This window comes from Lachnoclostridium sp., from assembly GCF_031997925.1.
Classification (GTDB): domain Bacteria; phylum Bacillota; class Clostridia; order Lachnospirales; family Lachnospiraceae; genus Lachnoclostridium.
Window position 1 is genome coordinate 1 of record NZ_DAMADT010000034.1, and the last position, 41,209, is coordinate 41,209.

The following is a 41,209-nucleotide window of genomic DNA, read 5'->3' on the forward strand; positions in this document are numbered from 1 at the left end:
AGAGCAGCTGACTTGTAATCAGCAGGTTATCGGTTCGAGTCCGATCGTCGGCTTAGGAACATGGATGGGTTCCCGAGTGGCCAAAGGGGGCAGACTGTAAATCTGTTAGCGACGCTTTCGAAGGTTCGAATCCTTCTCCATCCATTGATTGTTATCAACTGTGAAAGCAATTTATAACAATTATCAAAAAAAAATAATATCGCGGGGTGGAGCAGTCTGGTAGCTCGTCGGGCTCATAACCCGAAGGTCATAGGTTCAAATCCTATCCCCGCAACTCCAATCCAAAAGGATTGAAATTAAATAGGTATCATTTCAATGCCCAGATAGCTCAGTTGGTAGAGCAGAGGACTGAAAATCCTCGTGTCACTGGTTCGATTCCGGTTCTGGGCACTTGTTTTATGCTTTATTGGAACATAATGTCAAATGTATAAAACTATGGGATATTAGCTCAGTCGGTAGAGCACTTGACTTTTAATCAAGGTGTCCCGGGTTCGAATCCCGGATGTCTCAGTAATATGAGAAAGCTGTAAAATAATTGGACAATCCATTATTTTGCAGCTTTTTTTGTTTTTAAATTTTTTCTTTACCAAATAACTTACAGTTTATTCATATTTGAGTAGAACAAGTTTAAATATGAGTAGAATTCACTGATATGAAACAGTAGAATAAGAGAAAAGTCGGTATCCGTTATTAGTGAAAGAAAGGAGGTATTAAGGAGGTATTGAGACATCTCTTCGGAAAAAGTACAACTGTTTGATTAAATATAACATTTTATAAATTAAAAATAGAAGAATAATACATACTAAGTAGTAGACATTATATTAACTCTTTCTCACAAAGAAAAACAATCTTTAGAGTGGCAAAGTTATAGAATTCATCTAAATACACATTATATGTGCTATAATAAAGCTATGAAAGTATTGGAGATGATTTTATGACAAAAGAAACAGAACAACTTGTAAAGATTGTGAAGGAAAGTAACAATATTGTATTTTTTGGTGGAGCAGGTGTATCAACAGAATCAGGAATACCAGATTTTCGTTCAGAAAATGGCTTATATACGACAGGGCAAGGTAAAAAATATTCCCCAGAACAATTATTATCCCATAGTTTTTTTATGAGGCATACGCATCAATTTTTTTCGTATTATAAAAGCCATATGATTTATAAGGAAGCAAAACCCAATCCTGCACATTTTGCATTAGCTAAGCTAGAGGAACTAGGTAAGCTATCGGCAGTTATTACACAAAACATAGATAGTTTACATCAGATGGCAGGTAGTCAAATGGTGTATGAGCTCCATGGTTCTTCTAATAGAAACTATTGTATGAAATGTAGAAAAAGTTATAGTCTTGATCAAATAATGAATATGGATACTGTTCCAATTTGCACGGATTGCGGTGGTGTTATAAAACCTGATGTTGTTTTATATGAAGAGGAATTAAACCAGGCTATAATACAAAAAGCAATCGATGCGATTTTGAAGGCGGATACCATGATAGTTGGCGGTACCTCTCTTGTTGTATGGCCAGCTGCGAGTTTAATAGAGTATTTTCATGGAAAAAATCTAGTTCTAATTAATAAAAGTAATACAACTTATGATACAATAGCATCCTTAGTGATTCATGATTCTATTGGTGAGGTTTTAGATTCTGTTATTCAAAATATATAAATCTGAGTGGATAAACTATTCATTTATGATATCGTGTTTTTGGTAACATAGATAATAAGTAATGCAATTTTAAGTAGAAAGAACTCCACTACTTAAAGATTTTGCTATTTGTTATTAATAAATCCTTAAATTTCATAGAAATTAAGCAGATTTGTCATTGAGATATTTTCTATTACATGATAATATGAGTAAGGAATAATTAGGAATAACATAGTGTTGTAAGTTGAATAATGATTTATAATTCAGGAGGTATAAAAAATGAAATTTTTTATAGACACAGCGAATGTTGAAGAAATCAAAAAGGCAAATGACATGGGTGTTATTTGTGGTGTTACAACAAATCCATCATTAATTGCAAAAGAAGGTAGAGATTTTAAGGAAGTAATTACTGAGATTACTAATATTGTAGATGGTCCTATTAGTGGTGAAGTAAAAGCTACTACAGAGGATGCGGAATCTATGATTAAAGAAGGACGCGAGATTGCTAAAATTCATCCTAATATGGTAGTTAAAATTCCTATGACAGTTGAAGGGTTAAAGGCAACAAAAGTATTATCCTCAGAAGGAATTAAAACAAATGTTACTTTAGTATTTTCTGCAAATCAGGCATTATTAGCTGCTAGAGCAGGAGCAACATATGTTTCTCCTTTCTTAGGAAGACTCGATGATATTTCAACTCCAGGAATTGATTTAATTCGTACAATCTCAGAAATTTTCGAGATATATAATTTACCAACTGAGATTATTGCTGCAAGTGTAAGAAATCCAGTTCATATTACAGATTGTGCATTGGCGGGTGCGCACATTGCTACTGTTCCATATAACGTTATTGTTCAATGTACTAAACATCCATTAACGGATGCTGGTATTGAGAAGTTTAAAGCAGACTATAAAGCTGTATTAGGCGAATAATAATAAAATGAACAAAGCATAGTATTATCAAGGCGAAACGCCCATGCAAGATACGGAATGAGAATCATGTTCTTGTATTTAATGAAGGAGCAAAAGGACACCCTTTATCGGTGGTTAAGTCAGACTTCCGATAAGATATATTAATAGGAATGTATTTAGGAGGATATCACATGAATAACATTGACACAATGTCCATTAATGCGATCCGTGTATTAGCTGCGGATGCCGTACAGAAAGCAAAATCAGGTCATCCGGGATTACCACTTGGATGTGCAGCAATTGCTTATGATATTTGGGCAAATGAAATGAAGCATAATCCAGCAAACCCTGATTGGGCGAATCGAGATCGTTTCATATTATCTGGTGGACATGGATCTACGTTATTGTATTCCTTGTTACATTTATTTGGATATGGTTTAACCAAAGAAGATATGATGCAATTTCGTCAGTTAGATTCCCTTACACCTGGACATCCAGAGTATCGTCATACAAAGGGTGTTGAAGCTACAACAGGACCACTTGGTGCAGGTATGGCAATGGCTGTTGGTATGGCTATGGCTGAGGAACATTTAGCTGCAAAATTTAATAAAGAGAATTATCCAGTAATGGACCATTATACTTATGTACTCGGTGGAGACGGTTGTATGATGGAAGGTATCTCTTATGAAGCATTTTCTTTAGCTGGTACTTTAGGACTTTCCAAGTTAATTGTTTTCTATGATTCGAATAAGATTTCCATCGAAGGTGATACGGATATAGCATTTACCGAAGATGTTTTAAAACGTTTTGAAGCATTCCACTTCCAAACGATTGTTGTGGAAGATGGTAATAGCATAGAAGAAATCTCAAATGCGGTTAAAGCTGCTAAGGCTGATACAACTAGACCAAGTTTAATTTTATGTAAAACTCAGATTGGTTTTGGTTGTCCTGCAAAACAGGGTAAAGCAAGTGCACATGGAGAACCTCTTGGAGATGATAATGTAGTAGCATTAAAAGAAAATATTGGATGGACATCCACAGAACCTTTCTTTGTTCCAGAAGAAGTGTATGCTCACTACAACGAAATCGCATCGAAGAAGGCAGAAGATGAGGCTGCATGGAATAAGATGTTTGCAGAATACATTGCTGCTTATCCAGAAATGAAGGAAGCATGGGAGAAACAATTCGACCTTGATGTTGCAAAAGAATTACTAGATAATGAGGAATTCTGGTCATTTGACGATAAACCAGAAGCGACTAGAAACTTATCTGGTGTTATATTAAATAAATTAAAGAACCATGTACCAAGTTTAATTGGAGGTGCAGCAGACTTAGCTCCTTCGACAAAGACTTATTTAAAAGATGAAGGTGATTTCTCCAAAGACAATAGACTAGGAAGAAACCTCCACTTTGGTGTAAGAGAGCTTGCTATGGCAGCAATCGGTAATGGTATGGTGTTACATGGCTTACGCGCTTATGTATCTACCTTCTTTGTATTTAGTGACTATATGAAACCAATGGCAAGATTATCATCACTTATGAGAATACCGACAACTTTTGTTTGGACACATGATAGTATCGGTGTTGGTGAAGATGGCCCAACTCATGAGCCAATCGAACAGCTTGCAATGTATCGTGCAATGCCAAACTTCCATGTATTCCGTCCGGCAGATGCTACGGAAACAACTGCTGCTTGGTATAGCGCAGTAACTTCTAAGGAAACACCAACAGCTCTTGTATTAACAAGACAGAACCTACCACAGTTAGCGGGTTCATCAAAAGAAGCATTAAAGGGAGCTTATGTATTAGAAGATTCTAATAAGGAAACTCCAGATGCAATTATTATTGCAACTGGTTCTGAAGTTGAACTTGCTGTTGCAGCAAAGGCTGAGTTATTAAAAGAAGGCGTTGATGTACGTGTGGTTAGTATGCCATGTATGGACATCTTCGAAGAGCAGAGCAAAGAGTATAAAGAAAGCGTTCTACCAAGTGCAGTTCGTAAGAGAGTAGCAGTTGAAGCACTCATCGGATATGGCTGGGAGAAATATGTTGGTTTAGATGGTACAATCGTATCTATGAACGGATTTGGTGCATCTGCTCCAGCTACAACTTTATTCAAGAAGTTCGGATTTACTACTGAGAATGTAGTAACAGCGGTTAAATCTATTTTATAAAATAACTAATAACCTTTCAGGTGTATCTTGATTAAGTTAGTATGGTTATTGAAATCTTAGAAAATATATTCGTTTCTTATAAAAATTCAATACGGCTAATATAATTAAGGAAAAAAGAACTTGCAGTTATGATATGCAAGTTCTTTTTTAATTTTAGTATATTCTAATCCAAATCTAATTAACTTATCTATTGAAATAACCTTGTAGAATAGCTAAAATTAGGTTAGATTAAAGATAGTGTAGTTGTTATTTGGTTATTCAGTTTTTATTGAAATAGAGGAGGAGAAAAGTATGGCAAAGATATTAATTGTAGAGGATGAAGTTAAGATCGCTAGATTTGTAGAACTTGAACTTAAGTATGAGGGTTATACGGTTGATATAGCAAATGATGGTAGATCTGGCCTTGAAAAGGCATTAAAGCCAGATGTTGATCTAGTATTGTTAGACATTATGCTTCCAGGGTTAAGCGGCATCGAAGTATGTAGAAGAATACGTATGGATTCTCAGGTGCCAATTATTATGTTAACAGCGAAGGATGATGTAACTGATAAAGTAGCTGGACTTGATATGGGAGCTGATGATTATATGACGAAACCTTTTGCTATTGAGGAGCTTTTAGCTAGAATTCGTGTGGCGCTCAGCAGACATAGTAAGGGTACTGCAGAAGTAAAACAGGATGTTCTAACTCATGGTGAACTTAGATTAAATCTAACAAGTCATAGCGCTAATTATGGGGAGGACGATCTAATTCTTACAAAAAAAGAATATGAATTGCTAGAGTATTTAATGAGGAATAAAAATATAGCGCTAACAAGGGAACAATTATTAAATAATGTATGGGATTACGAATATTTTGGAGATACCAATGTAGTAGATGTATATATTCGTTACCTTAGACAAAAAATTGATGATAAATATGGCGTACATTTAATAAGTACAGTCCGAGGGGTGGGATATATAATTCGAGATGAAAAATAGAGCTGTTGAAAAGATACGTAGTGTATTAAAGAAAATTATACTACCATATCGGGAAAAAAAAGAAGCCATTTTTGGAGGAATACGACTCTCTATTACCAACCGAATTGCCATGAATTATTTGAAGCTATTAATTATTAATGGGTTTCTCTTCTTCTTTGTTTTTTCTATTCTTTATTTGAATATAGAAAAAGGAAGATATGAGGACATGGCAGAAGAAATTGTTGTAAATTTGGAGAATGATGGGGAATCTTTTGGTGCTGTGGTAAATCCTTATTCAAAACTAGGAGTTAATATGGTTTTGTATGAAGTGGACACGGGGCGAGAGGTATACAATGATGTTACCTACGATGTAAAAAATTTCGGACGAATCTTTCGATCAATTCATTATACAAAATCTAGCGATACTCATCGACTTATACTTGATGATGACATGGAATTTGTCCAAGGAGGAATACTATACCGAGCACAGTTTTATTATAATATGACGAAAGACTATAATCGTTTGTGGTCCTTGCTATGGAATATGTCAATCTTATATGTTTTAATCGTATTCTTTATTATTCTAGAAGGTAAGAAGGACAATGTTAAGCTTCTTCAGCCTATTCAATCCATGTCTGCAACAGTAAATCGCTTGACCGTGGGTAACCTTCACAGTGAGCGATTAAATGTGGAAGGAACGAAGAATGAACTAAAGGACTTAGCTATTGTTTTTAATAATATGCTAGACCGATTAGAGACATCATATGAAAGGCAGAAGCAATTTGTATCGGATGCTTCTCATGAACTTCGGACACCAATTGCGGTTATTCAAGGTTATATTAATATGTTAAGCAGATGGGGTTCCAAGGATCAAGAAATACTAGAGGAATCGATTGAAGCGATAAAAAATGAAGCGAAAGCGATGCAAGATTTAGTGGAAAAATTATTATTCCTATCAAGGCATGATAAGAAGACGCTAAAGCTAGAGAAGAAGATATTCAATATGAGACCAATCGTTGAGGAAATGGTAAAGGAAACTAAACTTGTGACTGCGAATCGATTAATCGAAGCACCTTTCCTTGAGGATGTTAATGTATATGGTGATAAGCAGGCTCTAAAACAGGCAATCAGGGTATTTATTGATAATGCAGTAAAATATACTCAGGATGGAGATACCATCCGAATCTATTGCCGTAACATTCGTGGTGACTGTATGATTGGCGTAGAGGATACCGGTATTGGTATGACAAGAAAAGATATGGATAATATTTTTAACCGATTTTATCGTTCTGATCATGTCCGTGATCGAAAGATTGAAGGTCATGGATTGGGATTATCCATTGCAAAGCTTATTATTATGAATCATACGGGTAGGATAAAGGTTCGTTCTCAGTATACTAAGGGAACAAGTTTTATCGTAACGATTCCAAGAATACGATACGATAGTTAATGAGTAGGACAGTAAAGTAACTAGATATTCACTTACTGTCCTTTTTTTGTTAATAAAAGTCTCTAAAAATGATTGAAGTGTGGATAAGTATATTATATTTCTCCTATATGATAGTAACAAAATAAAAATATAAAAGGGTATATACTAAGATAAGAGATATTAAAACAAGGGCGTAAAAACAAAAAAGTACTAATGCAAACACTAGCTCAATTTAAAGCTAGTATTTTGTATTAGCACCTTTTTTTATAACGATTGCTCAAATTTTTCTCATAGTTTGATTCTGCTATGGAAGTTAGGAAGTCAAATCATCCTATCAATAAAGTTTCAGATATTTTGACCTCCTTATGAAATCTATGCTATATTTTTAAACTGAGCCATATATAAGTTGTAGTAAGCTCCTTTCTTTTCAAGAAGCTCTGCGGCAGAACCAGATTCAATAATGCCACCATTATCAATAACAAAGATACGATCTGCTTTCTGTATGGTAGAAAGACGATGAGCTATAACAAAGGAGGTACGTCCTTTTAGCAATGCCTCGATTCCTTTTTGAACAAGAAGTTCTGTATGTGTATCAATACTAGAAGTTGCTTCATCTAATATTAAGATCTTAGGTTTTGATACCATGGTACGGGCAAAGGCTAATAGCTGTTTTTGACCAATAGATAAACCAGCACCACGCTCTTTTAGTTCCGTATCGTAACCTTTCTCCAATTTCATAATGAATTCGTGTGCATTTACCGCTTTCGCTGCAGCAATAATTTCTTCATCCGTAGCGTCAAGTTTACCATAACTTATATTTTCCTTGATTGTTCCAGTGAATAAGAAATTATCTTGAGTCATGACACCCATCTGTTCACGTAAGCTTTCAATGGATACCTTGGTTAGGTCATGGCCATCAATCTTTATAGTACCTTTTTGAATGTCATAAAATCTACTAATTAGGTTAATAATTGTTGTTTTACCAGCGCCGGTTGGGCCAACCAAAGCAATCGTTTCTCCAGGCTTAACATGGAAGCTGACGTCACGAAGGACATTGGTATCCTCATCATAAGAAAAGGAGACGTGCTTAAAGTCGATCTCACCCCGAACATTAGGCAGGGTATGGACATCTTTAGCATCACTAACATCTGGCTTTGTATCAAGAATTTCAAAGATACGTTCAGCTCCGGTAATATTTGTTATTAACTGATTATAAAAATTACTTAAGTTAAGAAGCGGATGCCAAAACATGGATATATAAGAACCAAACGCTACAATGGTACCAATATCAACACTTGGATCCTTTCCAATTAGATTTACACCTACAAGGAATAAAAATAGAGTAGCAAGTGCCCAGCATATATCAACGATTGGTCCGAAGGCATCTGCAAATCGTACTGCTGACATAAAAGAGTCACGATGCTCTTTTAATAACACGTCGAATTCCTCTTCTGTTTCATCTTCTGCTCCAAAACTTTGTATAATGCGCATTCCGGATATATCTTCATGAATGAAGGCATTGACGTTGGAACTTTTTTTCTTAAAAATCTGCCAACGTTTGTGAGCTCTTGTCTGAACTAACCATACACCAAATGCCATCAGTGGAAAACTACAAAGGGAAGCAAGAGCTAATTTATAGTTTTTCACAAACATAATAATGACAACAGAGCATATGGTTATGAAATCAGGTATTAAAGTAGTTACACTATTACTTAATACATCTTTCAGTGAGTTAACATCACCCATAATACGAGCAAGGATTTTACCGGTTGGTCTTGAGTCAAAGAATTTAAAACTTAAGGTTTGTATATGAGTGTAAAGTTCCTGACGTATTGTTACAAGTACGCTATTGGATAATTTGGACATAATGTACATTCGAAGCTTTACTAATATTACTAAAGTTATATTTAGTACAAGTGCAAAGATTCCAAGTTTAAATAATCCATCTATATTACCACGCTTGATATATTTATCAATTGCTGCTTCTATGATTAGGGGGTTGATCAAAGAAATGCTAATTGTACCACACATAATAAGTAATACAACAGCGATAGATTTCTTATAAACAAGCAGATAGCGATATAGTCTTAGCAGGGTATTTTTTTTCGAGGCTACGTGAAGACTTTCATCTTCCTTTATAGCATTCACAGCCATAGTTTCACGTCCTTTCGCTATGATAATTTATATTCATGACAAGGAAAAGTTCGCGAAGCTCACTTTTTCTTGTTTAAGCAGTATCACATCTGCTTGCAGATGTGATATGCAATGGGAGTTAGAATTAATAGTTACATGCAATTACCTCATTGGAGGATTCTAAATAGTCGCCATACTGCGCCATATAGGTATCATAATAGAGTCCTTTTTTTTGTAAAAGGTCGTTATGAGTTCCTCGTTCTGCGATGGTTCCATTTTCTAAGAAAATGATCTCATCTGCATTACGAACAGCACTGATTCTATGAGCGATGATGATCTTTGTGGTTCCATTTAAGGAATTTAAAGTTTCTTGTATCTGATGCTCTGTTTCCATATCAAGAGCAGAAGTAGAATCGTCAAGGACTAAGATAGGAGCCTTTTTGGCTATAGCTCTACCAATACTGATACGCTGCTTTTGACCACCCGACAGGCCGACGCCACGTTCCCCAATGATGGTTTCGTATTGTTCTTCCATCAGTTCAATAAAATCCGAAGCCTGTGCATGTTTCAGTGCATGCATGACTTCCTCCTCTTCCATTGACGTCTTCTTTCCAAGCTTAACGTTTTCATTTATGGAATCTGAGAATAGGAACACGTCTTGCATTACTAAAGAAACGCTTTTTCTTAGTTGGGTAAGACTTAAATCTTTGATATTTACGCCATCTATAAGTACTTCTCCTTGTTTTACATCATAAAACCTTTGAAGCACATTAATAATCGATGTCTTACCAGCGCCAGTTGCGCCCATAATACCAATTGTTTTTCCGGTAGACAAATGAAAATTGATATTATGAAGAATTTCTTTCCCATCTATTTCAAAATCTACATTACGAAATTCGATATCACCGGTGATATCATCAAGAGTGACAGGATTTTCAGGATTTTTAATACTAGGTTTTTCTGCAAAAATCTTCTTAATCTTCTTATTCGAAGCTACAGCAGAGGCAGCAGCGTTTGTCAGCCAGCCTATCATCTCCATTGGCCAGGTAATATTATTGCTATACTCAACAAAAGCGGCAAGTACACCAAGAGTAATTTCGCCCTGAATGGCTAAGTATCCACCATAGATAACAATGATCAATGGAAGAGCTCTGGTTATCAACTGAAATAATGGCTGATAACGAGTGAGTACTTTTGATTGGCTCATATTCAAATCATAATAACGTTTGTTATGTGATAAGAACTTCTGAATTTCAAATTTTTCACGAGCAAATGCTTTTACTGTTCGAACACCTGCAAGATTTTCTTGTGCGATGGTATTGAGGGTTGCATTTTGTTCACTGATTTCTTCATAAATTCCACCAAGTTTTCTCTCCAATAGAAATGCTAAGATTGCAACTATTGGCATTGCTATTACTGGAATTAGAAACAATTTTTTATTTAGGTGGAACATGCAATATAAGATAATACTGGTATGAACGATTACCTCTATTAATAACATACTTACGTAGTTAAAGGCATCCCAGATACGATCAACATCGTCTTTTACACGGGACATAAGTTCACCAGTGTTATTTTTATCAAAAAAATCTACTGACAGTGTTTGTATATGACGAAATAGTTTGCTTCTTAAATCAGCAGATATTTTGGAGCTGACAGAATCAAAGTTGTATTCTTTTAAATATCCAAAGATACAACGACCTACACCAATAAGAAAAACAACAATAAGTAGCGGTGCAAGTTGGTCTCGTTCCCCTTTTCCAATAACATCATCAATAATTCGCATAGTTATCTGTGGATTTAGCATATCTAAGCCTACGGTTAAGAAAATGCAAAAGATTGCAAAGGCATAACGATACCAGTATTTTTTTAAATAGTGTGAGATTTTCATAAGGTGTCTCTCCTCCTTACACACCTATATTAGGTTTTTAATTACAAATTGGGTAAAGAAAGGACTGTTCCATTTCTGTCAAGGGTGCTGATCCAGACAGAAAAGTGACTTGCGCACGACAAAGGATATGGTTTTTCACAGGTGAAACCATTTTAAAGACAAAAAAAGCCGTGGCAAGATACCACGGCATTCATTCTAAGATATAATAATACTATAGACGTATACCGGAGGTAGTCCCGCATGATTTAATTGTGTTATTAAACATTCCAAAGTTATTAATTTTATTACTCATGAATTCTTACCTCACTTTCTTTATTATTTCCATAGATTGAGTAATTCTATGGATGTAATTATGGTTACTTTAGAAGTATATTCCAGTATTAGGAGAATGTCAACCCTAAAATTTATATTTTTTTAATTTTTATGTAAAAATTTTTCGACTCAATCATTTTCTTTAGGTATATAACTTCTTTATTTTACTGGCTTTTCACGTGGTATATCTACTATATTGATACATATGTAATAATTATGAAAAAGATACTTATGTCATTATGACTAAGATTAACAAAATATTAAAGATACATTAAGTCTTAAAAACTTCAAAAATTGTTCATAATTTCATGTTATAATAAAGTTATTGAAATGGATAAAAGACAATTAATTTTTAAATTAATCATACAAATATGAAAAAATGCCAGATGGATACATAGTGTAATATTATTGAAACAAAAAGCACGTTTCAATAATCAAAGGTATTATTGAAACAGAAAGCACGTTTCAATAATCAATGGTATTATCGAAACAGAAAGCACGTTTCAATAATCAATGGTATTATCGAAACAGAAACATGTTTCAATAATCAAGTGAAAAACCACACCTTTTATGTGAAATAGCTGTGCAGTTTCTCATAAGTTATTGAAACAGGAAACATGTTTTAATAATCAGAAGGTATTATGTAAAGGAATAGGTGACAAATATGGAATTGCCAATGTTTTATGGTCAAGGCGAGGAATGGAATCGAGCTCTTTTGTTATATGATGCGGCTCTTAAGGAAGTAAATACAAAACTAGAAATATTAAACAATGAATTTAAATTGGCACATCAGTATAATCCAATTGAACATATTACTTCAAGAATTAAATCTCCACAAAGTATTGCGAAAAAAATTCGTCATAATAATATGGAGCTTACCGGTGAAAATATAGTAAAATACATTAATGATGTAGCCGGTATACGTATTATATGTTCTTTTACATCGGATATCTATCGAATTGCGGATTTGATTCGTAAACAAAGTGATGTAAAAGTACTAAAAATTAAGGATTATATTACAAATCCAAAGCCTAACGGTTATATGAGCTATCATATGATTGTAACAGTACCAATATTTTTATCACAGGAAGTAGTTGAAACAAAAGTTGAGATTCAGATTCGAACAATAGCGATGGATTTCTGGGCAAGCCTAGAACATAAGATGTATTACAAATTTGAAGGAAATGCACCTTCCCACATAACAAGAGAGTTAAAAGAATGTGCTGACATTGTTTCGTTTTTAGATCAGAAAATGCTAGCAATTAATGAGGAAATAAAAACATATAGTGATGATACGATGGATCATTATCGTGATATTGTTTCTGGTATGTTCCATAGTAAAATCAAGGACTCTTATGGAAGCATTGTGGAAGATAATATCGCTGAGGAAAAAGTAGCAGAAAAGAATGCGCCAAAAGAGGTAAAGGCGATTGAACAAAAAGAAGTTATTATTGATAATGACATAAATGCATATAGTGAGATGGTAAGTGCATTGCAAGAAAAAGCGTTAAAGTCTAAAACGAGTGACAAGGTACCATTCTCCTTATTTGGAAGTAATAAGCGTAAAAAACAAGAGATGAAAGCGAATGCTCAATAAGATAACAAAGATTAGGTAAGATTAAATCAAAGGATTCTTTTTAAATAAAACTTTTAGTCTTAGACTATAAATTATACACTAAAAAAAGATGGGTACAAACGAAGTAGTTCCGTGGAAAGCATGATAGCTTCCTCTAGGGGTATTTTCGTTTGTACCCATTTTCATTGGGTTAAGATTTACTAGCGTTCTACTATATTTTGATATATAGAATAATAGTGCATCTTATGTTAACTAAAACTTAAAGTTTTTTAATAAGTCTCCTAATCCAGTAGTCGCTTGTTCTCCTGTACTATACTCCGCTGGTGCATCGGCTGCATCATCAAGAACCTCTTCTACATCAGAGACTGCTTTTATACTTAGGCTGATTTTACCGTCTTTAACATCTAAAACCTTAACGTTCACTTCTTGGCCTTCTTTTAACACCTCTGCAGGTGATTTAATCCGCTTACCACAAATTTGAGAAATATGAACAAGTCCAGAAAGACCTTCTCCAATTGTAACAAATGCACCAAATGGCATAAGCTTATCAACAATACCAGTTGTTACAATGCCTTTTTGCACTTGGGATATTTTATGGGATTTTTCTTTTGCTTCTTCTTCTCTTAATACTTCTTTTGCGGATAAAACAAGTTTATTCGCTTCTTTATCAGCAGTTACTACGATTACTTTTAATTCTTTTCCCACAAAGGTAGATACATCTTCAACATATGAGAGGCTTAACATTGAGGCAGGAATAAATGCACGAATACCTTCTAAATAAGTTACAACACCGCTATTTACCGCATTTGATACCTTCACAGTGGAAACAGTGCGTTCTGTCATCATAGTTTTTAACTTTTCCCAAGATAAGATATCATCTGCCTTTTTCTTTGATAGAAGTAGATTACCTTCCTTATCCTCTGATAGTATCATTGCAGTAATTTCCTCTCCGATGGTAACATCCGCTTTGATTGAAAAACGAGGATCGTTACTCAATTCTTCTAGCTTAATGATACCCTCTGAAGAATAAGATAAGTCTACAGTAACTTCAGTGTCAGAGATACCGATTATGGTACCTTTCACAAGGTCACCCTCTGTAAGACGCTTTAAGGAATGTTCCAGTTCCGTTTTAAAATCATCCATGGTTAAATTAGTTTCGTCCATTTTTTTCACCTCATTTATTTTGTGTAGTTTGGCCGTATTTTGCTTCTATTATACTGCAAAAGTATGACAAACCCGATATTTTTAGTATAGCATGGTTGTTCCAAAGAAACAATGGCTTACTTAATTATTGCTATTTGGTGTATAATAGGATGGAAGCTGAGTTTTAAATTAAGCGCTGTGCTACAAAACGTATTATACCCAAAATCAGAGCAGAAATGAGGGAAATTATGAGTGCATTTATAAGTGATATTAACAACTTTTTAGGAAATGGAAAATGTAATGAGGAAGGAAAATCCTTAGAAAAATTTTTGATGGAGTATGATCCTAATAAATATCAAAATCCGTCTGTGACAGCAGATATTTTGGTTTTTCAAAAGCCGGAAAATATTTATGACCTTCATAAAGATTTAAAGCTTTTATTGATTCAAAGAAAAAATCATCCTTGCATAGGATGGTGGGCCCTACCAGGAGGATTTGTTGAAATCCATGAGGATATAGATAAGGCAGCAGCGAGAGAACTTCTGGAGGAGACAGGGCTTAGCGATATCCCTATGGAACAAATCTATACCTTTGGAAAGCAGGATAGAGATCCAAGAACTAGAATAGTAACAGTAGCATATCTAGCACTCTTAGAATTAAATCAAAAAGTAGAGGCTGGAGATGATGCAGCAGAAGCAGAATGGTTTTCGGTAAGCATTAAGAAGGAATTCGAAGAATTATTAGAGGAAGATAATATTATAGCAAAGCATAAGAGAAAAAGAGAACGCTACCATATCGAGGTTATCTGTGAGAAAAATCACGACATAAAGGCAGAAGCTAGCGTGGATTATTTTTGTAATGTTGATACTCTATTGTTACAAGAGGATTACGAGGTTATTCGTAGTAATGGAATTGCATTTGACCACCCTGTATTTATCTTAAGAGCATGCCAGTTATTGTGGAAGAGGATGTAAAGGGAAGGGTACTAAAGAAAAAGAAAGTACTTGTAAAGGGAATAGCTTAAGACATCTTTATATAACAGAGATAAATGTTAATTGATAAAACATATAATAAAGTTAATTGATAAAAAAATATGATAAAGTTAATTGATAAAAAAATATTGACATCATCTGATTAGAGGACTATGATAACAAGGTTTTTAGTTTTATTATAATTCAAATGACAAAGATAGGAGGAACATATGCAATTATTAGTATTAATTCTAAAAAAGTATGAATTTATGGACGAATTATTAAAACATTTGGCTAAGTCTGGTATAAAGGGAGCTACGATTCTAGATGGAACCGGTATGGCAGAGGCCCTTGTAAATATGGAAGATTTGCCAATGTTCGGAGTTCTAAGGCGTATGCTTTCGGAAGAAGAGAAAGAAGTAAGTAAGGTCATGTTAATTGTCTTAAAGGACGAACAGGTTATTATGACAAGATCGATAATCAAAGATGTAATTGGAGATTTAAGAGAGCCTAATACAGGTATAATGTTCTCGATACCGATCACTTACGTGGAAGGGCTTGGTGATTAATTGTGTATCAAACTTACTTATACCTAGCATTTTCATTATTCTTAGCCCTGATTGCAGGGAAAATCGTAAAACAAATCAAGATGCCAAATGTAACAGGCTATCTAATCATGGGTCTTATCGCTGGTCCTTATTGTCTTAATTTAATTCCGTTAGATATGATTGAGACATTTTCTTTTATTCCTGAGGTTGCTTTAGGGTTTATAGCATTCTCCATTGGTTCCGAATTCAAATTATCCTATTTAAAAAAGGTTGGAAAATCGCCGATAATCATTGCTTTTCTAGAAGCATTTATGGCAGTCCTATTTGTTGATGTAATTTTAATTGCAACCGGTCATGATATACCGTTTAGTTTAGTACTAGGTGCAATTGCTGCAGCCACTGCTCCTGCTGCGACCTTAATGGTTGTTAAGCAGTATAAAGCGAAGGGGCCAGTTACTGATACCTTATTACCTGTTGTTGCTATTGATGATGCAGCGGCTTTAATGTGCTATGGATTATCGGTTGCCGTAGCAAAAGCAATTAGTTCGAATGGACAAAGTTCTATTATAACCACGATCACAAAACCAGTGATTGAGATTCTTGGAGCTTTGGCCATCGGTGCGGTTCTTGGATTAACTTTTTCATTTTTGGCTAAGTGGTATACAGGTCGTGGCAATCGTTTAGCGATTACATTTGCCATGATTTTTATTTGCATCGGTGTTTGCGATTGGCTTGGGTGGTCTGCATTACTTGCGTGTATGGCAATGAGTGCAGTTTTAGTAAATACAAGTAGCGCAAGTGAAGTTATATTTAATCAAACGGATCGTATCACACCTCCGATTTTTATGTTATTTTTCTTCCTATCCGGAGCAGAACTTGATATGAGAGTTATACCAACGGTTGGCGTCATCGGTATTTTATATATTGTCTTCCGTGTACTTGGGAAAGTCGTAGGCGCGTCTCTTGGTGCTAAATTAACACATGCAGTACCGAACGTTCAGAAGTATTTGGGATTCACGTTGATACCTCAGGCAGGTGTTGCAATTGGTTTGGCAACAACTTCAATGACAATAGTTCCAGAGTATGGAGCTAAGATACGAACTGTTATTCTTTGTGGTACTGTAATTTATGAGTTAACAGGCCCTATCATTACAAAGATAGCCCTTAAAAAAGCAGGGGAAATTCAGTAGATTACTTCATATAGAAAGGCATTGCCTTGCTTTCCTACGCGGTCAATGGTATTCATATGATATAAAATATTAAGAGCTGTGGAGGCAATTCCTTGAGAAACCCCTGCAGCTTTTTTATAATCTTTTGTAGTAAATTGTTTTGGCAGGTTAGCAGGTAATAGTTTATGATAATCATCCTTATTTGCGATAACCATTTCATCAAAAAGCGCAACAGGAATACCATCATTTCGAGTGGAACCTTTTTTCTTATCCTTACTCCAACCATTTAGTAATCGATACTCCTCCACATCCATGGAGATAATATTAAGACGAAGATTCGGATTTTTCAGGTAATCCTTAATCTGATAAAGTTCAGGAAAAATCTGATATGCAACTCCTGTTTTTGGAGATTTTCTTGGCTTTGATACTTCACCGGTTTCTTCATTTACCCAACTTAACCATTTGGTATGAGCAATCGGATAAACGATAGTTACCTCATATTCAGGAAGATAAGCTTCTAGTTTTCTACGCAATGTATAAAAGTGTCTGGTTTGAATTTCTATGATATGATCCTCTATTAAAATATCAGCCACAAAGTTTTTCACCTTCTGCTCATGACAGGATGCATCTGGTGAATAATAATGCTTTAGGACAGCATGAATTGTCTTTTCACTTAAAGTACCAATTCCATTACCTTGCAGGGCTTGGTCAATGACGAGGGAGCAGGAGGTTTGAAATAATTCTTGTTTCATGGTAGAATATCCTCTCAATATAATAAGAATAGAATACCTTAGTTTGCTTTTGGATGCAATAAGAATGGTTGAGTTCAAATGGAATTATTTAGTGAGTGTTTAAATAAGAGATGAGATTTCTATCATCGAATCAATGCGATTTCCTCTATACAGGTATAAAAATGTAGGGTATAGTATTAGATAGGAAAATTAACCTTTGAGTAAATTAAAAAACGCATCACGCTATGTTTCATTACACTTATTAATTTGTGTGCTTAGGTATTAAAATAGACTCTTATTGTAGTTTATAATGATAAAATAACGAAAAATTAAGAGATATCGATGTATCTGAAGAAGGAAATATTATAATAAATATAAATAACAGGAGGATCATAATGAGAGAAAAAGAGATTGCAGGAGAATTACTTTCCTATATAAAAAAAGCAGCATCACCTTATCATGCGGTATTAGAAGGTATTACTATGCTTGAGGAGGCAGGCTTTATAGAGCTTGACTTTCGTAAGACTTTTTGTTTAAAGCCAGGAGGGAAATATTATACAAAGCCTTTTGGAACTACCTTATTTGCATTTACCATTGGTAATCAGGTTACAAATACACAACAGTTTCGTCTAGCTTCTGCACATACGGATCATCCTTGCCTTCATGTAAAACCTACAGCAGAGTTAACAAGTAAAGGATATTTACGAGTTAATACAGAGATTTACGGTGGTCCAATTCTAAATACTTGGCTTGATCGCCCACTTTCTATTGCTGGTAGAGTTGCACTTAAGAGTGAGAATCCATTTGCTCCAGCAACCAAAGTAATTCGTGTAGATAAGCCGTTCTTAACAATTCCTAACCTTGCAATTCATATGAACAAAGAGGTAAATAAGGGTGTAGAATTAATGAGGCAGACGGATATGCTTCCATTGATGGGTGTTTTAAATGATACATTAAATGAAAAATCTTATTTTATAGAATTTCTAGCAAAAGAGCTTCAAGTTGAGGCTAGCGATATTTTAGATTTTGACCTTTATGTATATTGTGCTGAGGACGGATTGCTACTTGGTATGAACGAAGAGTTTATTCAGAGTCCAAGATTAGATAATCTTACTTCCTGCCATGCACTACTTCGTGGTATGATTGATGGAAATCGTGAGGATGGTATCAATATTATCGGTTTATTTGATAATGAGGAAATTGGAAGTGAAACAAAGCAGGGAGCAGATTCTGCATTGTTTTCCATGTTCCTTGAGAAGATTTATCAGGCATTAGGTTATGATAGAGCTGCATTAAATGATTCTATTTTAAGCAGTTTTCTCATCTCTATGGATGTGGCTCATGCTCTTCATCCAAGTAAGACAGATAAATATGATCCAGTGAATTATGCGCTAATGAATGATGGCGTAGTATTTAAGATTAGCGGAAATCAGCGTTACACCTTTGATACAGAAGCGATTGCATCCATGGTTATGCTATGCGACAAATACAATATTCCTTATAAGAAATTTGTGAATCATTCGGATGTGATCGGTGGTGGAACAATGGGACCGATTATCTCTTCTTGGCTACCAATGAAAACTGTAGATATTGGTATTCCAATGCTTGCGATGCACTCTGCTAGAGAACTTATGGGTATCAAAGATCAGAAGGCATTAGTTGACCTTGCTACCGCATTCTTTACGGAATAGATAACAGGAACTTACTTTAGTTTTCCTTATAATAATCTCTAAATCCCATGATATGTGAAAAGTCACAAAAGAGTGGTTTGATTAAAAGACTTTCTTGACATATTTCACAAAGTTTGCTATAATTCATTTGGTCGGTATCGAGAAGGTATTGTCCGGAGGATGAAGCATTGGGGAATGTTTAGAGGGCGAAGCTATTAAAAAAATGAGATTGATGAATCGGTGTATTACAGTACAGCACTTATATTCTTGTATGGGGACAAGAACAGCTGTAAGGAGGAATACAAGTTTCATCAATCTTATTTTGTAATACCCTTGACAAATTTAAAGTAGAAATGTATACTTGAGGCAAATTCATATAAAAAATGCTGAGAAAAGAAGAGTATATATGGAATACTGAACAGAGAACCTTGCCGGAAGAAATTCTAGTGTGCTGAGAGCAGGGAACAGTGGAACATATAGAAGATGGTCTTGGAGCTGCGTAGCTGAGGTTTTAAGCTTAGGTTACGACGTATTCACACGTTATAGTGGGAGACTGTGTTAGCAGTCGGTAAGATACTAGCTGAAAAGTTAGTATGAATTAAAGTGGCACCACGGGAGATACTCTCGTCTTTAAATAGACGGGGGCTTTTTTTATTTATAGGAAATTACTCTGCAATTACCTATAATAAAAATATATTTGTGGGATGCTATAAAAAGACAGGAATTCCATATTATTAATTTTAACGATTGAGAACGCAGTATTTTATGACAAATGAACTGGATTGCCAATTCATTTTGTTTACAATTTTTAAACTAATTTGTTTACACATTTTAAAAACAATAAATGTAAGGAGGAGATGTTATGAGCAAAAAGCCATATTACATCACAACTGCTATTGCATATACATCAGGCAAGCCACACATTGGAAATACGTATGAAATCGTACTTGCGGATAGTATTGCTAGATTTAAGAGATTGGAAGGATATGATGTATTCTTCCAGACAGGGACCGATGAACATGGTCAGAAAATTGAGGAAAAGGCCGCGGAAGTGGGAGTTTCTCCAAAAGAATTCGTAGATAAGGTAGCAGGTGGAATTAAAGATATTTGGGATTTGATGAATTCCTCTTATGATAAATTCATTCGTACCACCGACGAAGATCATGAAAAACAGGTTCAGATGATTTTTAAGAAGTTATATGATCAGGGCGATATCTACAAAGGTAACTACGAAGGAATGTACTGTACTCCTTGTGAGTCCTTCTTTACCGCTTCCCAGCTTGTAAATGGAAAATGTCCTGACTGCGGAAGAGAGTGTCAGCCAGCAAAAGAAGAAGCATATTTTCTAAAGCTTAGCAACTACACACAGAGATTAATTGATCATATCAACACACATCCAGAGTTTATTCAGCCAGAATCCAGAAAGAATGAGATGATGAACAACTTCTTGTTACCTGGATTACAGGATTTATGTGTATCCAGAACTTCCTTCAAATGGGGTATTCCTGTAGACTTTGATCCGAAACATGTTATTTATGTATGGATTGATGCGTTAAGCAACTATATCACTGGTATTGGTTATGACTGCGATGGAAATTCCACTGAGCAGTTTAATAAATTCTGGCCAGCAGATTTACACTTAATTGGTAAGGACATCTTACGTTTCCATACAATTTATTGGCCAATCATGCTAATGGCACTTGATTTACCATTACCAAAGCAGGTATTTGGTCATCCTTGGTTATTACAGACGGATCCAAATGCAAAAGACGGTTCTGGAGTAAAGATGAGTAAATCCAGAGGTAACGTATTATATGCGGATGATTTAGTAGAATTCTTTGGTGTAGATGCAGTTCGTTACTTCGTGCTTCATGAGATGCCATTTGATAATGATGGTGTGATTAACTGGGAACTTATGGTAGAGCGTATGAATTCCGATCTAGCGAATACCTTAGGAAACTTAGTAAATCGTACGATTTCAATGTCAAATAAGTACTTTGAAGGTGTTGTGAATAAGACGGATGTAACAGAGCCAGTAGATACAGACCTAATTGATGTTGTAACAAAGACGAGAGATAAAGTGGTTGCAAAGATGGCAAACCTTCGTGTTGCAGATGCAATTTCTGAGATCTTTACGTTATTTAAGAGATGTAACAAATATATTGATGAGACAATGCCATGGGCTCTTGCAAAAGAGGAAGAGAAGAAGGCTAGACTTGAGAACGTATTATATAACTTAGTTGAGAGTATCTGTATTGGTGCTAATCTATTAGAGCCATTCTTACCAGAAACTGCAGAGAAGATTTTAGCGCAGTTAAACGCTAGAAAAAGAAATATTGAGGAGCTTGCCACCTTTTCGTTATACGAAAACGGTACGAAGGTAACAGATCAGCCACAGATTTTATTTGCTCGACTTGATTTAAAAGAAGTTTTAGCTAAAGTGGAAGAAAAAACTGCAAGCGAAGTAGAGGAGACAGTTAACGTGGAGGAAGTAAAACAAGAAGAAACTGTAATTGAGATTCCAGCAAAAGAAGAAATTACCTATGATGATTTTGCAAAACTACAATTCCAAGTAGGTGAGATTATTGCTTGCGAAGAAGTGAAGAAATCAAAGAAACTTCTTTGTTCCCAAGTTAAAATTGGAAATCAAGTAAAACAGATTGTATCTGGAATCAAGGCTCATTATACGGCAGAAGAAATGGTTGGTAAGAAGGTTATGGTTTTAGTGAACTTAAAACCAGCAACATTAGCAGGAATCGTATCCGAAGGTATGTTGTTATGCGCAGAGGATGAAAATGGAGTTCTTGCACTAATGACACCAGAAAAACCAATGCCATCTGGAGCTGAAATCTGCTAAGATAGTGATTTTGGCGTTCAGCATATTGCAATAGATTAAGAGAATTTAAAACTATTTTTTAGAGAAATTTAAATCTAATTAAAATAGAAAAGAGGGAACAAATATTATCTCCTAGTGGTGTTCTAAACACTGTAGAAAGATAATCTTTGTTCCCTCTTTTTATTCTATGTTCTGGCCTTGCTAACCGGAAATAGAATAAGGATTATACGGAATATGGGGTAGATTTTTTCACTTGTTTTAGTAGGAATTTATAGCGTTGTTGGATTGCATTTACCTGATAGATGCAGCTATCTATTAAGTCTGGATCAACGACATTCTCAAAATTGGAATAAGCAGATTCTAATTCTTTTTGCGTATTTGCAATTTCTTTTAATAGTTCTTTGTTTATTTCATCTTGTTTTTTCTTAAATAAGTGCATATCAGTCACCACCTTTTAAAATCTTAGAAAGCAAAATAGTATGCTTTCATTTTAATAATTTGTTATATTATAGTCTTACATTGGAAGCAATATACATGCTTATTCTTTTTTTTATTTATTTTCTTGTTTTAGGATTGGCTAAGCAGAATATGATTTTAACTGAAGTTTTATGTCTGGACTTCCTAATCATAAATTTTATTTGCATTTAGAAATGGAGCAAGAATGAAGAAAAAAGTGAGAAAACCTTATGAGAATTTAGTCTATCTTTTCTCGGACAGAATATACTTACATTAAATAGGCCAAGTGGTTTTGAGAAATTTAGGAGAGAGGTAAAAGGAATATGAAGCAATATATTTCCTATCTGTTATTTGCACTTGCTGGAATGCTATTTGCATGGTATCTATATTTAAATCATAAGAGATGGATTGGTACCGTAATCGTTCGTGCAGTTCTATCCATTGTTATAATTTATCTAATTAATACAGTTGCTCTAAATTTTGGTATTGCTACCTTAGTAGGAGTTAATCTTGTAAGTATTGTAGTAACGGCATTCTTAGGGGTTCCGGGGTTACTGTTATTATATGGAGCGTCTCTATTTTTCTAAGAGAGTAGTGTAGTGTTTTTTTATTTAAAGGGCGAGAGGATTCAGACATTCTATTTCTATATGTTTAGCGATGAAAATATGGACAGGCTCTATTAACGAATTGACGATTTATAAAGGGAAATTCGGGAAATTTAATGAGACAGTTACTCAACTTGAAGAGAATACTAAGGCAAATTTTAATGAGTTTGATAAGATTAATGCTAATAAAGAATACTACCAATGTATGTTGCGAGAGTAATAAATTTAGATAATTTAGGAAGGATTTTTTCAAATAAATACTTGAAAATAAATTATCGGCAATCACACCGATACAAGTGGATAACTTTCTAAAATTGTGGATATTGTATAAAATATTTCTCTTCTCTGTGCATACCGATGAAAATATGAAGAAGCTAAGAAAAATAGTTGACGCTTTACAAATTAAGGAATATGATAATCTTATCTAATAAAGCTGTCTATCAAAGTATAATAGAATTCTTACTCCTTATTCCTTTCGGAAGATTCAAGAACACAGGGTAAGACAGACAGTGTCTAAGAAATGAACTTCTTAAAATTCTTAACATCTATCTTGTTTCTAAGGAAACATCCATTGATTTAATTCAGGGGGAGTATATGAAATTAACAGTTGCCATATTAGATCGCCAGGAGGATTATGCGCGTCTTATGATGGAATTTATGAATCAACAGGCGGATTACGGATTCTGTGTGGTTGTATTTACGGAGGAAGAGTTATATCGAACATATGAGAAGGAACATAAGATAGATATCCTTTTGTATGCAGAAGAATTCCGAGGTAGTATGATAACGAATCTTTCTAAAGTTAGTTATTGTTTATGCGAAGAGGTCTCTTCAGATAAAGAATCTATTTTTAAATATCAATCTGCAAGCAATATCATGAATCTGTTACTTGAGCGATATTTAGATCTTGGCTACTCATGGAAACCAGCTACAAAAAATACTGGAAAGCAAAAGGTAATAGGAGTATTTTCTCCATGTTATGAAATTAGGCAATCAGGCATTGCTATAAGTCTTGCTAAACTTTTATCTACGAAGGAGAAGTGTATCTATATTTGTTTACATCCTATTTTCCCTTCTGAGCTCCTTGGAAATGGAGATCATAGCAGCTTAAGTGACGTTATTTACTTACTAAAGCAGGATGGAGTAAATAAGAGTGTGAAGATAAAACAATGTCTGGAGCAAGTGGGAGAGTTAGATTGTATCTTAGGAACTTACTATTTTGCTGAACTATATGAATTAACCTTTGAGGAGATTATAAATCTATTCACTGAACTAAAAGAGAATCTGCTATATGAAACTATAGTGATAGATTTTTCTCTTTGTTCCTCCTTAGCACTTGATTTATTAAAATCGTGTGACGTATTGTTACAACCAAAACTGATTGGAGAGTTTCAACAGAGTTCCAGTATTGCTTTTGAGGAACAGTTAAGAAGAACCGGACAGGATCAATTAAGAGAGAAGTTAGTACAGATATCAATTCCCTATGAAGAGCAAAAACAAAAGAATATACGCTTAGATAAACAAAAAGAAGCGGAATATCAACAAATTCTAAAAGAACTTCAATTCTAAGAATTCCATTCTGAAGAATTCTTTAATTCTAAAAAATGCTTCGTATAATTACCTCTTAAAATATATTTGGATTCTCGTTTTAATTCTGAAAGCTAGGAAAATATTATCTAGACACATATGAAAATAAAAACTCAAATGGGGGAGATGATTGTCTATGGAACAGAGGAAGCAGGAATTGCAGGAACAAATTCTTGCGGGAATTGATATGACAAGAGAATTCACAGAAGAAGAACTATTTGACCGTATTGATGAAGTTATTAAGGTTTGTGGAAAAGAAGAATACATAAGTATTACCGAAAAACAACGGTTACGCAGAGAAATCTTTAATTCCATTCGTAGGCTTGATGTATTACAGGAACTTGTTGAAGATACCTCCATAACGGAAATTATGATTAATGGTGCAAAAGAAATATTCGTAGAGCGAGATGGCAAACTGATGAGAGGGGATAAGGAGTTTGAATCAGACCGTAAGCTAGAGGATGTAATTCAAACGATTGTTGCAGGGGCGAATCGAATTATTAATGAATCTAGTCCAATTGTGGATGCCAGATTAAAGGATGGCTCTCGTGTTAATATAGTACTTCCACCCATAGCAATTGGAGGACCAACCGTTACGATTCGTAAGTTTCCAAAGGAAACAATGACGATGGAAAAGCTGGTGGCAATTGGTTCTTTAACCGAAGAAGCTGCTGAATTTTTAAAGAAGTTGGTAATCGCCGGGTATAATATCTTTGTTAGTGGAGGTACCGGTTCAGGAAAAACAACTTTCTTAAATGCATTGTCGAATTACGTTCCTTCGGAAGAAAGAATTATTACGATTGAAGATTCTGCGGAGCTGCAAATACGTAATATTCCAAATTTAGTTCGCTTGGAGGTAAGAAATGCAAATGTGGAGGGTAAGAATGAAATCTCGATTCGTGACTTAATAAAAAGTAGCCTTCGTATGAGGCCCGACCGTATTATTGTTGGTGAGGTTCGAGATGCCTCTAGCATTGATATGTTACAGGCTCTAAATACAGGACATAACGGAATGAGTACGGGACATTCCAATTCGCCAACGGATATGTTATCCCGATTGGAGACCATGGTTTTACTTGGGGCAGAAATACCGCTGTTGGCTGTTAGAAAACAAATTGCTTCTGCGATAGATATTGTGATTCACCTTGGAAGACTTCGAGATAAGTCGAGAAGAGTATTAGAAATCGTTGAAGTCTTAGAATGTGTGGATGGGGAAATTGAAGTGAATCCACTTTTCTTATTTTCAGAAGAAGGGGAAACAAAGGAGGGAAAAGTATTAGGGGAACTAAAAAAAACAGACAATTCACTGCTCCATGTACAAAAGCTGTTACGTGCAGGATTATCCTTATAAAGGAGGTAGTCGATTAGTCTATGATTGAAGATTATGATGTTTATCATATGAATAAAAAAGAATTTCTTGTATGCCTGTTCAAAGGCTTTCTATTGTGTCTTATGGTAAGTTTCTTATTTTATCAAAATATCTTTTTATGTTTCATTCTATCACCTTACCTATATTTTTTTTATAAAAAGGAACAAAGAAAAATGACAGAGGATCGCAAAAAGAAACTAAGCTTAGAGTTTTTGGATGGGATTCATAGTTTGTCGGTAGCTTTGGAGGCAGGATATTCGGTTGAGAATGCTTTTAAAGCAGCAATCAAAGATTTGGGGTTAATGTATTCAAATGAAGCACTCATTATGAAAGAATTTCAATGTATTGTTTCTCAGATTAATCATAATATCCCTATTGAAGTTGCCATTGCTGAATTTGCAAATCGAAGTAAGCTAGAAGATGTGGAGTGCTTCTCAGAAGTATTTAAAACTGCCAAACGGACGGGCGGTGACTTAGTTGCTATTATTAAGATGACAAGTAAAACAATTGGTGAAAAAGTAGAGGTTATGAGAGAAATTGAGACACTAATCACAGCAAAAAAGATGGAGGCTAATATCATGAAGTTAGTTCCATTTGGTATCTTAGGATATATGTTACTTGGCAGTCCTCAGTTTTTAAAACCTCTTTATCATAATTTACTTGGAAGTTTATTTATGACAGTTCTATTAGGAATTTATTTAGTTCTAACTAAGTTGGTAGATAAAATTATTGCCATTCGAGTGTAAATAGATTGGAGAGACTATGACTTATGCAATTCTATTTGTTCTTATTCTCATTCTTGTTCTTATTCTCATTCTTGTTCTTTTTTTCCTTTCAAAATCCTATGACAAAGAATTTATTGATGGTCTTGATAGCAAAGAACATCCGCTAAAGAAGCTCTATTCCTTGATTGGATTTTGTTGGTTCCAAGTAATTCACAGACCTCAAAAATCAAACACGAAGGAGACAGCACTCTTGTATCAAAAAGGAGCGCTAATGACTTTTGTATTTCTATTATTTTTAATCATTCTTCTTGTCAATGATCAAAAAAAGCCGAAAGAAATCTTTCAAGATGGTTATAAAATAGAACGACCAGAGGTAGGAGAAGGATCAAAAACCTATCATCTTGGATACCAACTAGGTACAGAAGAGGAAGAGCTTACCTTTGAAATAACAGAAAAACAGGTGAAAAAAGAGGATAGAAGTAAGATGTTTCAAGCAGCAGAAGCTGCCTTAAAAAAGATAATCCTAAATAAGAATATAGATTTTCATCAAGTAACCTCTGACTTAAAGTTTCCAAAGAAATTTGGTTCCCCACCTCTTAACGTTTCTTATAAAACTGAACAACCGGATTACTTGTGGGAGGATGGAAGTATTCGAGGGGAAGGAGCACCTAGGGAAGGTATACCAACCAGAATTAATGTAACGTTACGATACTCTGAGGATACGTATGAATTTCAAATTAACATTACAATATTACCTCCGATAGAGCTTGAATTATCCAAAAAGGATGTCATGGAGTTGGAAGTGAAAAGACGAGAGGAGGAAAACAGGGAAGAAGATAAGGTTACACTTCCAAGAGAGGTAATGGGTGATCAAGTTTTATGGAAATCTATTAAAAATAATTCTACCCTTCCTTTATTACTTATAGGAATCTTGGCTATGGTGTGCATTCCATTTTTTATAGAGCAGAAAAAAAGAGAAGGAGAGCAGCAAAAACAAGAACAGCTTCTACTTGATTATCCTGAGATTATGATGAAATATACCCTATTACTTAGCGCAGGTATGACAACCTATGGTGCGTGGGAACGAATTGTAAAAGATTATAACACACGTATGGAGAGAGAATCCGGAGGAGCCGGGAGAAATAAAAAGAAATTAAGTAAAAGCAAGAGTAAGAAATCCAAACGATATGCCTATGAAGAGATGATAATCACAAAAAATGAAATTGACCTTGGAGTCTCAGAGGCAGTCGCTTATGAACGTTTCGGAAGGAGATGCAAACTTCTTTCCTATCTTAGGTTTAGTACTATCATAGTTCAGAATATGAAAAAAGGAAACAAAGGGATGATTCCTATGTTAGAAGCGGAGTCAGTACAAGCACTTCTTGACCGGAAGGAGCAGGCAAAACGTCTAGGAGAGAGGGCATCCACGAAGATGTTAATGCCCATGATGGGAATGTTATGTATTGTGATTGCAATACTTATGGTACCCGCAATGATGTCCATGGGGATGTAATTATTATTATAAAGTGCTAACGCACTAGAATAGAGGTTGTATGAGAAAAATGAAAAGTAAAGATAAGAATATATTAAAAAATAACCAAGGGTTTGGAGTAGTGGAAGTTATTCTAATTATCGTTGTTGTGATAGCGCTTATTATTATATTTCAAGAGCAGATAACAAGTATTTTTAATAGAGCGATGGGAGCATTAAAGGCTAGTACAGATAGTTATTTTAATAATATTACACCAGCTCCCTAAGGAGGTATTTCATGAGAAACCAAAAAGCAAGTGGAGTAATAACCATCTATCTGACCCTGACATTATCTATTATGATAACACTCATAGTTACAACCATCGAGATGGCCCGTGTTACTGCTGCAAGAGCATATAGTGAGCGAGTATTACAAACAGCGATGGAATCAACTCTTTGTGATTATTATTTACCTTTATTTGAGCGGTACCACGTGTTTGGATTAGATATTGGATATGGTAGTAATATAGCAGATAGCAATCTATTAGTTGATGAAATTAGAAAAGGAATAGAAGTTAGTTTTCTTCCAACGAAAGATGATCCAATATCGAATCTTCTATTACAAAAGAAAAGCTATCTCATATGCAATCCAATGCTAGAAGAGCTTTCGGTGGAAAATATCCACTATATCACAGACCTTGATGGTGAATTGTTTCGAAAGCAAGCAACTTCTTATATGAAATATCAAGCTGCAACAGAAGGGTTAGAGTATATATTGGATTCAGTACATGCCTTAGAAAAAACGGAAAAGGCAAATCAAAAATTCGAAGAAAAGATGAAGGTAGAGCAGGAATTCATGCTAATTGATAAGGATATCTTAAAGTTGATGGAACTTATCGATGGAATAAAAATAAAAGATAATCAGATCGAGTGTAAAAATGGAAAACCAAAAACGATAGATTCCTTCGCAAAGAAGCTGCTTTCCGAAGAGCCTACGATGGATAACGCGTTGATTAATCACTTCACAATATTTGATTCGTTAAAGGATAACTATATCAATTATCCAAATCAATTAATTAGTTTAAAGGATAGTGCAAAAGATGTAGTGGAGAGCTACCGTACCGCCTATGAGAATGCAGTTAGACAACGTGAGCAGGAGCTTGCAAGTCTGCGTGCCGAAAGAGCAGATATGTTAAAAGAATCGAAAGATAAACCCTGTGATACAACTAAGATTGATGCAAGGATTATGTCACTAGAGCAATCTCCAATTACAATAGATATCTATGTATTAGATAGTCTTATGGCAAGCTGCAACTCTATCAATCAAAAAATGGCTAATTTTCTTAATACATTAAAAGTGGTAAAAGAAAAAGCTAGTCAGGCGCTTTCCTTGGTACAAAAAATTAAGGAAGCTAGATATAAAGCACAAGATAGTAAGAATAATTTTTTAGATGGATTAAACAAGGCGAGAGAAGAAATAGGAGATGTGTTGTACGAAGAATTATCGAATAATTCAGAGGAGATGGAGCGGTATTCAAATCCTGAAGAAAAAGGTATCGGAATAATTAAAGACATTGTAAGTATGGAAGAAACCTTAATACAAGATATAAAAGTGTTAGAAGAGGTAGAAAGATGCGTATTACCTAGTATGGCCTATACAGAAGAGGGGTATGATGCATGGCTATCTAAAGTAAACCTAATGCAGACTTCTTTGGATCATTATAAACTGAATGGGCTTGCTTTTGATTACAGCGGTGTTAATTTCTCTGAAGAAAAGAATAGTATCTTAATAGCTGGTAAGTCCTTGATATCAGATGGTTTACTAAATTTAGTACTAGAAGACGTGAATAGCGTATCAAAAGCGGAATTATCTCAATCAGAATTACCCTCCTTTACAGCAAAGAAACTTCCAGAGAAGAGTTCGCAGGCTGAGAATAATATTAAAAACATTATGAACACGGAGGATAGAGAGGATATTACAACCACAGGGGTCGGAAAGTTAGGAACCGAAGCCTTGGGCAGTTTCGCAAATAGTTTGGTAGAGGAATTATTATTTCAAGCTTATGAAAATGAACATTGTACCTACTACTTATCGGAAGATTATAAGCTAGGACAGGTTCTACAATATGAGCTGGAGTATTTATTATATGGGAATATGAGTGACAAAGAGAATGTTTCCTCATTTATCAATCGTCTAATTTTAATACGGACCATTGGAAATATGATTTCTGTATTAACGGATGCAAATAAGGTGAGAGAAGCAAGTGAATTTGCTGCATTAGTTGTTGGATTTTCTGGACTGCCCTTTTTAATAAGTGTAGTTAAGTATGTGATTTTATTTATCTGGGCATTGGAACAATCTTTAGTAGAAACAGCAGCTATGCTCCTGGATAAAAATGTACCCATATTTTGTATGAAAGACGATTTTGTAGTGGAATTTAAAGATTTGGCAAGCTTTAATAAAGAGACAATTATAAAAAAAGCAAAAAATTATAAGACAAAAGAAGGTTTCTTAAGTGTTGGCTACAAAGAATATCTTCAAATATCACTATTTTTTTCAAATAAAAACAATCAATATTACCGGATGATGGACATAATACAGGAAAATCTTCGTTATGAATATGAAGATTCCTTTCGAATACGTAATTGTGTTGTAAATTATCGTGCGGGGGCTAAGATTAGCATGCCCGAACAGTTTTTTTCACTTCCATTTGCCATAAATCGTGAGGCTTTATCTATTCACGGTTACCTATATTTGGCCCAAAATACAGTCTCATATTAAATTCCTCCTAAGAGGGTGTGGTGAGGTCTTTGTTTTTTACATATTAAAATAAAAAAATCTCTCTCCAAGAACATTTGCCGATGTTTCCTATTGTAAAAAACAAAGACTTGACCACACCCTATGGGACTGTAAAAGAAAGAATCAATTTTAGTGGGAGGAGAGATGGTGTTAAAAAAAAGAGAAAAGGGATTACTAACATTAGAGGCTTCCTTAGCATTACCGATATTTGCATTCGCAGTTTATGCATTAGTTTTTTTCTTTCAGGTCATTGCAGCACAGGATTGCCTTCATTATTATGCAACTAAGGTTGCAAGAAACATATCCTCCTATGGGATAATAACAAATTATGCTATGAATTTTAGTGAAGATGAGGATAGTAGAACAGAGATAAAGGAAAATTTAAACGAGGATGACGAGACAATCTTCTCTGGGTTATTTGATACATCGGATGTCACAAATATACTTACCTCAGCAGCAAGTGGTATTATGCTGGAAGAATCCATAAAACCATATGTGAAGGATCATCATGCTATAAAGAATTGTATTCAAGGTGGATATGCGGGAATAACATTTTTAGGGTCATCTCTATTTGATGAAGAGGCGTGTATCCAAGTTGTAATGCAATATAAGATACAGCTTCCAATTTGGAAAGAAATTTTTCCTGTTTTTCCAGTGGTACAGCGAATAAGAATCCGAATGTTTAATGGACATGCAGTTCCTTCCTCACTGAAAACAGAGGAGGGAGACAACGAAGATGGTGAATATGTTTATATTACGCCAAACGGTTCCGTATATCACACCAATGCAAATTGTTCTCATATTAAAATTAACGTTCAAGCAGTGGATAGCACAAGGATTTCTTTTATTTGCAATTCTAATCATTGTACCTACCGAGCATGCGAATTGTGTTTTGAAAAAAACTCAACACTTCCAAGTACTGTTTATATCACAGAATATGGAGACTGCTACCATAGCAGCCGCACTTGTTCCGGAATAAAACGTACCGTTATGAAAGTGCTGTTAACAGAAGTAGGAGCAAGAGGTGAGTGCAGTAGATGCAAGGCACATAAAAAAGAGTAATTAAAGTATGGAGCTTATGAATTTCTAAGTCCCATGCTTATGAACTACTAAGCTCCAGGCTTATAAACATCTTAATCCCAAGCCTATAAGCTACTAAGTCTCAAGCTTGTGAAATTCTTAATCTAAGCTTGAGCGGTATTGCTCTATTAACCTCAGTGAAAAGGAAATAAAAAAATAAATCAATAGAATGGGGGAAATTTATAAAGTGCTATTCATGATTAGTTTTGGTGAGATTAGCTTAATGAGTGTTTTTAAACTTTGTGGAGTAACCTGGATCGGAGCTCTACTCTTTATCTTAGGAATACAGGATATAAAACGAAAGGAAATCTCTTGTTGGTGGCTTATTAGTTTACTTCCGCTTATTGTTATAGAACTAGCCATACCTTCTGAGATAACTTTTATCGAAAGAATATTTGGGGTACTCCTTGGGCTTTTCTTTGTAATCCTTAGTAAGGTTACAAGAGGGCAAATTGGTATTGGTGATGGTTATGTTCTATGTGCAATTGGAGTGATACTTGGGATTAGTAAATCTGCAATTCTTTTAAGTTATGCGTTCTTGTTAACTTCTGTTGTGTCTATCGTTCTTCTTGTTTTATTTCGGTGGAATCGTAAGAAAACAATTCCGTTTGTTCCATTTCTATTTTTGGGGTACCTTGGCTGTATCTTAATAAAATGAGGGAAGTAGCCCTAATATAGAAGTTATAATCCTGTGTGGTGCTATCAATGTATGGGGAATTACTACAGCTAAAATACATTAAATTCGTAAGGGATAATTAATTTACAATAGACGAAACAGTTAACGGCAAGGAGTAAGGAATGATAAAAAAAGCTTTTTTTACAGTGGAAGCAGCCTTTGTCTTACCACTTGTATTTTATACAATTTTATTTCTTTTAAATTATAGCTTCTATAGTCATGACAGAGCCAAATTACAATCATTAGGAGAGGAAGTAGTTTTAAAGGCTGCTTCCTATATCACCTATCAAGTTGATATGGAATTAGCAGTGCTAAGAGTAGAAGATTATTTATCCAAAGGTATTTTATATCCAATTGGCATAGAAAGAGAGAAGGATGAGGTAAGGGTATTAGGCTATGTAAAAGAAACGTTAACCAATGGTTATTGGGTATGTGAAATAAGAGATTTACAAGTACAAACTACCCTGTCTAAGGTTAGAATAACCGGTAAATTAGAAGCAGTTTTTCCAAGTGCAAAACTGTTTGGAATTTTAAAGAAGGATGGATTTACAGTGCCATTTTGCTTTGAGGAAACTATATTTTCGAGGGAAGAAAAAACAAGATTATTGGAAGTGTCAATAAATCTTGGGAAAAAAATAAAGGGAGTGGATAAGGCTGTACAGAAATTAAAGGAACTTGTAGCAAAAATGAAATAAAAATTTGAGTAGATGATTTTTACAAAAAAATAAGTATCAGAGAAATTAATGTTAAAGTAAAGACAGAGATGATTAATGTAAATAGTAATGCAGGGATGAATTAAGTTGGAAAATAAATGAGTGATAAATTAATTATGCTATTTAGGGGTTAGCATAGCTTAGGTTAAATATGGTCAATAGAGGAGTGAATAAACGTGGGGAAAGAGGATATCCGTTCAGAATGGAAACGGGATTTGTATCATAACTATTTGATTTTTAATGGAAGAGAAGAAGTGAGAGTGTCTTTTCAGGAGAAGATGCTGGAACATAATAAAATTGAAGGAATACTACCTTTTCAGATACATTCCATCGATAATCATAAACAATTTCATTATGAAGTTACAGGATACCAAGTGATTTCTAGTATATCTGAAAAGGTTCCTCTAAGGCTAAGTCAGGTAACAATGCTTCTTAAATCTCTGTTAGCAGTTTTAAAGGAAGCAAAATCGTATCTTTTAGATACCGGGGATTTTGTGCTGTTACCAGAATATACGTTTATCCATTTGCCAGATTATAAATTAGGATTATGTTATTATCCGGGGTATGAAGTTCCGCTTAAGGAACAGCTGGTTACTTTTTTAGAATTTTTAATGGGATGTGTAGATTATCAGGATAAAGAAGCAGTCCTTTTTGTTTATTCACTTTATATGAAGAGCAAAGAAGATAACATTACGATACAAGAACTTAAGTCTTTTCTGGAGGATCAGGAAGAAAAGGATAGGTTAAATATTCAATTAGGGGAAAACGGGTTAGAATTTCAAGGTGAACTGGACAAAGTGAAAGAACCACAAAGGTATAGAGAGTCTTATCAGGATAAAGATTCCATAAAGCAGCCTCCTAATTTAAATAAATATAATGAGGAAAAGAAGAATCAGAGGTTTAAGGAATCTTCAGAGAATTCATTGCAAAGAAATCCGTTACAAAGTAAAGTGACTACTTTACTAACAGATGCAAAAGAAAGAATACTTGGAAAAGAAAGTGATACAGGAACAAGAAAGAAAAATGATAATCCAAAGAAAGAGATACAAAATAACAGTAGAGGAAAAGAAACTCAGAATGGCAATAGAAAAAAGGAACATCCATATCCCTTTGTAAAAGAGAAACTGGAGCAAGAAGAGGAAATCCAATACTATCCTATCCTTTGCTATGTTTTGTTTGCAGTATTACTCGTTATATGCATCGGAATCTTCCTATACACCTATCAAAAGGGATTTTTATTTCAATCATTAAACAAAAAGATAGATGGGTTAAAATTAATCTCTTTACTTGGCGTTATGGGAATAGTATTGGGGTATGGATATCTAAAAATATTTTCGAAAGAAAGAAAACAAAGTCGCATTGTAACAAGAGCTACCTATCAAGTGCCAGATAAGGAGGATCTATTTCCGAACTCCGTATTCTCAGAAAGTAATAGCTTAATAGAAAATAGTTGTAGATTACCTAAGCAAGAGAATAATCTGAATTTCGATATTCCTACTTATCTTACATGGCAAAGCAATGAACCTCCTATGAATCATAGAGAGGATTTCCCTTCTAGTTTCGATTCGGGGGAATCTTACGATGAGGAGGAGTGTACAGTACTACTTACTCGCCCTGATAAAGAATACGATTCTCTTATTCCACTAGAGTCAACGAAATTTGATACGATAGAAATTAAGGATTATCCGTTTTTTATAGGGACTGCAAAAAATAACCTAGGTTATAGTTTAATTAACACCGCAGTTAGTAGATATCATGCAAAACTTGAAAAGGATGAGAGTAGATTCATATTAACAGATCTTGATTCCACGAACGGGACTTTTGTAAATGGAAGAAAATTAATGCCAAACGAGAATTTAGAAATAAAGCAAGGAGATGCGGTTTCCTTTGCAAACATAGGTTATATTTTTCATTGTTTAAACCAGTAAAATGAGTAAAATGCCAAGGTTAACCTATATATTTTGTATAAGTTTACTTGCCCAAATAAATCAATTGTTATATAATGTTGATAATTAGGTAATTACTTATAGAGACAAGGAGGTGTTGTAGCGGTCCTTTGAAAGAGGAATCAAAAGGCCGTACAACACCCTTTTGGATTTTTGAGAGATGAATTACCAGACAACAGGTAACGGTTAAAGAAAACAAATTTTTTAATTGGGCAATGCATAGGGATTATGCAGATACAATCTGTCCAAGCACATAGCATGTGCAAGAATGGAGGTATTTATGGAAAAGTACATTATGGCACTTGATCAGGGGACAACAAGTTCGAGATGTATTCTTTTTAACCAACGAGGGGAAGTCTGTAGTGTAGCGCAGAAGGAGTTCACACAAGTGTACCCAAGAACAGGCTGGGTGGAACATAAACCTATGGATATTTGGTCTTCTCAGATAAGTGTGGCAGCAGAAGCGATGGCAGCAATTGGTGTGAAAGCAGAAAATATCGATTCGATTGGAATTACAAACCAAAGAGAGACTACTATTGTATGGGATAAGAATACGGGAGAACCTGTATATAATGCTATTGTGTGGCAATGCCATCGTACTGCAGATATGATTGAGCAATTAAAAAAAGATGGGTTTGATTCCGTAATAAGAAAAAAAACAGGACTTATTCCGGATGCCTATTTTTCTGCAACTAAGATAAAATGGATTCTCGATCATGTAGATGGTGTGAGGGAAAGAGCAGAAGCAGGAGACCTTCTTTTTGGAACAGTTGATACCTGGATTATATGGAACTTGACAAAGGGTAGAGTACACGTAACCGATTATACCAATGCTTCACGTACGATGCTTTTTGATATTCATAACCTTTGCTGGGATGAAGAAATCTTAACTTATTTTAAAATACCAAAGAGTATACTTCCTAAGGTACAGGCATCTAGTAGTGTCTTTGGGCATACGGAAGAAGGTCTTCTTGGCGGTGAAATTCTTATTTCCGGTGCTGCTGGTGATCAACAAGCGGCATTATTCGGTCAGTGCTGTTTTGAACCAGGTGAAGTTAAGAATACGTATGGTACCGGATGTTTTCTTTTGATGAATACTGGAGATACTGCAATTGAATCACAAAATGGGCTACTGACAACAATAGCTGCAGGAGATGAGGGGCATATCGAGTATGCATTAGAAGGAAGCGTTTTTGTTGCTGGTGCAGCCATTCAATGGTTAAGAGATGAGCAGAGAATGATTAAGAAGGCTAGCCAGTCTGAAGAGTATGCAAAAGAAGTAGAGGATACCAATGGTGTTTATGTAGTACCAGCATTTACAGGTCTTGGAGCCCCTTACTGGAATCCATATGCCAGAGGGACAATCGTTGGTATTACCAGAGGATTTAGTAAGGAGCATATGATTCGAGCAACCTTAGAGTCACTTGCATATCAAACGGTGGATGTTCTCCATGCAATGGAACAGGACTCTAATATTTCCTTAAAGAGTCTTAAGGTAGATGGCGGCGCTAGTGCAAATAACTTCTTAATGCAGTTTCAAGCAGACATCTTAAAAACATTAGTATATCGTCCACAATGTATTGAGACAACTGCGCTAGGCGCTGCTTATCTTGCAGGACTTGCAACTGGGTATTTTAAAGACCGAAATGAAATTAAAGACAACTGGACACTTGGAGGTACTTTCTCCCCGCAGATGAATGAACAAAAACGAAAGGAACTTTTAAAGGGCTGGAAACGTGCTGTTCGATGTGCGCTTGCATGGGCGGAGGATATCGAGTAAAGGAGTTAAAGCTTGGAATTATACAATAAAATATTAGAATATTTTTTATCCAATGGATGTCAGCGTTTGCAGGTAAATGCATCTGGTATGGATGTTTTGTATCAAACAAAGCTAGAACAATGTACCGTATATTGGTTGATTGAAATTTATAATGGAACAGAAATCTTAAACGACCAATATCAAAATATTAAACGCCAAATCGAAACTGCTTTTTTAAGCAGAGGTTATCAAAAGGTTTTGGTGCACGCAATTCTTTGTACAAAGAATACAGATGCAGTGATGAAGATTTGTAGGATGAGTGAAAGTGCTTGTATTGTTGATATGCTTCAGTTTCGTCTGATGCTTTTTGAGGGTCAGGCTAGGGATGAGAATGGAATTTTTCGTGGGTTAGAACAACTAATCTCAGAATATGGGAGATCTTATTTTACTTCCCATGGAGAGCAGAATTCTACGTATCGCAATGGAAATTATCAAGATGGGTTCGGAACTGATTACCAACATCATCAAGGAAGTCAAGGAGCATATCAGCAAGGAAATAGTAACTATCAAACAGATACATCATATCGAGGAAATAACGGTAATTTTCAATCAGGTACATCATATCAAAGAAATAACGGAATCTTCTCGAGAATTGGTATTGCTACAATAATTATAATTGCAATTAATGCAGCGGTATTTTTCTATACAGACCTGTCCGGTAATTATGATAAGATTGTTTCAAAAGGTTGTATCTTCTGGCCACTTATAAAATACCATAACGAATACTATCGGCTATTCACCTATCAATTTTTACATGCGAATATAAGTCATCTGGCAAATAACATGCTTATATTGGCAATTATGGGCTCCACTTTGGAGCGACATGTCGGTAAATTTAAGTATTTACTGATTTACTTTCTGTCTGGAATTGTTGCAGGGATTGCCTCTATGAGTTATAATATGCAGAAAGGCTTACTTAGCAATAGTATTGGCGCGTCAGGAGCAATATTTGGCGTTATAGGAGCAATCGCATTGATTGTAGTAGTAAACAAAGGAAGACTAGAGACGATTGGTACTAGGCAGATTATCATATTTATAGCACTTAGTTTGTATGGAGGATTTACAAGTCAGGGTGTTGATAATGCTGCTCATGTGGGAGGTTTGCTTGCGGGCTTCTTTATTGCTATGCTTGTGTACCGAAAGAAGAGGGGGCGCATACGTGAAGATTAATATCTATTATGGAGGAAGAGGCTTAATCGAAGATCCAACCATCTGCGTGATGAATAAGATGACAGAGGTTTTAGAGGAACTTCGTGTAGAAGTTACAAGATATAATCTATATGAACAAAAAAATAGTATCAGCATGCTTCCGGGTACATTAAAAGAGGCAGATGGTATTATACTTGCAGTAAATGTTGAGTGGATGGGTATTGGTGGGTTTATGCAGCAGTTTTTAGATGCGTGCTGGCTATACGGTGATAAGCAGAAGATGCAAAAGCTTAGCATGTTCCCAATTGTTACTGCAAATACTTACGGAGAACGAGAGGCTGAACTTCATTTAAAGAGATCTTGGGAGGTTCTAGGAGGGACATCACTCGATGGTATTATAGCTTACGTAGAGAATCCAATCGATTTTGAAGTAAATTCTTCCTATGCAGGTATCTTCGAACGAAAAGCGGAGTCATTGTACCGTTTTATTAATCAAAAATTAGGTACATTTCCAAGTAGTAGCCATGCAGTTATGAAAAATACGTTGACAACAACCCCAATTGAATTAACGCCTCAAGAGAGTGAACAGTTATCAATGTATGTTTCGGATGATACTTATGTTAAGAAACAAAAAGAGGATATCGAAGAGTTGGCACAGATGTTTCGTGGCATGCTAGAAAACAGTGGTTCAGATAAGAATCAAGAGTTTATTAAAAATTTTAAAGATAATTTTAAACCACAGGAAGATAATTTCCAAGCTACGTTTTCCATTACAATGACAGATGCCGATAAGACACTGTTACTTGAAGTAGCGGGAAAACAATTAAAATGTAGCTATGAAAACAATATAGAGGCAGATGTTGCAGCTAAGACAACGAAAGAAATGGTGAATCGACTGGTGAATGGAAGAACAACCTTCCAAGGAGCATTTATGTCAGGTGAATTAACTGCCAAGGGAGATTTTAAGATTCTAAGAAGATTTGATCAGATATTTAACTTTTCGGTGTTATCGTAAATAACAAACTAGAAAGACAAAAGCCAGCGCAGAAATGAGGTAAATTATGTTTCGTTTATGGGCTAAGATGATAAAAGACAATCATTTACTTCGGGATATGGTGGTGGAAGACGATTCTACGAATCGTAGTAGAACAAAAAAGATTTTCCATGTTCTGGATGAAGTTTGTCATGAATTTGATTTATCAAAGCCAATGTGGCTTGAAGTCACGATTAAGGACTTTAAAAAGCATGATAAAACTAGGTTTTATCAAGATAATTTCATTGAGCAGATCGATTTTGATTACTTAGAGATTCATGTAATTGAAGAAGATTAGCGTATGAGCAAATAGCGTAAGCGGATTGCGAATGTCCGCTTGTCGAAAGGAATTGCATTAAGATACTTTGCGGGGAGTGTTCTTAGGCAAGACAGACAAGGGAGAAGTATTTTAGGGTAACAATGTAATATATGGGAAAGGAAATGTAGATGATTAAAATTTATCAAAAACCTTTTAAGATGTTCGTTGTGGGGACCATGATACTTTCTTTGACTGCATGTAATGAGACGCAGGATGGTACGAAAGTAGAAGTGAAATCGAACTATGTAGTAAAAGAGGTTCTTACGTCTGGAAAGACGAAAGAGGATGAGAGTTTACAAGAGAGTAATCTAACAGGGAATGATGAAACAAAGAGTACAGACAATTCTTTGAATGAATCCGAGATGGATATTGAATTGTTCGAAAGTTCGTTAGATGATTTAGGCAGTGTATTAAAACCAAACAGCAGTGAGGTAGTCGATATGGATACCGCGAAAGCGATTAACAGTATGCCGGCGAAATCAATCGTTAAGGTATACACAGCAAATGCTGCTACATTAGCAGAATGCTTCTATGCCGAGGATATCAGTCCATCATTGTTTGAACGCATGGAGAATAAGTCCTTTAGTGAAGGATGTACAATTTCGATAGACACCCTAAGCTATGTAAGGGTACTGCACTTTGGATTTGATGGTGAAATACACATTGGGGAATTAGTAGTAAATAAGTTAATAAAAGATGATGTTATAGAGATATTTAAAGAACTATTTGATGCAAGATATCCGATTGAGCAAATGGTTTTAATTGATGAGTTTGATGCAGATGATAATAAAAGTATGGCTGCAAATAATACTTCTAGCTTTAATTATCGTATGGTGGAAGGAACAACAAATCTTTCTAAGCATTCCTATGGTTTAGCCATCGATATTAATCCAAAATACAATCCCTATGTTCGTACGATTAATGGGGAAACCGTAATAGTACCTGACAATGGAGTGGATTATGCGGATAGAACATTAGAGAACGAATATTATATAATGAAAGATGACGTTTGCCAGAAGGCATTTGCAAAAAGAGGGTTTACTTGGGGTGGGGATTGGCAGACCTCTAAGGATTATCAGCATTTTCAGAAGGTATTTCAATAGCAGTGCGCAAGCAATGATCCGTTGCGCAAGTAATGATTCATTGCTAAGATACTTTCTCTCATGTTATAATGAGCATTACGTATGTAATGTTCATTACGTATGTAATGTACATTGTGAATGCGATGTAAAGTGCGGACGCAATGAAACAGTACGTATGCAATGTACAGTGCGGATAATGGAGCAATAGGAAGGATACGGTGTCGCTATGTCCTACATGGCATTATATAGAAAGTTTCGCCCGGATACATTCGAGGAT

The 41,209-nt window shown here is 35.1% G+C and carries 31 protein-coding genes, 4 tRNA genes, 1 pseudogene and 1 other annotated feature; of the genes and pseudogenes, 31 read left to right on the plus strand and 5 right to left on the minus strand.

All coding sequences use genetic code 11. The annotated features are described in order from the left end of the window. Window positions 1–62 precede the first annotated feature (62 nt). From RTP52_RS17020 to RTP52_RS17060, 9 genes are all read left to right on the plus strand, one after another. Window positions 63–144: transfer RNA gene (locus RTP52_RS17020), tRNA-Tyr, on the plus strand. A 56-nt stretch (window positions 145–200) separates the two neighbouring features. Continuing rightward, a tRNA-Met gene (locus RTP52_RS17025) sits at window positions 201–274 on the plus strand. Window positions 275–317: 43 nt separating this feature from the next. Next, a tRNA-Phe gene (locus tag RTP52_RS17030) sits at window positions 318–390 on the plus strand. Window positions 391–437: 47 nt separating this feature from the next. Then, window positions 438–510: transfer RNA gene (locus RTP52_RS17035), tRNA-Lys, on the plus strand. Between the two features lie 424 nt (window positions 511–934). Continuing rightward, window positions 935–1,672: an NAD-dependent protein deacylase gene (locus tag RTP52_RS17040; protein ID WP_312372647.1), complete on the plus strand. Its 738-nt coding sequence runs from the start codon at window positions 935–937 to the stop codon at window positions 1,670–1,672. Window positions 1,673–1,930: 258 nt separating this feature from the next. Continuing rightward, window positions 1,931–2,584 carry a fructose-6-phosphate aldolase gene (fsa, locus tag RTP52_RS17045; RefSeq protein WP_312372649.1) on the plus strand — a complete coding sequence of 218 codons (654 nt, stop codon included), beginning with the start codon at window positions 1,931–1,933 and terminating at the stop codon, window positions 2,582–2,584. Between the two features lie 170 nt (window positions 2,585–2,754). Next, window positions 2,755–4,737: a transketolase gene (gene tkt, locus RTP52_RS17050; RefSeq protein ID WP_312372650.1), complete on the plus strand. Its 1,983-nt coding sequence runs from the start codon at window positions 2,755–2,757 to the stop codon at window positions 4,735–4,737. Between the two features lie 291 nt (window positions 4,738–5,028). Further along, a complete protein-coding gene (locus tag RTP52_RS17055; protein ID WP_312105415.1) occupies window positions 5,029–5,715 on the plus strand; it encodes a response regulator transcription factor in 687 nt (228 codons plus the stop codon). After that, window positions 5,705–7,144 (plus strand): sensor histidine kinase, encoded by a 1,440-nt coding sequence (locus RTP52_RS17060; RefSeq protein WP_312372652.1) that lies wholly within the window; start codon window positions 5,705–5,707, stop codon window positions 7,142–7,144. Before RTP52_RS17055 ends, RTP52_RS17060 begins: the two co-directional genes overlap by 11 nt. 351 nt (window positions 7,145–7,495) lie before the next feature. Here RTP52_RS17060 and RTP52_RS17065 read toward each other — a convergent pair whose 3' ends face one another. Then, entirely contained in the window at window positions 7,496–9,277 is a 1,782-nt protein-coding gene (locus tag RTP52_RS17065) for an ABC transporter ATP-binding protein (RefSeq protein WP_312372653.1), read from the minus strand. A gap of 124 nt (window positions 9,278–9,401) precedes the next feature. Then, window positions 9,402–11,147, minus strand: a complete 1,746-nt coding sequence (locus RTP52_RS17070; protein WP_312105407.1) for an ABC transporter ATP-binding protein — start codon at window positions 11,145–11,147, stop codon at window positions 9,402–9,404. A 976-nt stretch (window positions 11,148–12,123) separates the two neighbouring features. Between RTP52_RS17070 and RTP52_RS17075 the strand changes: the two are divergent. Then, window positions 12,124–12,738: pseudogene (locus RTP52_RS17075) on the plus strand (GTP pyrophosphokinase); the annotation flags it as partial. A 549-nt stretch (window positions 12,739–13,287) separates the two neighbouring features. Here the strand turns inward: RTP52_RS17075 and RTP52_RS17080 are convergent. Beyond that, on the minus strand, window positions 13,288–14,199 hold the full coding sequence (locus RTP52_RS17080) for a S1 RNA-binding domain-containing protein (protein WP_312105404.1): 912 nt from the start codon (window positions 14,197–14,199) through the stop codon (window positions 13,288–13,290). A gap of 227 nt (window positions 14,200–14,426) precedes the next feature. On the opposite strand from RTP52_RS17080, the gene RTP52_RS17085 reads away from it, so the two are divergent. The 3 genes from RTP52_RS17085 to RTP52_RS17095 all read left to right on the plus strand — a co-directional run bounded on the left by RTP52_RS17085 (window position 14,427) and on the right by RTP52_RS17095 (window position 16,887). Continuing rightward, window positions 14,427–15,152 (plus strand): NUDIX hydrolase, encoded by a 726-nt coding sequence (locus RTP52_RS17085; RefSeq protein WP_312372654.1) that lies wholly within the window; start codon window positions 14,427–14,429, stop codon window positions 15,150–15,152. A 227-nt stretch (window positions 15,153–15,379) separates the two neighbouring features. Beyond that, window positions 15,380–15,718, plus strand: a complete 339-nt coding sequence (locus RTP52_RS17090) for a hypothetical protein (protein WP_312105398.1) — start codon at window positions 15,380–15,382, stop codon at window positions 15,716–15,718. A 2-nt stretch (window positions 15,719–15,720) separates the two neighbouring features. Next, window positions 15,721–16,887 carry a cation:proton antiporter gene (locus RTP52_RS17095; protein ID WP_312105396.1) on the plus strand — a complete coding sequence of 389 codons (1,167 nt, stop codon included), beginning with the start codon at window positions 15,721–15,723 and terminating at the stop codon, window positions 16,885–16,887. On the opposite strand, the gene RTP52_RS17100 is transcribed toward RTP52_RS17095, so the two are convergent. Next, window positions 16,881–17,618 carry a hypothetical protein gene (locus tag RTP52_RS17100; protein WP_312372655.1) on the minus strand — a complete coding sequence of 246 codons (738 nt, stop codon included), beginning with the start codon at window positions 17,616–17,618 and terminating at the stop codon, window positions 16,881–16,883. The genes RTP52_RS17095 and RTP52_RS17100 overlap by 7 nt on opposite strands. A 374-nt stretch (window positions 17,619–17,992) precedes the next feature. Here RTP52_RS17100 and RTP52_RS17105 point away from each other — a divergent pair, with 374 nt between their 5' ends. Together RTP52_RS17105 and metG are read left to right on the plus strand one after the other, a co-directional pair. Next, entirely contained in the window at window positions 17,993–19,288 is a 1,296-nt protein-coding gene (locus tag RTP52_RS17105; protein WP_312372657.1) for a M18 family aminopeptidase, read from the plus strand. Between the two features lie 358 nt (window positions 19,289–19,646). Further along, window positions 19,647–19,902 (plus strand) — a binding site (T-box leader). A 227-nt stretch (window positions 19,903–20,129) separates the two neighbouring features. Continuing rightward, window positions 20,130–22,124, plus strand: coding sequence for a methionine--tRNA ligase (metG, locus tag RTP52_RS17110; RefSeq protein WP_312372659.1), 1,995 nt, complete (start codon window positions 20,130–20,132; stop codon window positions 22,122–22,124). 202 nt (window positions 22,125–22,326) lie between these two features. On the opposite strand, the gene RTP52_RS17115 is transcribed toward metG, so the two are convergent. After that, the gene (locus tag RTP52_RS17115) at window positions 22,327–22,542 is read right to left on the minus strand and encodes a YaaL family protein (protein WP_312101144.1); all 216 of its coding nucleotides are present in this window, start codon (window positions 22,540–22,542) and stop codon (window positions 22,327–22,329) included. A 340-nt stretch (window positions 22,543–22,882) separates the two neighbouring features. Between RTP52_RS17115 and RTP52_RS17120 the strand changes: the two genes are divergently transcribed. The 16 genes from RTP52_RS17120 to RTP52_RS17195 all read left to right on the plus strand — a co-directional run bounded on the left by RTP52_RS17120 (window position 22,883) and on the right by RTP52_RS17195 (window position 40,953). Continuing rightward, window positions 22,883–23,146 (plus strand): pro-sigmaK processing inhibitor BofA family protein, encoded by a 264-nt coding sequence (locus tag RTP52_RS17120; RefSeq protein ID WP_312101143.1) that lies wholly within the window; start codon window positions 22,883–22,885, stop codon window positions 23,144–23,146. Between the two features lie 612 nt (window positions 23,147–23,758). Then, window positions 23,759–24,733: a hypothetical protein gene (locus RTP52_RS17125; protein WP_312101141.1), complete on the plus strand. Its 975-nt coding sequence runs from the start codon at window positions 23,759–23,761 to the stop codon at window positions 24,731–24,733. Window positions 24,734–24,887: 154 nt separating this feature from the next. Then, on the plus strand, window positions 24,888–26,102 hold the full coding sequence (locus tag RTP52_RS17130) for a CpaF family protein (RefSeq protein WP_312372661.1): 1,215 nt from the start codon (window positions 24,888–24,890) through the stop codon (window positions 26,100–26,102). 191 nt (window positions 26,103–26,293) lie between these two features. Beyond that, window positions 26,294–26,866 carry a type II secretion system F family protein gene (locus RTP52_RS17135; protein WP_312101136.1) on the plus strand — a complete coding sequence of 191 codons (573 nt, stop codon included), beginning with the start codon at window positions 26,294–26,296 and terminating at the stop codon, window positions 26,864–26,866. A gap of 16 nt (window positions 26,867–26,882) precedes the next feature. Next, on the plus strand, window positions 26,883–28,358 hold the full coding sequence (locus tag RTP52_RS17140; protein WP_312372662.1) for a hypothetical protein: 1,476 nt from the start codon (window positions 26,883–26,885) through the stop codon (window positions 28,356–28,358). Between the two features lie 40 nt (window positions 28,359–28,398). Beyond that, the gene (locus tag RTP52_RS17145; RefSeq protein WP_312101133.1) at window positions 28,399–28,602 is read left to right on the plus strand and encodes a Flp1 family type IVb pilin; all 204 of its coding nucleotides are present in this window, start codon (window positions 28,399–28,401) and stop codon (window positions 28,600–28,602) included. A gap of 11 nt (window positions 28,603–28,613) precedes the next feature. Beyond that, the gene (locus RTP52_RS17150; RefSeq protein ID WP_312372663.1) at window positions 28,614–31,097 is read left to right on the plus strand and encodes a DUF5702 domain-containing protein; all 2,484 of its coding nucleotides are present in this window, start codon (window positions 28,614–28,616) and stop codon (window positions 31,095–31,097) included. A gap of 162 nt (window positions 31,098–31,259) precedes the next feature. Next, window positions 31,260–32,177, plus strand: a complete 918-nt coding sequence (locus RTP52_RS17155; RefSeq protein WP_312101129.1) for a hypothetical protein — start codon at window positions 31,260–31,262, stop codon at window positions 32,175–32,177. A gap of 241 nt (window positions 32,178–32,418) precedes the next feature. After that, complete coding sequence (locus RTP52_RS17160) at window positions 32,419–32,853, plus strand: prepilin peptidase (RefSeq protein WP_312372664.1); 435 nt, start codon at window positions 32,419–32,421, stop codon at window positions 32,851–32,853. A 140-nt stretch (window positions 32,854–32,993) separates the two neighbouring features. After that, the gene (locus tag RTP52_RS17165; RefSeq protein ID WP_312372665.1) at window positions 32,994–33,566 is read left to right on the plus strand and encodes a TadE/TadG family type IV pilus assembly protein; all 573 of its coding nucleotides are present in this window, start codon (window positions 32,994–32,996) and stop codon (window positions 33,564–33,566) included. A gap of 194 nt (window positions 33,567–33,760) precedes the next feature. After that, entirely contained in the window at window positions 33,761–35,512 is a 1,752-nt protein-coding gene (locus RTP52_RS17170) for a DUF6382 domain-containing protein (RefSeq protein ID WP_312372666.1), read from the plus strand. Between the two features lie 298 nt (window positions 35,513–35,810). Further along, window positions 35,811–37,310 carry a glycerol kinase GlpK gene (gene glpK / locus RTP52_RS17175; protein WP_312372667.1) on the plus strand — a complete coding sequence of 500 codons (1,500 nt, stop codon included), beginning with the start codon at window positions 35,811–35,813 and terminating at the stop codon, window positions 37,308–37,310. A gap of 12 nt (window positions 37,311–37,322) precedes the next feature. Continuing rightward, window positions 37,323–38,519: a rhomboid family intramembrane serine protease gene (locus tag RTP52_RS17180; protein ID WP_312372668.1), complete on the plus strand. Its 1,197-nt coding sequence runs from the start codon at window positions 37,323–37,325 to the stop codon at window positions 38,517–38,519. Next, a complete protein-coding gene (locus tag RTP52_RS17185) occupies window positions 38,509–39,513 on the plus strand; it encodes an SCP2 sterol-binding domain-containing protein (protein WP_312372669.1) in 1,005 nt (334 codons plus the stop codon). The genes RTP52_RS17180 and RTP52_RS17185 overlap by 11 nt, the downstream gene beginning before the upstream one ends. 46 nt (window positions 39,514–39,559) lie before the next feature. After that, window positions 39,560–39,829, plus strand: a complete 270-nt coding sequence (locus RTP52_RS17190; RefSeq protein ID WP_312372670.1) for a hypothetical protein — start codon at window positions 39,560–39,562, stop codon at window positions 39,827–39,829. Window positions 39,830–39,978: 149 nt separating this feature from the next. Then, window positions 39,979–40,953 (plus strand): M15 family metallopeptidase, encoded by a 975-nt coding sequence (locus RTP52_RS17195; RefSeq protein WP_312372671.1) that lies wholly within the window; start codon window positions 39,979–39,981, stop codon window positions 40,951–40,953. The last annotated feature ends 256 nt before the right edge of the window (window positions 40,954–41,209 follow it).

Excerpts from the sequence above, each read along its gene's own strand:
- RTP52_RS17040 (WP_312372647.1), top strand. The coding sequence starts at position 935 with ATGACAAAAGAAACAGAACAACTTGTAAAGATTGTGAAGGAAAGTAAC.
- fsa (WP_312372649.1), top strand. The coding sequence starts at position 1,931 with ATGAAATTTTTTATAGACACAGCGAATGTTGAAGAAATCAAAAAGGCA.
- tkt (WP_312372650.1), top strand. The coding sequence starts at position 2,755 with ATGAATAACATTGACACAATGTCCATTAATGCGATCCGTGTATTAGCT.
- RTP52_RS17055 (WP_312105415.1), top strand. The coding sequence starts at position 5,029 with ATGGCAAAGATATTAATTGTAGAGGATGAAGTTAAGATCGCTAGATTT.
- RTP52_RS17060 (WP_312372652.1), top strand. The coding sequence starts at position 5,705 with ATGAAAAATAGAGCTGTTGAAAAGATACGTAGTGTATTAAAGAAAATT.
- RTP52_RS17065 (WP_312372653.1), bottom strand. The coding sequence starts at position 9,277 with ATGGCTGTGAATGCTATAAAGGAAGATGAAAGTCTTCACGTAGCCTCG.
- RTP52_RS17070 (WP_312105407.1), bottom strand. The coding sequence starts at position 11,147 with ATGAAAATCTCACACTATTTAAAAAAATACTGGTATCGTTATGCCTTT.
- RTP52_RS17080 (WP_312105404.1), bottom strand. The coding sequence starts at position 14,199 with ATGGACGAAACTAATTTAACCATGGATGATTTTAAAACGGAACTGGAA.
- RTP52_RS17085 (WP_312372654.1), top strand. The coding sequence starts at position 14,427 with ATGAGTGCATTTATAAGTGATATTAACAACTTTTTAGGAAATGGAAAA.
- RTP52_RS17090 (WP_312105398.1), top strand. The coding sequence starts at position 15,380 with ATGCAATTATTAGTATTAATTCTAAAAAAGTATGAATTTATGGACGAA.
- RTP52_RS17100 (WP_312372655.1), bottom strand. The coding sequence starts at position 17,618 with ATGAAACAAGAATTATTTCAAACCTCCTGCTCCCTCGTCATTGACCAA.
- RTP52_RS17105 (WP_312372657.1), top strand. The coding sequence starts at position 17,993 with ATGAGAGAAAAAGAGATTGCAGGAGAATTACTTTCCTATATAAAAAAA.
- metG (WP_312372659.1), top strand. The coding sequence starts at position 20,130 with ATGAGCAAAAAGCCATATTACATCACAACTGCTATTGCATATACATCA.
- RTP52_RS17115 (WP_312101144.1), bottom strand. The coding sequence starts at position 22,542 with ATGCACTTATTTAAGAAAAAACAAGATGAAATAAACAAAGAACTATTA.
- RTP52_RS17120 (WP_312101143.1), top strand. The coding sequence starts at position 22,883 with ATGAAGCAATATATTTCCTATCTGTTATTTGCACTTGCTGGAATGCTA.
- RTP52_RS17125 (WP_312101141.1), top strand. The coding sequence starts at position 23,759 with ATGAAATTAACAGTTGCCATATTAGATCGCCAGGAGGATTATGCGCGT.
- RTP52_RS17130 (WP_312372661.1), top strand. The coding sequence starts at position 24,888 with ATGGAACAGAGGAAGCAGGAATTGCAGGAACAAATTCTTGCGGGAATT.
- RTP52_RS17135 (WP_312101136.1), top strand. The coding sequence starts at position 26,294 with ATGACAGAGGATCGCAAAAAGAAACTAAGCTTAGAGTTTTTGGATGGG.
- RTP52_RS17140 (WP_312372662.1), top strand. The coding sequence starts at position 26,883 with ATGACTTATGCAATTCTATTTGTTCTTATTCTCATTCTTGTTCTTATT.
- RTP52_RS17145 (WP_312101133.1), top strand. The coding sequence starts at position 28,399 with ATGAGAAAAATGAAAAGTAAAGATAAGAATATATTAAAAAATAACCAA.
- RTP52_RS17150 (WP_312372663.1), top strand. The coding sequence starts at position 28,614 with ATGAGAAACCAAAAAGCAAGTGGAGTAATAACCATCTATCTGACCCTG.
- RTP52_RS17155 (WP_312101129.1), top strand. The coding sequence starts at position 31,260 with ATGGTGTTAAAAAAAAGAGAAAAGGGATTACTAACATTAGAGGCTTCC.
- RTP52_RS17160 (WP_312372664.1), top strand. The coding sequence starts at position 32,419 with ATGAGTGTTTTTAAACTTTGTGGAGTAACCTGGATCGGAGCTCTACTC.
- RTP52_RS17165 (WP_312372665.1), top strand. The coding sequence starts at position 32,994 with ATGATAAAAAAAGCTTTTTTTACAGTGGAAGCAGCCTTTGTCTTACCA.
- glpK (WP_312372667.1), top strand. The coding sequence starts at position 35,811 with ATGGAAAAGTACATTATGGCACTTGATCAGGGGACAACAAGTTCGAGA.
- RTP52_RS17190 (WP_312372670.1), top strand. The coding sequence starts at position 39,560 with ATGTTTCGTTTATGGGCTAAGATGATAAAAGACAATCATTTACTTCGG.
- RTP52_RS17195 (WP_312372671.1), top strand. The coding sequence starts at position 39,979 with ATGATTAAAATTTATCAAAAACCTTTTAAGATGTTCGTTGTGGGGACC.